49 protein-coding genes and 1 pseudogene (1 of these 50 only partly in view) are annotated in these 57671 nt (G+C 37.4%); 19 read left to right on the top strand and 31 right to left on the bottom strand.

All coding sequences use genetic code 11. From position 1 onward, the window contains the following. From clpX to AACT42_RS13505, 4 genes are all read right to left on the bottom strand, one after another. Window positions 1-1211, bottom strand: the 5' portion of a protein-coding gene (clpX, locus tag AACT42_RS13520; RefSeq protein ID WP_094134006.1) for an ATP-dependent Clp protease ATP-binding subunit ClpX. Its footprint begins 10 nt before the window's first position; the window shows 1211 of its 1221 coding nt (coding positions 1-1211); it begins with the start codon at window positions 1209-1211; its stop codon lies off the left edge, out of view. A 69-nt stretch (window positions 1212-1280) separates the two neighbouring features. Then, window positions 1281-3785, bottom strand: coding sequence for a DNA polymerase (locus AACT42_RS13515; protein WP_094182869.1), 2505 nt, complete (start codon window positions 3783-3785; stop codon window positions 1281-1283). Window positions 3786-3873: 88 nt separating this feature from the next. Beyond that, on the bottom strand, window positions 3874-4335 hold the full coding sequence (locus AACT42_RS13510) for a hypothetical protein (RefSeq protein ID WP_141193170.1): 462 nt from the start codon (window positions 4333-4335) through the stop codon (window positions 3874-3876). Window positions 4336-4455: 120 nt separating this feature from the next. Further along, window positions 4456-4950, bottom strand: a complete 495-nt coding sequence (locus AACT42_RS13505; RefSeq protein WP_021486115.1) for a hypothetical protein — start codon at window positions 4948-4950, stop codon at window positions 4456-4458. A 28-nt stretch (window positions 4951-4978) separates the two neighbouring features. Here AACT42_RS13505 and AACT42_RS13500 point away from each other — a divergent pair, with 28 nt between their 5' ends. Genes AACT42_RS13500 through AACT42_RS13485 form a run of 4 tightly spaced genes read left to right on the top strand, consistent with a single transcriptional unit; the run spans window position 4979 to window position 9453 of the window. Then, window positions 4979-5638, top strand: coding sequence for a hypothetical protein (locus tag AACT42_RS13500; RefSeq protein WP_141193169.1), 660 nt, complete (start codon window positions 4979-4981; stop codon window positions 5636-5638). A gap of 9 nt (window positions 5639-5647) precedes the next feature. Continuing rightward, entirely contained in the window at window positions 5648-6955 is a 1308-nt protein-coding gene (locus AACT42_RS13495; RefSeq protein WP_094131962.1) for a hypothetical protein, read from the top strand. Continuing rightward, window positions 6927-8057 (top strand): hypothetical protein, encoded by a 1131-nt coding sequence (locus AACT42_RS13490; RefSeq protein ID WP_094131961.1) that lies wholly within the window; start codon window positions 6927-6929, stop codon window positions 8055-8057. The genes AACT42_RS13495 and AACT42_RS13490 overlap by 29 nt, the downstream gene beginning before the upstream one ends. Before the next feature lie 4 nt (window positions 8058-8061). Beyond that, complete coding sequence (locus AACT42_RS13485; protein ID WP_094131960.1) at window positions 8062-9453, top strand: hypothetical protein; 1392 nt, start codon at window positions 8062-8064, stop codon at window positions 9451-9453. Window positions 9454-9481: 28 nt separating this feature from the next. Here AACT42_RS13485 and AACT42_RS13480 read toward each other — a convergent pair whose 3' ends face one another. The 4 genes from AACT42_RS13480 to AACT42_RS13465 are packed head-to-tail and all read right to left on the bottom strand — an operon-like array spanning window position 9482 to window position 14960. Next, window positions 9482-10354: a hypothetical protein gene (locus AACT42_RS13480; RefSeq protein WP_094131959.1), complete on the bottom strand. Its 873-nt coding sequence runs from the start codon at window positions 10352-10354 to the stop codon at window positions 9482-9484. A gap of 11 nt (window positions 10355-10365) precedes the next feature. Then, entirely contained in the window at window positions 10366-12357 is a 1992-nt protein-coding gene (locus AACT42_RS13475; protein WP_094131958.1) for an AAA family ATPase, read from the bottom strand. Window positions 12358-12368: 11 nt separating this feature from the next. After that, window positions 12369-12773: a hypothetical protein gene (locus AACT42_RS13470; protein WP_141193168.1), complete on the bottom strand. Its 405-nt coding sequence runs from the start codon at window positions 12771-12773 to the stop codon at window positions 12369-12371. Between the two features lie 57 nt (window positions 12774-12830). Then, window positions 12831-14960 carry an ATP-dependent helicase gene (locus AACT42_RS13465; RefSeq protein WP_176432226.1) on the bottom strand — a complete coding sequence of 710 codons (2130 nt, stop codon included), beginning with the start codon at window positions 14958-14960 and terminating at the stop codon, window positions 12831-12833. Window positions 14961-15133: 173 nt separating this feature from the next. Between AACT42_RS13465 and AACT42_RS13460 the strand changes: the two genes are divergently transcribed. Further along, window positions 15134-15580, top strand: coding sequence for a lytic transglycosylase domain-containing protein (locus AACT42_RS13460; protein ID WP_094133750.1), 447 nt, complete (start codon window positions 15134-15136; stop codon window positions 15578-15580). Further along, window positions 15577-18342, top strand: a complete 2766-nt coding sequence (locus AACT42_RS13455; RefSeq protein ID WP_094133749.1) for a DNA topoisomerase — start codon at window positions 15577-15579, stop codon at window positions 18340-18342. The genes AACT42_RS13460 and AACT42_RS13455 overlap by 4 nt, the downstream gene beginning before the upstream one ends. Before the next feature lie 27 nt (window positions 18343-18369). Here AACT42_RS13455 and AACT42_RS13450 read toward each other — a convergent pair whose 3' ends face one another. Then, window positions 18370-19083 (bottom strand): EAL domain-containing protein, encoded by a 714-nt coding sequence (locus AACT42_RS13450; RefSeq protein WP_094133748.1) that lies wholly within the window; start codon window positions 19081-19083, stop codon window positions 18370-18372. A gap of 106 nt (window positions 19084-19189) precedes the next feature. Between AACT42_RS13450 and AACT42_RS13445 the strand changes: the two genes are divergently transcribed. Continuing rightward, window positions 19190-19912, top strand: a complete 723-nt coding sequence (locus AACT42_RS13445; protein WP_094182868.1) for a hypothetical protein — start codon at window positions 19190-19192, stop codon at window positions 19910-19912. Continuing rightward, window positions 19906-20325, top strand: coding sequence for a hypothetical protein (locus tag AACT42_RS13440; RefSeq protein ID WP_038129295.1), 420 nt, complete (start codon window positions 19906-19908; stop codon window positions 20323-20325). The genes AACT42_RS13445 and AACT42_RS13440 overlap by 7 nt, the downstream gene beginning before the upstream one ends. Before the next feature lie 28 nt (window positions 20326-20353). Here AACT42_RS13440 and AACT42_RS13435 read toward each other — a convergent pair whose 3' ends face one another. Both AACT42_RS13435 and AACT42_RS13430 read right to left on the bottom strand, forming a co-directional pair. Beyond that, entirely contained in the window at window positions 20354-21451 is a 1098-nt protein-coding gene (locus AACT42_RS13435; protein WP_094133102.1) for a hypothetical protein, read from the bottom strand. Between the two features lie 112 nt (window positions 21452-21563). Next, window positions 21564-23723 (bottom strand): DEAD/DEAH box helicase, encoded by a 2160-nt coding sequence (locus AACT42_RS13430; protein ID WP_094133101.1) that lies wholly within the window; start codon window positions 23721-23723, stop codon window positions 21564-21566. Window positions 23724-23837: 114 nt separating this feature from the next. Between AACT42_RS13430 and AACT42_RS13425 the strand changes: the two genes are divergently transcribed. Further along, a complete protein-coding gene (locus AACT42_RS13425) occupies window positions 23838-24194 on the top strand; it encodes a HesB/IscA family protein (RefSeq protein ID WP_094133100.1) in 357 nt (118 codons plus the stop codon). Window positions 24195-24232: 38 nt separating this feature from the next. Here AACT42_RS13425 and AACT42_RS13420 read toward each other — a convergent pair whose 3' ends face one another. Continuing rightward, window positions 24233-25258 carry a hypothetical protein gene (locus AACT42_RS13420; protein WP_094133099.1) on the bottom strand — a complete coding sequence of 342 codons (1026 nt, stop codon included), beginning with the start codon at window positions 25256-25258 and terminating at the stop codon, window positions 24233-24235. A gap of 78 nt (window positions 25259-25336) precedes the next feature. Here AACT42_RS13420 and AACT42_RS13415 point away from each other — a divergent pair, with 78 nt between their 5' ends. Continuing rightward, window positions 25337-26023 carry a hypothetical protein gene (locus AACT42_RS13415; RefSeq protein WP_053318319.1) on the top strand — a complete coding sequence of 229 codons (687 nt, stop codon included), beginning with the start codon at window positions 25337-25339 and terminating at the stop codon, window positions 26021-26023. 204 nt (window positions 26024-26227) lie between these two features. Here AACT42_RS13415 and dnaE read toward each other — a convergent pair. Then, window positions 26228-29710 (bottom strand): annotated as a pseudogene (gene dnaE, locus AACT42_RS13410) (DNA polymerase III subunit alpha); the annotation flags it as partial. A 149-nt stretch (window positions 29711-29859) separates the two neighbouring features. Here dnaE and AACT42_RS13405 point away from each other — a divergent pair. After that, a complete protein-coding gene (locus tag AACT42_RS13405) occupies window positions 29860-31284 on the top strand; it encodes a replicative DNA helicase (RefSeq protein WP_094182867.1) in 1425 nt (474 codons plus the stop codon). 53 nt (window positions 31285-31337) lie between these two features. Next, entirely contained in the window at window positions 31338-32102 is a 765-nt protein-coding gene (dnaQ, locus tag AACT42_RS13400) for a DNA polymerase III subunit epsilon (RefSeq protein ID WP_094133244.1), read from the top strand. Between the two features lie 159 nt (window positions 32103-32261). Here the strand turns inward: dnaQ and tnpA are convergent, their stop codons facing one another. Next, entirely contained in the window at window positions 32262-32675 is a 414-nt protein-coding gene (gene tnpA / locus AACT42_RS13395; protein ID WP_094132696.1) for an IS200/IS605 family transposase, read from the bottom strand. Between the two features lie 23 nt (window positions 32676-32698). Here tnpA and AACT42_RS13390 point away from each other — a divergent pair, with 23 nt between their 5' ends. Beyond that, window positions 32699-32866 carry a helix-turn-helix domain-containing protein gene (locus tag AACT42_RS13390; RefSeq protein ID WP_217899763.1) on the top strand — a complete coding sequence of 56 codons (168 nt, stop codon included), beginning with the start codon at window positions 32699-32701 and terminating at the stop codon, window positions 32864-32866. 6 nt (window positions 32867-32872) lie between these two features. Further along, a complete protein-coding gene (locus AACT42_RS13385; protein WP_339373676.1) occupies window positions 32873-33913 on the top strand; it encodes an RNA-guided endonuclease InsQ/TnpB family protein in 1041 nt (346 codons plus the stop codon). Window positions 33914-34118: 205 nt separating this feature from the next. Here AACT42_RS13385 and AACT42_RS13380 read toward each other — a convergent pair whose 3' ends face one another. Continuing rightward, window positions 34119-35669 carry a hypothetical protein gene (locus AACT42_RS13380; protein ID WP_094182866.1) on the bottom strand — a complete coding sequence of 517 codons (1551 nt, stop codon included), beginning with the start codon at window positions 35667-35669 and terminating at the stop codon, window positions 34119-34121. 133 nt (window positions 35670-35802) lie between these two features. Here AACT42_RS13380 and rseP point away from each other — a divergent pair, with 133 nt between their 5' ends. Together rseP and AACT42_RS13370 are read left to right on the top strand one after the other, a co-directional pair. After that, window positions 35803-37185, top strand: coding sequence for an RIP metalloprotease RseP (gene rseP / locus AACT42_RS13375; protein ID WP_094182865.1), 1383 nt, complete (start codon window positions 35803-35805; stop codon window positions 37183-37185). Between the two features lie 92 nt (window positions 37186-37277). After that, a complete protein-coding gene (locus AACT42_RS13370) occupies window positions 37278-38597 on the top strand; it encodes a thioredoxin fold domain-containing protein (protein WP_094133232.1) in 1320 nt (439 codons plus the stop codon). Window positions 38598-38669: 72 nt separating this feature from the next. Here the strand turns inward: AACT42_RS13370 and AACT42_RS13365 are convergent, their stop codons facing one another. From AACT42_RS13365 to AACT42_RS13350, 4 genes are all read right to left on the bottom strand, one after another. Further along, window positions 38670-39500, bottom strand: a complete 831-nt coding sequence (locus AACT42_RS13365; protein ID WP_020331500.1) for a tetratricopeptide repeat protein — start codon at window positions 39498-39500, stop codon at window positions 38670-38672. A 13-nt stretch (window positions 39501-39513) separates the two neighbouring features. Continuing rightward, complete coding sequence (locus AACT42_RS13360) at window positions 39514-40026, bottom strand: ankyrin repeat domain-containing protein (protein WP_094182864.1); 513 nt, start codon at window positions 40024-40026, stop codon at window positions 39514-39516. A 126-nt stretch (window positions 40027-40152) separates the two neighbouring features. Further along, complete coding sequence (locus AACT42_RS13355; protein ID WP_094131989.1) at window positions 40153-42036, bottom strand: single-stranded-DNA-specific exonuclease RecJ; 1884 nt, start codon at window positions 42034-42036, stop codon at window positions 40153-40155. A 7-nt stretch (window positions 42037-42043) separates the two neighbouring features. Further along, a complete protein-coding gene (locus AACT42_RS13350; protein ID WP_038129285.1) occupies window positions 42044-42661 on the bottom strand; it encodes a hypothetical protein in 618 nt (205 codons plus the stop codon). Between the two features lie 77 nt (window positions 42662-42738). On the opposite strand from AACT42_RS13350, the gene AACT42_RS13345 reads away from it, so the two are divergent. Continuing rightward, on the top strand, window positions 42739-44976 hold the full coding sequence (locus AACT42_RS13345) for an AAA family ATPase (protein ID WP_094182863.1): 2238 nt from the start codon (window positions 42739-42741) through the stop codon (window positions 44974-44976). 49 nt (window positions 44977-45025) lie between these two features. Here the strand turns inward: AACT42_RS13345 and AACT42_RS13340 are convergent, their stop codons facing one another. Next, a complete protein-coding gene (locus AACT42_RS13340; RefSeq protein WP_094134178.1) occupies window positions 45026-46390 on the bottom strand; it encodes a hypothetical protein in 1365 nt (454 codons plus the stop codon). 155 nt (window positions 46391-46545) lie between these two features. Here AACT42_RS13340 and AACT42_RS13335 point away from each other — a divergent pair, with 155 nt between their 5' ends. Together AACT42_RS13335 and tmk are read left to right on the top strand one after the other, a co-directional pair. Further along, complete coding sequence (locus AACT42_RS13335) at window positions 46546-48957, top strand: RecQ family ATP-dependent DNA helicase (protein WP_094134179.1); 2412 nt, start codon at window positions 46546-46548, stop codon at window positions 48955-48957. Beyond that, window positions 48957-49571 (top strand): dTMP kinase, encoded by a 615-nt coding sequence (gene tmk / locus AACT42_RS13330; protein ID WP_094134180.1) that lies wholly within the window; start codon window positions 48957-48959, stop codon window positions 49569-49571. The genes AACT42_RS13335 and tmk overlap by 1 nt, the downstream gene beginning before the upstream one ends. Here tmk and AACT42_RS13325 read toward each other — a convergent pair. From AACT42_RS13325 to AACT42_RS13275, 11 genes are all read right to left on the bottom strand, one after another. Beyond that, on the bottom strand, window positions 49566-49952 hold the full coding sequence (locus AACT42_RS13325) for a hypothetical protein (RefSeq protein WP_094134181.1): 387 nt from the start codon (window positions 49950-49952) through the stop codon (window positions 49566-49568). The two genes, tmk and AACT42_RS13325, sit on opposite strands and share 6 nt — an antisense overlap. Continuing rightward, complete coding sequence (locus AACT42_RS13320) at window positions 49945-50352, bottom strand: hypothetical protein (RefSeq protein WP_094134182.1); 408 nt, start codon at window positions 50350-50352, stop codon at window positions 49945-49947. Before AACT42_RS13320 ends, AACT42_RS13325 begins: the two co-directional genes overlap by 8 nt. After that, on the bottom strand, window positions 50345-51019 hold the full coding sequence (locus tag AACT42_RS13315; RefSeq protein ID WP_094134183.1) for a hypothetical protein: 675 nt from the start codon (window positions 51017-51019) through the stop codon (window positions 50345-50347). The genes AACT42_RS13320 and AACT42_RS13315 overlap by 8 nt, the downstream gene beginning before the upstream one ends. 14 nt (window positions 51020-51033) lie before the next feature. Beyond that, window positions 51034-51375, bottom strand: a complete 342-nt coding sequence (locus AACT42_RS13310; RefSeq protein WP_094134184.1) for a GIY-YIG nuclease family protein — start codon at window positions 51373-51375, stop codon at window positions 51034-51036. Window positions 51376-51377: 2 nt separating this feature from the next. Then, window positions 51378-52559, bottom strand: a complete 1182-nt coding sequence (locus AACT42_RS13305; RefSeq protein ID WP_045592718.1) for a type II secretion system F family protein — start codon at window positions 52557-52559, stop codon at window positions 51378-51380. A gap of 3 nt (window positions 52560-52562) precedes the next feature. Next, a complete protein-coding gene (locus tag AACT42_RS13300; protein WP_094134185.1) occupies window positions 52563-54248 on the bottom strand; it encodes a GspE/PulE family protein in 1686 nt (561 codons plus the stop codon). Further along, window positions 54245-55846: a hypothetical protein gene (locus AACT42_RS13295; protein WP_094134186.1), complete on the bottom strand. Its 1602-nt coding sequence runs from the start codon at window positions 55844-55846 to the stop codon at window positions 54245-54247. Before AACT42_RS13295 ends, AACT42_RS13300 begins: the two co-directional genes overlap by 4 nt. A 7-nt stretch (window positions 55847-55853) precedes the next feature. Continuing rightward, complete coding sequence (locus tag AACT42_RS13290) at window positions 55854-56312, bottom strand: hypothetical protein (RefSeq protein ID WP_094182862.1); 459 nt, start codon at window positions 56310-56312, stop codon at window positions 55854-55856. Between the two features lie 2 nt (window positions 56313-56314). Beyond that, window positions 56315-56533: a hypothetical protein gene (locus AACT42_RS13285; RefSeq protein WP_038129273.1), complete on the bottom strand. Its 219-nt coding sequence runs from the start codon at window positions 56531-56533 to the stop codon at window positions 56315-56317. Between the two features lie 77 nt (window positions 56534-56610). Beyond that, window positions 56611-57249 (bottom strand): hypothetical protein, encoded by a 639-nt coding sequence (locus AACT42_RS13280; RefSeq protein WP_094182861.1) that lies wholly within the window; start codon window positions 57247-57249, stop codon window positions 56611-56613. Between the two features lie 77 nt (window positions 57250-57326). Further along, window positions 57327-57671 (bottom strand): hypothetical protein (locus tag AACT42_RS13275; RefSeq protein ID WP_176432225.1); only part of this gene is annotated, 345 nt, incomplete at its 5' end.

Genomic DNA, 57671 nt, shown 5'->3' with positions numbered 1-57671 from the left:
TCTTTTAACTCAACTTCTTCTTTTGGAAGAAGTTGCAGCTCGAAAACAGTTTCTTCTGAAGATGGTGACGTAAACATAATATCTTTTAGTCGCTCTTCAAGCATGTTACGAACGCCGCGAGCGCCGATCTTACGCTTTAATGCCATATCAACGAGCTGATCTAGAGCTTCATCGGAAATGACTAGCTTATTACCATCCAGCTCAAACAGCTTCATGTATTGCTTTAGAATTGCATTCTTCGGCTCTGTACATATACGAAGAAGTTCTTCTTTAGTAAGTTCGTTCAATACAGCAATTGAAGGTAGGCGACCAACAAATTCAGGGATAAGTCCGAACGAAACTAAGTCTTCATGCTCTAAGTCTGCTAGTACGTTTTTAGTCTCTTCAGCTTTATCAGCATTCTCATCTCTAAAGATGCCAATGTTTACAGAATCCGATTTTTTCTTCTCTTTTAAGATTTCTTCAATACCAGCAAATGAACCACCACAGATAAAGAGGATGTTAGATGTATCTACCTGAAGGAACTCTTGCTGTGGATTTTTACGTTTGCCCGTAGGTTGAACAGAAGCAACGGTGCCTTCAATGATCTTCAGTAAAGCTTGTTGGACACCCTCACCAGACACATCCCTTGTAATATTTGTAGATTGCGCCTTTTTAGCGATTTTATCAATTTCGTCAATGTAGACAATGCCTTTCTGCGCCTTTTCTACATCGTAATCGCAATTCATAAGAAGGCGCTGAATAATTGTCTCTGTATCATCACCGACATAGCCAGCCTCAGTCAGGGATGTTGCATCACAAATAGCGAAAGGAACACCAAGCATTTTAGCTAGTGTTTGAGCAAATAGTGTTTTACCAGTACCTGTTGGACCGATAAGTAAAACATTTGACTTATCAAGCTCGACATCGTCATTTGCTTGAGTTGCATTGATTCGCTTGTAGTGATTATAAACAGCAACAGCAAGTGTCTTTTTAGCTTCATCTTGACCAATAATGTACTGTGACAAGTAGTCAAAGATTTCTACTGGCTTTGGAGCGCTCAACATCACACTTTTAGCTTGATCGTTAGCCATGCATTCTTTTAACAGATCATATGATGTTTTTGAGCATTCACTGCAAATAAATACATTTTTGGTTGCTCCGTTTACTAAGTCACCACGCTTTTCCGAGCAGAATGAACAATGATGTTGCGCCTTTGGTTTATCAGTCATGAACTAAACTCTTTGTTAATTTGTCTTTGTATGTGATGATTTATACCAATCACCACAACAAATGTCAATCTAAACAGTCAATTCATTGGTTTTTCTTTGCTTTTTGCTTGTTTCTGGAGATATTTCTTTAACAGAACCCCAGTTTAGACCCTGCTCAGCATCGACAACCAATGGAACAGAAAGGTTAACAATTTTTTCCATTTTGTTTTTAATTAATAAATAAAAACTTTCGACTTCATCAGGGTGAACATCAAAAACTAGTTCATCATGAACTTGTAGAACAAGCTTGCTCTTCATCTGTTGAGTATCAATTAAATCGGAAACTGAACACATAGCCATCTTGATCAGCTCCGCCGCACTTCCCTGCATTGGCGCGTTAACAGCCTGTCGCAAAGCTTTATCCCTCAGGCGTTCATCATTGGAATCAGCATTTTCAATAAGGATTCTTCTACCACCAATGGTATTAACGTAACCATTTTGAATTGCAAACTCTCTTACACCATTCAAATACTTCTCAACCTGAGGATATCTAGAGAAGTAGAGTCCCATATAACGTTGAGCCTCTTGAACAGTACTGTTCAAGTCTTTGGCTAAACCATACTTTGTCATTCCATATATGAGACCAAAGTTGATAGATTTAGCGGCACGTCTTTGATCGTCCGTAACTTGAGATTCTAGAACGCTAAATACCTCAGCCGCAGTTGCTCTGTGTATGTCCTTGCCATCTTTAAACGCTTGTAACAGTTTAGGGTCTTGCGACAAATGAGCTAAAATTCTCAGTTCGATTTGAGAATAGTCCAGAGATAAGATCCTTCCATCAAAAAACCGTGAAACAAATGCAGTTTTAACGTGCTTAGCGATCACATCCTTAGATGGCAAGCCCTGTAAGTTAGGATCTATGGTACTAAGCCTGCCAGTTGCAGTTACATCTTGAGTAAATGTACACTTGATTAATGGCTCGTCTTTACTAACCCTGGTTATTATTGGTGAAACCACATTGTTTTTAATGTAACTATACTTTCTGAAGTCAAGTATTTTTCCAATAACTGTATGTTTGTTTTGCAATTGCCTTAATGCTTCTTCGTTAGTGCTTCTGTTTTTTGGTGCAGGAAGTTTGAGTTTGTCATAAAGAACTTCAGCTAATTTAGCTGGTGAATTAACATCAAACTCAGTATTCGTAATGCTTTTTATTTCAGATTCTAATACAGCAACCTTCTTAGCCAAATTGTTTAGCATAGACTGTAATAAATCATAGTTTACGACAACACCTGTATCCTCCATGCTAGCTAAGGAGAAGGCTGATGGTATTTCTATATTACGGAGGTAGCCATCGTTATTCTCACGCCTCAGCAGTCTGTGAACTTGTCTACAAGCCCTCAATGAAGCATCAGTCTTATCTGCAATGGCAGCGTAAACCTCATGAATGTTTTCACTTTTATTGATTAATCGATCTGGCTTTAAGTTGATTTTAACTAAATCAGAGATTCTTTGACCAAAAGAGGTTTTACTTTGTCTAGAATCTAGGACGTAGTAACCTAAATCAAAGTCTGAAATAATTCTGTTTTTGAACCCATAATCAAGGTTTAGCGCTTTAATTATTTCTTTTGTATTATTCGTTGCAACCACAACATCTTCATTTTTTGAAATGAAATTAAGTAGCTCTTTTAGTTCTGGACTATTAAGTCTGAAAATATATGTTTCTGATTGGTCTGGTGATATAGAAATTACTTCATTGTTTGCGCACAGATTATCTGTATAAATGTAACAAGACTTCTTCTTTCTAATGTGATGAAGCGCAGCTTCTAAATTTTCCTCTCCAACAATTGCTCTAGAGTACAAAGAACCATCAATAGTAAAACCTGACTGTAGACGGTCTGCATCAGGAAGCCAGTAGTACATCTTGTTGTTTTTGTAGCTATCATAAAGCCTTTCTGGATCTATGGCTTTTCTAGAAATTGATGATTGCATAAATGATTGTGATGAATTTCCAGTTAATAATCCAACTCGGTTTTTAAGCTCATCTTTACTAACGGAAATTGAAAAGTTTGAATAAAGCAAATCATAAAATGATTCATTTTTAGATTTTTCATTTATAAACTTTGCAATCAGACTCGGATCACTCATGCATACAGGCTCAAAACCTTGATCCATATCTCCGCAAACAGCGAGAAACTCTGGGATAAGAGATGGTGTGATGCCTAGAACGTTTCGAATTATTTGCTCATCAATAATTTGATTACTGTTAAGTGAAAATACTAAAGAACCTTCACCTAGAAACTGACAAAACGAGCGGTTATTGGTAGCAAATATGAAACTTTTATCTTTTGTAAGGTTCGCAGCAAGATCAACGGGTTTATCAGTAAAGGTTACGTTGTAACCTAAAGCTGATAAGATTGATTTAGCTTGTTGAACATCTGGACGGTTTTCTTTGCTTTTGTCAAAGAAGCATGATGTGAAGTCTGGCAAGTAATCTTTCAACAAGGTTCTTGCTGTCATTGTCAATACAGGTATGTCAAGCTTTTCACCAACGAAAAGCGAATTCCCATCAATAATTGCAGTGTTCTTAATGCTCATTTTATACTTTCTTAAAAATTAGTTTCCTCCATTATATCAAATCCCTTCTTACGGTGTAAGAGGGGATTTGGAGGTTTGATGAGCACCATTATCTTCCTAAGCAACAAGGCACTAACTTATCAAGGTTTTCCTTATCGCAATAAGGTATTCCAAAGCCAGGATCTTTGTTTAGTGGAAAGACATCTGGCTCGGAACTTGGAAAAGTAAAGTTATCTTGTAGGTTTGCTGTGTAGCAAACATTCAGAGAGCCTGGATCGTTCATATCAAGTGGTTTGTATGCAAAGTTGTTGTCAGCAATCCATCCATCAGGAACCTGCTTTAGATAAGAACCTTCAATTAAATCCTTAAATTTAAAGCCTGATCCTACTGAGTTGCCCTCTGACTTATAGACTTCCATTGCAGCAATTATTTGCGAACGTTCGTTACGCATTCTAGCGGCTTCAGCTTCAACAGTATTGCTGTTAAAGGCGTCCCCCCCATAGTAGAGTGCTGCTCCACTTACAATCGTTATTAAAGAAATAGCGATTATAGCAATAATCATATTAAACACTTTAGTATTCCTCTTTATTATTATTTATTTGTTATTAATTTATTTATTATTTTGTTTAATATTACGTCTAGAGGGGTGAATAATCAAGATAAATGTGAGCTTGATCACTAAGCGGTTTGATTAATACTCCCAATCAATGTGTTTTTTTACAGCTATTGGTTTTTCGAAGTAGTTTAGAGCATCAAATCCAAGCGCCTCACCTTTATTGTTTATTCTAACAAATCCCATTCTTTTATATCTACTAACGGCTTCAGTAAGAAGTTTTCTTTTGTAAACGCGAAGGGAAGCAGGATGTTTTTTGGGTGCCACTCCGATTTCAAAAGTTAAGTACAAACTATTCATCCCTTCAAGAATGTTCACCACATACCATCTAATATCCAAAAAAATCTCGAATAATTGATCAGGAACACCCATGATCGGTTTCCCATTATGGATTGTTACAGGAAACATATCAGAAGCGGCAGGGGAGAGAACGTAGGTATGGTCTAATTTTCCTCTAAAACCCCTCCTAAAGTTTTGAAACTCATGACTTAACTTATCAAGAAGTACAAGCTCCTGATTTTCAGGGTATAGTTCGAAAATTTTGTTTTTATTTTCTGTAGTTTTATCAAACATCTTACTTTTCTTTTTGGTTTGTTGTAATATGAAAATAAAATACAATAATAAAGAGGACAATTCAATGGTCGATAAAAACCAAGAAGGTTCAGCAATAGAAGCCCAAAAAATATTTGAAATGATTTTAAAAAGAAAAGGCATTGCTGATTACGGCTATAACGATGAAAGTCTTAAGGATTTTGAACCAGCTATAAAACTATCATTTTTCAACTCTAACGATGCGTTTTTACCAAGCTGGATGTTAAGATCGGACGAAATCTCAGTAATGATGTCTGGCAAAAGGCTCTGGGATGTTTTGTATAGAGGCAATGCGTCTGCAATGATGGGATACACAACCACCCCAATCAAGGATGGTATGGAAATTCCTGACTCGTATAAGAAGCATGATGTAGCAACATCTGATGATATACCTTTCGCTTTAAAAGTGTTGATGTGTCAATTAGCCCTCCAACAAAGATTGGTTTTAAAAGATAGAAAATTCAATGTTCAGAATGACGTTGGATTTTATCTAGCGGGAAACGGTACTGTTGAAGATGGTGAAACCATAGAATTTCCCGATGTTGACTATTCATTAGCGTATGAATGGAATAAAATATCCTTTGATTTCAATAAGCAATATAAAGTAATTAATCCTGAATTGGAAAATAATAAAGAAATTGAAGAGTTTAGTGTAGAGCTAAGCGAATAAGGTTAAAAAATGGAACAAGATTTCGACGCGATATACACTGGAAGAGCACAAACAGTCAACGTGCCGTCAGTAAACCCTTCTGAAATAATAAAGAAAAAGCGTGAAGCTCAACAGAAGGGTTCGGATTTCAAAAGCAAATCCGATGTTGTAAAACAAAGAAAATCACTGGAGATTAAGAAGAAATCTGCAAGGATTCGTGACTTTACGAATACTGTTTCGGAAATTTCTCCTTTGATTGATATTTCAGCCTTAAATTGCTCTTCGGATAATGATTTCAAAGAGTCACTATTAACGTATTACTGTTTGCAGCAGAAGATCAAGCAACATGTTTTTGAGAACATGGGGATAACTGCGTACACACCTGAGATAAAGTCATCTGGATTTAATCTTGGACACAATATTTCTAAGCTGATTAGCTCTGGTGCCTTAAATAACTTTGAAGAAGAAAAAGTTAATCTAATTATTGATATGATTACTGAACTTAATAAGTCCAGTAATTCAGTTAGAGAACTATATGAACAGAATGTTATTACATCCGATACGCTCGTGAACATAAAATGCTCAATTTTTCCATATGCAATCAAGATAGAAAGCATTTTGGATCAGATGGGATTCTATGGTGATAAGAAACTTGTTCATGTTAAGTGGTTCCACAATATGTCTCTTACTTTAGCAAAAGACATTGCATTCAATTGGGATAAATATAGCGGCTTCCGTGAAAGAGAAGTCTTGTTTGAGAATATGCTCAAATATTGCTGTGAAATATCAATGGATACATGGCTGGAACAAATTCTGGAGTCTCTAGATTCTGATTTCGTACATATAACCGAAACTAACTTGATTGATCATCTTCCTAAATTCAGGGCTGCAACTAGAAAGTTTACAATGGGATATGAGTCCCATCACAAATACAATTTTGAATGGCTTGAAAATGAATTTTCATCGTATGTTTATGCCTTGCTTTCTGACAAAAGAATTTCACACTTCAATAATAAACAGAACGGAATTTATATTGGAAAGCTTGTGAAACTGGTAGATGAAACACTTGAAAAGTCTTGGGTTTCATGGTCAGAAGAAATGATTGAAATGGTTCAAAATATGTCTCAACAAGACAGAAAGGAATGGTTTCAGGGAGAGGGTAGTAAGCCTATGAAAACAATTGGAATTAAAGAGGATTTAATTTCATTCATAGATGAGGATATCCATAATCATTTAGAGCTGTTTACTGATCAGTCCGACCTTGAGCAGCGCTCAAAAACTAGACTGGCAATTTTATGGGGTATGAGTAATGCGATTTGTAAGAAAAAGAGTAGCTAGTGTTGCTTTAGCTGTTGGGCTTGTATGTTCAGGGAATGCTTTAGCATTCCCAACAATCGATTATCCTGAAATTCCTCCTAGCGTTTTAGAGAATATTCGCAAGGTTAAGCAGCATGGTGAGTTGATTGCTAATTATACCACTTGGATTGACCAGAATGTAAATACGTACTTAATGAGGATTGAATCCACATTAGGTATTAGCTTTATGAAAAACAATAAAACATTAAAGCTAAATGAAAGCCTCCATAATCTCAAAGTGCAAGAGCAAAGCCAGCCATTGACAAATGTTTGTGCGATCATCGCTAAAAGACCAACAGCTACAAGTAATACTGGGAACGCTCAGAAAACTGCTAATGAAGCAGATAATTACGCTTATAATTCAGTGGCATCTTACTCTTTGAATACCAAAGATAGAAGTGCTTCAGATCGTAAGGTGAAAATAATTTCATCTGATTCTGAGCGAAATATTAACACCCAGGCTGGAAGGGTAGCGGAGTTTAATAGTAAAATAGTAAATAACTATAAAGAATTAAAGCCTGGATTTTCTGATATCGAGCTTTCAGATTCTGATCGTATTGAAGCATTGCAAGCACAAATAGAAGCACCAATGTCTACGCAAGGTGACTATATGATGAATCCAAATGCCTTTTTAAATTATTCACAAAAAGAAGAAGAGGTAATGAAGGATTTCGTTAACTTGGTTATTCCACCTTATGTTAATCCTAACGCGTATGCAAAAGCTGGTGATGATGATGAGTTAATAAAAGACCTTTCTCAACAAGTTAAGCGATCTGCATTGCACTCGGTTCTTTCTAATAATGTTGCAGAAAGAATACCAAACGATGAAGGTGTCTCTAAACTTGCGTTACTAAATGAAACTGATAAGTACTACTGGAAAGGTGAAGATTCATCTGGTGGTGTTGAGGATACATTTGTAACCAGATTGAATACTGAGGTTCTAACCATGACTTCAACACCAATCATGAGAGAGCAGGCTCTGATGATGGCTACAAGAATTCAATATGCTATAGATGAGTATAAGCAAAATCTAGAAAAAGAATACATGCTGGCAAATGAAATTATAGAAAAAATCAACGGGTAATAAAATGAGCAAGAATAAAGGTTCAGATATTGCGAAAATTCTCCACGAAAGAATAAACAAATTCATTTCAGGTGAATTTCGAGAAGAGTTAAGAGAAATAATTTATCAAGAAAATCAATCTGATAAGATGAAAAGTCAGATGGAAAATCTTGATAAGGTATATGCCGAAATGGGCATTGAGAAAGAACCTGAAGAGGGTGCGTACACATATGATGATGTAGATAACGACTTATGTAAGCGAATAAAACCTTGGATGGAAGGGTTCGAAAGATGGTTCCCTGAAGATTACATCCAAGCTTTTGATATCTACTTTAATAATACTAACACTTGGGATGCAATCAACACTTATGGCAATAATATTAGTCATACACGTCATGTAAACCAACTAAGAACTGTTGGTAAAGAGTTTAGCCCATTAGAAGCTGAATTTTCAGCAGAAAATTTATTAAAAATTTTCCACGAATATGGTTTTGATATCGCAGAACTAGACCACAAAAACAACGTTATATTGAAAGATTTAATTGATTACAAACTAGAACATGGAATGTTATCGCTAGAAGATTTAAAAGAGGTTGCAGCTATGCCTGAGTATAAAGATAAAGTAGACCCAGAAGAAATCCAAAAATTAGAAGAGCAGCAAGAGGCATTGAAAGCTGATGATACTGATATAGGTTTAGAGTCTGAAGCTAATGATAAGGTTTCTAATAAGCCTGAAGATGAACCTGAATCAGATAATAAAGATGGTAAAATCAATCGCTCAACTAATGATAACCCATACTCGAAGGGGGCTAAAAGCCCAAGGCAGTCTGTTGAGCAAGGTGGCATGTCTACACCTGACAATGACAAAGCTGATGCCATCCCTTCAGGTTTGCAACAGCAAGCGGCACCTCAGCGACAGTCTGGTGGACAACCAATATACGATCCTTTATATGGTGTAACGAAAGGTGTTTCAGGGATTTTTAGAGGTGCTAAAGACATTACGATGAGTGCGTTTGGAGCTTATGCTGCAAGAGGTAAACAAGCCCCAAGCTTAGCTGAAATTGGTCATGAAATGACTTCTATTGCAGGCTCTCTATCTAGCCTTAGTGAGCAGGATCGTCTTAAAGCATATTCTAAGCTCGATGAGAAAACAGCAGCTTTCAATGAGATTGCTAATTATAAAAGCCAAAAAGCCAATAATTCTCATGTTAAGAAAGACCTTGATGAGGGCATGGAGCTATTCAAGCAAACTAAGCAACAGGTTGATGATTTTAAGAAATCAAATGAAGGTAGTCTAAGCGATGAAGAAAAGTCTCGTTTAGAAAAAATGCAGGAAAAACTTGCTGAAATCCAGAAAGCGATTTCTGAAATGCTTGAAAAGTTCTGCCAGAAAGTTAGTAGTATGTTAACTCGATAAAAAAGGAGCCGAGAGGCTCCTTTTTAGATTAAGCAACTTCCAAACTTAATTGCTCAATTATTGACTTACTTTTATCGCTAATATCGGCAGAAGCTATATAGGAATCAATAACTTCAGATAGATTGGTTTCGGCAACTTCTGATTGTGATGCAATCATCAAGTTTTTGGCAAATTGATCTTTATTCTCTGCAATATTTGTTACTGGCACAAAGTTTTCTTCGAATACTACTTCCTGGTGTGGAACTTCAATTTTCGTTAAACCATCATCAGGAGTCCAAACTAGAAAGGATGGAGTAGAGTCTTTTGGCGTTTCTCGCACAATGGAATTGCAAACAGATTTTCTTTCGTTTGGGCTGGACACTGAATCCCATGTACCAAAAACTATCGCATCTGCGCTACAAAGCTCCATATCAATCTCATTGTACTTGTTGCTTAGCACAACTGACTTGCCAGAAATTGCAAACGCATCATCTACAGGAATGTTTGTGAATCCGTTCGGAAGTTGATCGTTGTAGTAAATCTTCAAGTTGTGAATATCTTCCTCATCTTCAACCTTAAAATCTTCTATTACAGTGTCGCTCCCAATGATATTGAACAAACCAATCTTTTTCAGCATGGAAATGGAGTTACACTCTGATCCGTTCTTCTGATAAACAATTGGATTGCATTCAGAGAATAAATCTAAGAACATTTCTAAAGCTTCATATTCGAAATTCTTCCTAAATACATTTCCAAATAGAACAATCTTCAACTCATTTTCATCTGCATAATTAATAGCATATGAAAGCTTTTCTTTTAACGTTTGGGTGAAGCTATCATCTAAGCGCCCCTTTGGAGCGCTTTTTTCTGCACATAAGTTGATGTTGTTTAAAAACATTAGACCTTTAAATACACACTGCATAAAATCCCCACTTAGTGCTTATGAATTGTTTGATTACAAAGAGGGCAGAAGCCTGTACTTTCCAAAAGAACTTGTTTTTGTCTTTTAGCGTTGTTCAGGTTAGCTTCTTCAGTTTTTAAGTTTTGACCGTGTGTTCTAATTTCACTTCGAACAGTGTTAATCTCAGAGATTAAAGACATAATATCATTAACGTTCTGAACTTTCGGAGTTAGATTGAACTCTTTAGGAAGTTTAGATAGCAAAGTGATAGTAGACTTACAATCTTCAATGCCGCTAATGATTTCCTGAAGCTCTGAAATTGGCTTCACATCAGGCTTAGGAAGCTCAACACCCTCAATCGACTTCAATGTTCGAATAGTGTGGTTAAGCGTGGTCATTTCATTGATTAAAGATTCAAGCTCAGTAGTTTCTACAACCTCAGGAACAGCAACTTTCATATCTTTCAAATTGCTGATCTCAGTCATTACAGACTGAATCTTTTCCATTTCGAATACAATCTGAGACAATTCCTTTGTGTCATAATATTCCACAGATTCTACTTTCATAGACTGAACTGCTGAAACCGCTTCAATAAAGCTTTGTTCGGCTTCCATCTGTTTGATGAGGTCAGTTAGTCCTTTCTCAGATTCTGAGTTTTTCTTGATAGTGCTAATGGCTTCATCTAGTTCTTCCAGGTCAGCGTGAGATTTTTCCATCTCTCTCAGGGCTAGAAGTTTAGAGTCTAGCTTTGCTAGTGACTGTTTACTGCTTAGGTGATTCCTGCGATGCATGTCCACCAATTCATGATGGCGCGAAATCATCTTTTGAATTCTTTTGGAATTATCATCCAAGTTGAGCATTTCTGCTTTTTTATGCTCTGAAACACTCTTGTCGAGAATGAATGAGGCATCATGCTGATCACTAATGTGAATGTTCACATCATTGACTAAAGGCATGAACAAAACTTCATCCAACCATTCAGGAACTTTTTCACCGCTCGTAGAGCGATTAATCTCTTCCGCATTTTCATCAAACAATTGATAAAGGGTTTTCTTTTTACCCTTTAACGAATATTTAAAGCTAAGTGTATAGTCTTCTTCAAGACCCAGTTCAACTTGTGAAAAGTCCATATTATCGCGAACTTGATTGTCGCGACCTTTATTGAGCATTACCGCTTCAATAGCTTGAACAATAGCTGTTTTACCAACATCGTTGTCACCAACGATGTAGTTTACAAATGGTGATAGCTCTAAGTGCGTGTTTTCATGCTGCTTGAAGTTGGTCAGGCGTAAATGCTTAATGCCAATGTTTTCGTGCAAAGCACTTTCTTCACTTCCATCAAGACCTTGAACTTTGATATTTTCGTGGTCGATATCTGAAAGCACTTCACTTACAATTTTTCCGCCCTTGCGCTTTAGATGATGAATTCTACCTTTACCCATGAAGAGTTCTGGTTCTTTATGAGTGATGTAGATTACCTGTACACCAAGCATGGTAGAAAGTGAGTAGAGCATCGAAGCGAACGATTCTGCGTATCTTGGGCTAACTGCTGCATCAGCTTCATCTAAAACCAAGAATCGACGGTTTGTAGTTCGGCACAAGCAAATGAATCGAAGACCAATAGCAATCAGGTTTTCGATACTACCACCTTTATCAAGGTAAACATCACGAAGCTTGCCTGAAACGGTTTGAACCTCAATTGATAGTGTAGGTCTGCCGCGCTTGTAGCTGTTATTTAATACAACTCGGTCACACTCATCATTGTGAGGCATAATTTCTTTGATTTGAGTTGTAAGAAGATTCTCATACAACTCTTTTGATGTGGCTTGTGTTTGTGAGTAAATGCCAGCCAGTGCTTGTGCTACTTCATCCTTATTTGCAAGGTATTCACTTGCCTCGTCTGAAGCAACCATTAGCTGAGACTTCTCAACGACAAGAGCCTGTTGATATCCTGACAGCTTGACTAAGCTGTTTGAAATATCAGTTCTGTAATTATCTAACTGCTGGACAGATACACTATTCATATTTACACCTATCACTGACCAATTTTTTGTTCAATGTTTCTGATGTTTTCTCGAATATTGACTGCCTGTTGGTATGCCTGTGGAATCACCTGCTGATTATGAGCTTGATTATTCGCAAGACGCTCTTTCAGCTCTTTTAATGATTGAACTCCATACTTTTCTTTTGCGATTTGAGTAAGTTGTTTCATTCGCTTTTCTGATTCGCTTAGTCGGGTTTGAAGTTCAATTAACTTATTAGAAGAGGCTAATTCAATTTGTTGAATCTCACGGAATTGCTCAAGAAGTTGAGTATCACTTAATGAAGTGCCCTGTTCTTGGTTTACTAGATCGTTATGCTCTTGGTGATGAGTATGTCCATTATCTTGTTGACCGATGTTTTGATCATGCTGAGTAAATTGTGATGCTTGAGTCATCATTTAATTCCTATATAAAAAATATTTATTAAGTTAATAATACATAAAAAACGTTAAAAGTCAACTCATGCTTGGAGAGTTATCTTGCGATTTTTTAAGGGCAATTCTATGGATTTTAGTGCCAGTGACTTTCTCAATTTCTTTAACAAATCTACTTGTATTAGTTTCAATTGTTGAGTTATCGAAAGTTTTTCTGTATTTAGCATAAGAGATAGTAAGTTTCTTTTTAGCTCTTGTGATTCCAACATAAGCAAGTCTTCTGGCTTCTTCAACATCTTCATAGCTCGGCTCGTCTGTCTTACCAATCATGCTCTCTTCATCAAATCCGATCATATAGACGTTATCAAATTCTAGACCTTTGCTTGCATGTAGAGTCATGAGCTTGATTTTTGAGTCTCTTTCACGATCTAACTCTGGGTTTTTATCAACCATAAAAATTAAGTCATCAATAATATCATCCATAGAGAAGCCCTGGTCTAGATTTTTATGGATTCGATCAATTATAAATTTAACATCTTGTATGTGAGCCTCTAGTTCTGCTGACTCAACCTTTTTCTTATTCTTTCCATCTTTAGGCTTTAAGTAAGCATCCCATACTTTAGCAAGCACATCAGTAATAAATTTTGGTGAATCTTTGTATTTAACAGCTTTTCTTAATTCTTCAGAAATCTCTAGAAGAGGTTGAATTTTTTGAGCATAAACTTTGTATCTCGCGCCACTTTTTGTTGATTTTGAAGTCAGTTTATCCTGGCTTTTAATTTTTAAAAACTCATGAACGTTAACGCCATCAGAAGCCATTGATTTCTTCGCCGCATCAAGTGATACACCTAGTGTAGATGCGTTAATTAGTCTCATGCCAGCCATGCTATCGTATGGGTGGAATATGAATCGGATAAGGGCAATTGCATCCTTCACATGCTTCTTCTGATAAAAACTAACGTCACCAATGATTTCATATGGAATATCACTAGTAACTAAGAACTTTTCAAGTTCTCTTTTTGTATTCCTATTTCTATAAAGAACAGCAATTTCTTTTCCTTCAATTCCTGCAACCAAGTCTCTCTTAATTGCTCCTGCGATGGACTCTGCTTCATGCGTTTCATTGTAAAACTCTACAATTGAAGACATGTTAGACTTTCTTGCGGCTGCTACTGCTGGCTCTTCAACAACCTGTCTTTTGTTAATCATAATGCCTGAAGACAGTCTCTGATCCATAGCTGTAGCACAAGCATTGGCGAAATTAATAATGCTTGGGTAGGATCGGTAGTTATTATTGATATCAATAGTTACAGTGTCTTTGTAACGCTTTTTGAAACCTAAAATAATGCTAATATCAGCACCACGGAAAGCGTAGATACTTTGTTTTTCATCACCAACAGTACAGATATTATTGTGGTGTTGAGCGATTGAATCCATGATGTTTTGTTGTACACGGTTTGTATCCTGATACTCATCTAGCATTAAGTACTTGAATTGTTCAGAAAGAGCCTTAGAAATATACTCATCTTCTTGAAGCATCTTATCTGCATGTAGCAAGATATCATCGAAGTCTACACCATTGTGATCGCGACATAGATCATTGTATTTTTTCCATACGGTAGCAGTGATACGAGCTAATTCTTCATTTTCAGAACCTATCACATTAGTCGCAATATAATCTTTAAGATCTAGCGCATTGGCACGAGCAAGACTCATTTCCTTCTGCATATCTTTCCAAGTCCATTCATTATCTTTAATGAATTCCTTATCAAGATCTGGAAGCTCAGAAATTGCTTGCTTAAGTAGGCTAGCTGCATCAGCATCATCAAGGATAGTTAGTTCTTCCGCATTAATTCCAACTCTCTTCAGATAACTGCTTTCAGGAAACTTTGTCAGAATTTCTTTAAAAATGATGCCGTGGAATGTGCCTGCACAGATGTACTCAGCATTGGCTCCAATTTCTGGCATTTCTTCAAGACGCTGTTTGATCTCTTTGGCTGCTTTTGAGGTGAAAGTAACAACCATAATGTTTTTAGGAGATATGCCTTTTACAAGCATGGTTGCACATCTGTGAATCAGAGTCTTAGTTTTTCCCGCTCCAGCACTAGCAATGATCATAACGGGACCCTCAGTGGTAACGGCAGCTAAATACTGCTGTTCATTGAGTTCCCTGTTGATTTTTTTGATGATTTTATCTAGATCATTATCCATTTTAAGTTCATTCATCTTATTAAAAAAATTAGTTATTTTTAAACATTATACAATATCTTAAGGGACTAGGAAACAGTAAGATTTTGCCTTGACTAATTTAAAAGCTAGATAAAAAATGTCTTTTGGATTAAAATCCAGAATTAATATGAATTTAAAATAAAAAGACTAGTGAAATGTTTGAGTTACCACCAAACCTTCCGCCTGTAAAGCCAGTTAGTGAAAGTGTTATTGAGCAGTGTGTTTCATACTCATCACAATACTTCAGAATAAATTCAAATGTAATAAAGGCAATAATACTGGTCGAGGGTGGAAAATCAGGAACAATGTCCAGAAATAGTAATGGTACTTACGATATGGGTGTGATGCAGATCAATACCATTCACCTGCCTGACATCCAAAGGAAGTACCCAACTGTCACATGGCGAGATATTGCTTATGACCCATGTGTAAACATAGGAATTGGAACCTGGATACTAAGCAAGCGATTAAAAGAAACTAATGATTATTGGGTTGGTGTTGGTAATTACCATAGTAAAACCCCTAGGTATAGAAATAGATACTTAAAGAAAATTTATAAAGCCTACAATGGTTTATTAAAAAGAAAAGGCAAATTAAAATGAAAATAATTATTTCTGAAAAATCCAGTGTTACCAAGGAGCTTGGTAAGGCTATGGGTTGGGTTCAGAGTGGTGCCATGATTAAGGGTAAGTTCGAAGGTGAAGATGTTATTGTAATATCTGCGGCTGGACACCTGATGGGACTTAAAGACCCTCAAGAAGTTCACCCTCATATGAGCTGGGATGATCCTGTATCACTTGTCCCACTACCAACTGACTACACCTTAGTACCTATCAAAGACAGACCTGGTTCAAAATCACACTTGCAGCCAAAAGCAAGACTTAAAGTTTTCAAAGATGTTTACGAGAAAAACAAAAGAAACGTCACTGAGATTATTATTGCAACCGACTCGGATAGAGAAGGTGAGGCAATCGGATGGGAAATAATCAACCATCTGGGTTGGAAAGGTCGGATAAGAAGAGCTTGGTTTGCCGCTGGAGTTGATGAAAAATCACTTAAAGAGGCGATGGAAAACCTAAGAGACCCTGATGTTACAAAATCTTGGTGGAGAGCTTCCGAAGCTCGAAATTGTTCAGACTATGGTTACATTAACTTAACTATGGGTTATACATTCTATGCTGGTTACGGCAAGTTTGGTCGTGAACTTTCTCAGGGTAAAGGCTCAGAAGGTGTGATGTCAGTTGGTCGTGTTCAAACCCCTGCGCTTGGCATGATCGTTAAACGTGAACTTGAAATTAAAAACTTTATTGCTAGAGACCATTTCAAAGTATCTGCGAATTTTGATGCATTAGGCTCTGAGTTGTTCGCTGATTACCTGCCTTACGTTACAGAAGATGTAATTGCCAACAATCAGGATGGTATTTACTGGCAGCCATCAAAAGTCGTACCAAAAGAGGGTGAGGATGCACCACTGGACACACCTCTATTCGTTGATGAAGCGAAAGTTAACGCCTTTATGGGTAGACTTAAACAATTTGCATCACAAGCGATAATTACAGGTTATAAGGAAGGATCATCCAGCCAATCACCAGATAAAACTTATGCTCTATCTGGCGCTCAGAGCGCAATTGTTGGCGCGTGTGGTATTTCTGCACAAACAGCTCAGTCGATTCTTGAAGATTTGTATTTAAAAGGTTATTTGTCTTATGCTCGCACCTCTAAAGCTGAAATACCAATAAACTACCATCATCCTCAGCGTAGAAACGAAATGCTTCAGGCTACAATGCAAATTCCTGAGCTTTCAAAGCAAGCAAAAGAGGTTGCTGATATCCACAATGGCAAACATCCAAATTACAAGCCATTCACACCTAAAACTTACTCCAAAAAAGATATGGAGCACCACGGGATAGTTCCTACTACAAAAGTAATGACTAAAAGCGACTTTGATACGCTTAAGCCTGATGGTAAAGGTTACACAACCGAACATATGCAGAAAGCCTATGTAATTGTTTGTAAGAGATACATCCAAGCACTGTATCCACCTGCACAGTATGCAACTCAAGAGATTGAAGTCACTGTACCTTGCGAAGATCTACTTAAAAGGGATGTTTCAGTATTTAGGGCGCGAGGAAAACGCGTAATCGATCTTGGTTGGAAAGCAGCATTTGGTGGAAGCACTAAAGAGTCTGTACTTCCTAAGCTTGAAAAGGGTGATTCAACACCATTACTTGAGGCATTCAAAAAAGCGGCAACAACTAAGCCACCAGAAAGATACAAAGAAGAGGACTTTCCAGATGCTATGGCTAACCTTGCTAGGTATGAGTCAGACCCAGAGCTTAGAAGGGCATTAGCAAAAAGTGAAGGTATCGGTACTCCTGCTACACGCGCTTCAATTATTGAAATCATCAAAAAGAGAAAATATGTTGAAGTCAAAAAAGGCGTTTTCTATGCCGCACAAAAAGGCATGGATTTAATTGAGGCCGTGCCTGAGTTCTTGCGCAACGCTTCATTTACTGCTAAGTGGGAAGACTATCTAATCAAGCTTTGTACACTTCGTGATGATAATAAAGCTGTTCAGATGAGAGATGCGTTCATCAAAAAACAAAGGGACGCTGTTGAGTTTCTGTTAAACGACATGATTCAAAAATATCAGAACAACTTAGGTCAAAAAATAGCGAAAGCTCCTAAAGAAGTGTCACCAAACATGATTAAAGCTATTAAGACCATCTGTAAAGTGAAGGGGCTTAATCCACCAGCAAACGCAAGTTCTGATCCTGTTGTGGCTATGACATTTATTACAGAGCATCAAGATGTACTAAGAGTGCCTTCACAAGCACAGCTCAACTTAATAGAGAGAATTAAAGCTGAGATCCCAGAAGCTGTAATTCCTGAGAATTATGTTGAAGACAAAAAAGTGTGTAGTGAAATCATTGAAAAGTACAAAGATCAGTTATTCAGTAAACCTACTCCTGGCATGGTGAAGTACATGAATGACCTTGCTTCTAAATGCACTGTAGAATTCCAAATGCCAGAAAATGCTGAAACTAGCGCTGAAGTTTGTTCTGCAACCATTGAAACATTGAAAAAATTAACTTCTAAACCTGTTACTGAAGGTCAGTTGAAGTTTATCGACCAAATTGCAGAAGTCGCTTCAGAGAAGCAGCAGCCAACAGAAGATGATAGGAAGTATGCGTACTGCGCTTCTCAATATATTGAAAAATACAAAAATCTTCTTAATGCTAAAGGCAGCAAATCTGGCTCAGGCTCAAAAGGAAGAGGTCGTGGTAAAGCTGGAACTGGCGGTGCTAAATCTGGTGCAGGAACTGCTAGAAAGGCTCCAAGAGGAAAGAAAACCTCAGCATAAAAAAATCAGGGTGAAAACCCTGATTTTTTATATTGAGTATCCTGAATCACTTGCGTTTTTCATGTTAGGGCTTGGCTCTGCTAAGTAAAACCCTTGAGCATAATCAATGCCTAATCCCTTTACAGCTTCGAGAATTTCCTGTGAGTCAACAAATTCAGCGGTTACAGTTATGTCATTCTGTTTAGCGTAAGAAATAATATTCTTAACTCTTTCAAGATCTTCCTTAGAATTCATCATTCCTTGAACAAGATTTCTGTCTATTTTTATATTGTTAAAAGGTAAGCTCTTTACCACTTTCTCATCCATGAACCCTGATGAAAAATCATCAGCGGAGATTTTTATGCCAGCATCTTGCAGTATCTCAAAATACTCTCTTAACTTAGGGATATCTGGAGAATGACCCGTTTCAGTTAACTCAATTGAAATTAATGATTTATTCTTACACGCTCTCAGCTCATTACACAATGCGGTAAAAAAATCATCATTCATAAGGCTTGATGAAGAAACGTTCACAGCAATAGGTTTGGAAGTGGAGTTTTTATTTATTTTATTAATAGCAAACGACACGTTTGCAAGATCCAATTGAGGTATCTCTCCATTTCTTTCCATTTCTTGAATATCGTGGAACGCAGTACTTCCATCTGTTTTTCGCAAGAGCATTTCGTAATGATGTACAGAGTTATCATTCGAAGACATTATTGGCTGAAAATAACGGACGTAGTTGGTGAAATATTTATTCATATATTTTTCTCTTTATATTGTTATCTTCAATTCTATTTATATATTTATATCTTTGCAATGAAAGACTTCGAATTGTATACTTTTAAATAAAAAGGAAACTAAAAAGATGAGTAATAACCCAGCTTTTAAATCAATTAAAAATATTGTTTCTGATATTTACTCCAAAACGACTTCAGACAACTTTTCGCAAGAAACGCTGAATGAATATAGGGGAAGTGTTTCAGAGACTGTTTCTAGGCTCTCAGACCTTCAGGGAGAGTTCGTAGCTAAAGGCGATAACATGGGCGCTTATCTATGTGAATTGAAATCACTAGGGCTTTCTAGCAGCGTGGACTTAATCGCTTCCACAAGTAAGGTATCGACAGGTCAGATAAATATCGATCAGCAAGCGTCTCTGTTTATGAACAACATACAAAACGGATTATCGAAGCTGACTCTTATTTCAAAGATGGATACGCCTGAGGATGTTGAGCGAAAGCAATTTATGGCTGATTCACAATCGTTTTATGATCAAAAAACTCCTGAGCATCTCGATAGCATCAACAATAAAATCGATAGCGTGGTTAAATCGGTAATGTCTGGAGACAAGGTGTATTCAGTTACTGAAGATTTAATGTCCTGCGTTGATAAGTATGGTAAAGAGTTCTGTGACGCTGTATACACGCCTCGTCAAAGAGAGGCATTAGTAGAGTACTCTGAGCCAAAACAAGATAAGGGCTTGGTTAAAGGGTTTGGTCTTGATGGCTACAGCCAGGATGACATTGCTCGTATAGAAAGAGAGTTCCAAAATCATGCAAAAGAAAAGAACTGGGGTAAATTAGAATGGTAAGAGACTTTCTTGATTCAGAGAAGAATGTGTTTATTAGATACCTTTTGTTACTGTGGGTGGTTGTGTCCGCAATAGCATCGGTAAGCGCAAGTATATCTATTTTATTGGCATCAAATGCGACTGATGCGATGATACTAAATGCGGTGCAAAGTGATGACTTTAATGTGTGGGGTATGGTTTCCACTGTCATTACAAGCGGTGGATACATCAAAAGTGCATCATTGACTATGCTGATTGTTTATGTGGTTGTCTCATACATTTCACTGTATTTCTCATCAAGCATATTGAACCTCTATGTGAAAGACCTTCCTATTAAAACACTGTTTAGAGCTAAATACTGGACTAGTTTCTATAGGGGAGGGGTTATGTACGATGAGTACATTCCCAAGGCAAAGGCGAAGAAAAAGCTATAAAAAAGCGGGGTATATCCCCGCTTTTTTATTAGATAATTTTCTTTTCTTCGTAGGTAACTTTAATACCTTGGATCTTGTTCATGAGATTGGCTTTAGCATCACTAGATTTAGCCTCAACCTCGTAATCGAGTTTGGCGAGTTTCAAGTCGAGAATGTTAGCTTCAGACTTATTAAACTCAATTGAGATTTCATGTGACCTTGGCAAGTCTGAAATATCAGCATATCCAATGTCCTTAGCTTTCTTTCTCAAGATTCGCTGAGCTACTTGAATACGTCTAATCTGAACGTCGATTAGCTTGAGTGGATCCATAGCCGCTTCTGCTCTAGCAATGGCATCTCTAGTCTCTTTAATTTGAGACTCTACCTGCTTAAGCTTCTGACTTAGAGGTGTTTTCTTGCGACCTTGCTTATTAGCGCGTTCTGGCTCGTCAACAGGGTTATTGATAGCGTGAACAATTTCTTCCTGCTTGCGAAGTAGTAGCAGTAAGTCTTTGTCAAGCTTACCTAAATTGTCTAGTTTTCGAGCGGGACCGCCCGACAACTTACGATTAGAAAGCTCTTCCTTAATAACTCCTTCAAAGTTACGCGGAGGAATGCCTGCTGCTTTTTCTTCTTTTCTGTATTCCTTCTGAGCCGCACCAAGCCGTTGTTTTGCTCGGTAAAAAACAAGCTCAATCGGAAGTGGTGACTTGCCTGGTTTACGCTTTAGGTCTTTTTGCGCCTCTTGAAACTCATCCCAATCATCAAGAGACATACCAACAGGCGGAAGATCCGCTAGGTCTTCGCTTAACCCTTCTTTTCTTTCAGTTAGTGACTTGATTTTAGCTTTAATTTCAAGCGCCTTAGCTGACTTCTTGTTAGAGATCGCTTTAAGCTCAGCTTTAAGTGCGCGAATCTGAGTCGATAAGTTATCAACTTCAACAGCAAGCTTAGTTCTTGCATTGAACAGATTTAGAATCGATTCAGACTCTTCCTTGGTCTCACAGTTATCCAAATCAAGCTCGAAATCGATTGCTGCTTTAGCCTCAAGGTAAGCAGTCCTAGAATCAGATAACTCTTTAGCAGCAATTTCTAAAGCGGTCTTTTTCGGTCTACCCTGCGTTTTCGTCTGAGTTGATTCAGTCATATGTATTCTCCACACTTAAATCGACGCGAGCAATATTATATCAAATATATAATAAATAATAGCATTTTTTAACTGAAGTAGAATTTATCTCATAAATTAACAAAAAGGCAGATTACGCTGCCTTTTGTAGACCTGTCATTTTGATTAGCTGGTCAACATCATCAGGTGTTACTTTCACACCTTTAAACATGCCATCTAGATTACCAGACTGGACTTTACCAGCCTTCTCCAAATCACCAAATCCACGCTGTCTCATGTCTTCTTCAGCTATGTCGTAACCCTTTTCGAATCTAACCAGAAGCTCCAATCGGTTTCGGCTTTTCTCAGACATTTCGTTAGTGAATTTATCAACGCCCATCAAGAAGATACCCTTACCACCTTTACGTGATACGCGCCCTCTAAATTGGTGTAACGTTGATGCGCCGTACCTATCAGCATCTTTAACGTATAATCCCATCAAATCAGGTACAGTAAGACCGATCTCAATCACAGAGGTTGTAATGATGACATCACAAAGGCCATCTTTCGCTATCTGAAGAGCTTTGCTCTTCTCTTCAGCCGATAAGCCACCATGAATCTTAACGACTCGACCTGGATAAATCTTATCCCACATTAGATAAGCTGATTCAACATTACGCTTGTTTTCTTCATGATCTTCAAGGTCTTCTCTTTCAATAATATCAATATCGATTTTATTCATTTTAATAAGCTTGTCGAACTTGGTTTTTTCAGCTTTTCTTAATAGCACCTGAATGTAAGGAATTTCACTCTTAACACCATCACGAGTACATTCCGAAAGCAATTCAAGTATCTTACCTTCGATAGGTTGACCTTTTAAATTGAGATCAAAAATCGAATAGTCTTTTTCCCTTACAGGATAGAGCACAGCAATTTGTTTTTTCTCTTTCTCAACAATTTTCCTCAGAGTATTCATTACTTGTTTTTGATGCTCTTTACCGACAATAGCTGTACGGATATTTTTCTCAACAGGACACTCTGTAAGGTAGGAAACTTTTTTATTACCGTAAATAACCAAAGCTGTTGTACGAGGAATAGAGGTAGCTGTAGCTTCTAGGAAATTAGTGTGCTCACTCATAATGCATACTTTTTGTTGGCTACCTAGCTTCTGCTGCTCATCGACAATCAAGAAATCAACAACATACTCACCTTCATAAGCATCCAACCAGTGAAGGATTGCAGATGTACCAACAATTATTGGTTTTTGTTTTAACTCTTCTTCAGTTGGTCTAGGCTCATCATCACTAATAACTAGTTTGACACCATCAACATTGAATGTTTCTCTGATCTCATCAGCAATCTGAATAGCAAGTAAGGTATTAGGTGTAAGAATAACAACCGAAGAATCACTACGGTGCGCACAAACAGCAGGAATCGCGTAAGTTAGTGTTTTACCGAAACCAACGTCACCTGATAGCAACCGATCCATTGGGTAGTCTGAATTTAAGCCTTTACAAATATCCCAAACAGAACGCTTTTGGCTTGGAGTAAGGTTGTAAGGAAGCATTTTTAGACACCTAGTGATCTCATTAACTTCAAATGAAATCCTAGATCTTTCATTTCGCTCTGGCTGGCTACTAGACAGGGCTGTTTTTAACGCAGTTTTAGCATTAATAACCTTAATAATGCTCATCGCGGCTTCAGATTCTTCAACGCTACTTGGATTATGAATTGCGTTAAATACATCATATAGATTAGTGAATTTGTCGCTGAACATTTGAATGTCCTGGTCAGTCACATTGTATTCTTCACGAACAAAATCCACGAACATGTCAAAGTGATTTTGAAGCATGATTTTTATGTTTTGAGCAATTGTAAAAGGAGAGACAACCCCTTTTTCACCCTTGTAGATTGGAACAACCTTACCCAAATCATACCCTTCAACCAATTCAGGGTTTGAAATATTTATGTACTTACCCTTTTGCTCAGCCTTTCCTTCTACATAAATAATATCGCCTTTATTCAATTCTGAAATGCGATTTGAATTATGGAAGAAAAAGATCGAAAGGTTAGTGTAACCATCAGAAACAAATAGTTTTGTGTATTTTTTTTGATTGTTTCGTTCTGGCATAGAAAGAAGTTTCAGCTTAAACAGGTGAGTGTCAGGCATACCCAACATGTGGGTTACTGATGGCGCAACCACGCTGAAATCTTTGTATTTTGTTGGGAGGTACAGTAAAAGTTCCTCCATTCGATCTATACCAATTTTTTTTACATTGGTTAGAAATCTGGCGCTAATATCTTCAACTTTCATTGTTCATTTTTTCTTTTTTATGGTTTATTTATTTTACATTTTAAATTAAAATTGTCAAATAACACAGAGGCATATGACCTCTAAAATATAAATAAATAAATAATGGTGAAATAAATGAATGAACAATATGATCTAAAAGTCACAAGTATAGCGAAAGAAAAAATTAAAGAACATTTAGATAGTGCGAAGGACGATTGTGAATTCCCTCTGGGATTCAGGCTTGCAGTTGCTGGTGGTGGTTGTAGTGGATTCCGATATGAAATGGCGTTAGAAGAAATGGAATCAGAAAGGGATATTGACTACAACTTTGAGATCGAGGGAATCCCTTTTCTAGTGGATATGATGTCGTGGAACTACGTTGAAGGTGCAACTCTAGATTTTAACGATTCACTTCTTCAATCTGGATTTATGATAAAAGACAACCCTAACGCATCTTCAACGTGTGGTTGCGGTGAAAGTTTCTCGATTTAAAAAGCAACAAAATTAATGCCTCCTTACGGAGGCATTTTTTATACAATACTATATGTTTTCTTGTTTTTTACTATGAGAGGGCTTAAAGAGCAAGCCTGATAGATTGCGGCTTTTGTGTACTTGTTTGATATCTTTTCTTCGATATCCATAAGCTCAAGCTCGCCAGAGCTTTGAAGAAGTGAGTAAATATCACTTTCAATTTCGCTGAAAGAAACAGTAGGTTTATCATTGAAAATAATATCTGTACTGCTTACTTTACAATCAACACATAGCTTTATAATTTTAACTAGAACACTAGGCTCTAGGTCTTTAAAGCTTCTATCTCTATGCGAGATAGATTGATTTATGGCATCGCAAGCTCTCTTGATGTTAACTTCTGAACGAAATGCAGCAATCTTCTTAACTCTCGTTAGTACCTTATTTCTCGAATCGATAAAAGTTACATTTCTCTTGCTGATCCAAGCGGCACCATCAATACAGTTAAGAATGTCAATAATACTTTGAGTTTTTACTGAGATTTTGTTTTTTCCAAGTTTTTTCGATAGTTCGGTAGTGTTTACATATCCATTTTTTGAGCTTTCGTTACGGGACTGTTTCTCAATCTCAATAACCAATCCTCGCTTATTGCTGTCACAAATGATGAATCCGCTACCTACTTGTTGAATGCAAAGTGAGTCTTTATTTTTTCTTGAAAACATGGATATGCAAGAAACAAAAGACTTTTCATTCAAACCTTCAAGATCGAACCCTTTTTGAAGCATTGATTCTTTGAGTCTTTCAAAGCCAATAGGAGTTTGTTTAATAGTTTCTTTACATAGGTCATCAAAGATATGGGCAACAGAACCCGCTGCTGATTCGACTTTTAGTTTGTTCTTCTCTAGAATAATCCTAACCGCTTCTTTTGTAATACCAAACTCTTCACCAAGCTCTTTCATTTTTATACTTTCGCCGTCTAGGTGGTGATATATTTTTACTATATATTTATCTCTTTCTTTAATATCACAATTGGTAAAAACGTCTTCAATCAATGAAGCTATCTTAATGTTTGTATTCTTGTTATTCATTGTTTATTCCTATATTATTATTAGGATTAAATTTAACAATGAAATCAATTCAAGTCAATAATTAAGTTGGTAAAAAACATGCCTAGAAGTAAGCCACCTAGAAAAAAAAGAAAAAAGATACTTAGTACAGGAGAGAGGTATTTGAACAATTCCTGGTTAGCTATGTATAACCAAATGAAATTCGTAGATCAAATGCTGACAGATAAGAATGGGAACATGAAAAAGAGCCATGTTCTATTCAATAAATTACTCCTTGAATACCTTGTTGACTGCCAAAAAGAAAGTTACTTACCTTCAAAAGATGCTCTTGAAGACAAATGCCAAGAGATTTTCTATTTTGCTTCTAATAAAGTGCAGTTTACAAATATAGAACCAAACCGTATGGAGCTTGACCACTTGCTGGATGCTATCGAAAGCGCGTCCTTAGAAGTGTTTAATAAAAAACAAGAAGATGGGAAATATATTGTCGATGGGTATTTAATTGTTGATTGTCGAAATTTATCACAAGATGAAACCAATTATGTTATTAAAAAATTTAATGCAAATTACGACAATGAACTAGATAGTCTTACATATCAATGTTTAGAGTATCCAATTAGGCAATTCCTCACTCCACAGAAAGAGAGAAAGGTGAGGGATTTCTGTGTAAAGAAAGGAAAACAAGACCTTATCCGATTGTTCAATAATGACTTTCAGTTAACCATGAAAATAGAAGAATCAATTTTAGAGCGAATTAGAGATAAATGGCTTTTATTTACATTATAAAAAAACCCCATATCTTAGATATGGGGTTCTCTTTTATGACATAACCATCATAGCCTGATCTAACAGCCTTGCAATATTCTTATGTCTTTCAGGTCGTGTACGAGCACCTTCTTCAAGATCTTCTTTTGTAGCTTCAACGTTTCTCGCTGGTGTTTTATTGGTTTTCTTTTCATCACTCTTATAGTTGATGATAACACTGTCTTTACCAAAGATGTTAGTAAGGGCAGCGGAAAGCTCATCATCATAACGATACTTTTTACTGCCAATAGACAACTCCGAGGATTCACTCTCACTCTTTATGTATATCGCACGGAGACCACAGCCACCCTCAGGTTGATGCTTCAAAAACTCATTAAGTTTTTGTAGCTTAGCCTGAATTTCTTGTTTAGGTATTTTTGTACTATCAAGCTTAATAGATACGGAATCAATTCTTTTCTCTCTAAGAGAGTCAAGTGATTCAACCTCAAAGGCTATCAGCTTATGGCTTTCAGTTTTCTTATCCATAACCAGCTTACCTTTGATGTAAACAATATTATGGTCATAGATGTACTGTTGAGATTTATGGAATGAATTGTTGAACACAACACAATCCATCTGTCTTGAGCCATCATCAATAGTTAGAAGTGCTCTCTGACCTGTTTTACCCGTTCTAATATCAGTCGTATTGATTACACAAAGCGTACTGATCACCTTATCTCGCCAAATTGATTGAGAGTCATCTTCTGAATCTGCCGAGGACTCCATCGATATTTCAGCTAGATCTGCAAGCTTTCCTGTGGAAAGCAATCTACAATCTTCCTTGTAGTCGTCCAGTAAGTGTCCAGAAACACTCAGCCCTAATGTTTGAATCTCTCCGATAAGTCTTTCTCTATGACTCATTTCTTCTTTTTCAATTAAAATTCCTGAGTCCTGGATGGATTCATCGAGTAAAGATAATTGATGTTTTGCTGCTTCCGAATTGTTTTGTTTACCGTACTTAACAATAACGTCCACATTTTCAAGCAACGTTCTTCTGTTGAAGCCAAACTCATCAAAAAGACCTGCTCTAATACATGAAGCGAAAGCTTTTTTGTTTAGTCCACACTTTTCTTTGAAATCGAATATGTCTTTGAAAGGCTCATGGCGTTTGCTGATTAAATCATTAATAGCAATATCACCAAAACTCTTGATAGCGCTTAACCCGAAGTAGATTTTGTCGTTACCTTCGCTTACAAAGGCTTTTTCAGACCTGTTCACGTTTGGTGGAATAATCTGAACACCCATGCGTTTAGCTTCTTCCGCAAAGTTAACTACTTTTTCCATGCTGTCAGAATCAGCAGATAAAACTGATGCCATGAACGCAGCAGGGTAGTGTGTTTTTAACCACGCTGTTTGATAAGAAACAAGAGCGTATGCAGCAGAGTGAGATTTGTTGAATCCGTAACCAGCAAACTTCTCTACTAGGTCGAAGATTTTCATAGATAAATTGCCATCTATACCATTATCAATCGCACCTTGTTTAAATACTTCACGCTGCTTAGCCATTTCTTCAGGTTTCTTTTTACCCATTGCACGACGAAGCATGTCAGCGCCACCAAGAGTGTATCCCGCCAGAACCTGAGCAATTTTCATTACCTGTTCTTGATAAAGGATGATTCCATACGTAGGCTCAAGAACTTCTTTCAGAGAGGGGTGTTGATAATTAACGTCAGGATAGCTGATTTCTTCACGTCCGTGCTTACGGTCAATAAAGTTATCAACCATGCCTGATTGTAAAGGACCTGGGCGGAAAAGCGCCACTAGAGCGATTAAATCCTCAAATCGGTCGGGTTTTAGGCGTTTTAGAAGCTCTTTCATGCCTCGTGATTCCACTTGGAATACAGCAGTTGTTTCACCCTTTTGATACATCTCGTAAACGGCAGGGTCATCTAGCGGAATTTGCTCAATATTAATTGGAGGCAAGCCTTCAGCAGCGCGTTCCTTATTTACTGCCTTAATTGCATTATCAATAATAGTAAGTGTCCTAAGACCCAAAAAGTCGAACTTAACAAGACCTGCTGTCTCTACGTCATTTTTATCAAATTGACTTACATAACCAGTACCATCTGCTAAACAGTAAGTTGGTGTGAAATCAGTCAGTGTGGTAGGGCTGATTAATACACCACCAGCGTGTTTACCTGTTTGTCTTGATAGACCTTCAATTTGAAGAGCAAAATCAATAATCTTCTTGGCATCTAGATCGCTTCCGTATAAGGCATTCAAATCAAGACTGACCTCTAGTGCTTTACTTAATTTGATGCCTGGTTCATTTGGAATGGATTTTGATAATCTATCTGCAACGCCGTATGGATAGCCCATTGTACGTGCTGCTGATTTTACTGCTGCTTTTGCAGCCAAGGTTCCAAATGTAATAATCTGAGATACTGCTTTATGACCGTATTTGTTTGCACAGTATTGAATAACCCTATCACGCTTATCCATACAAAAATCGACATCAAAGTCTGGCATGGATACACGTTCTGGGTTCAAGAATCTTTCGAATAGCAAATCATACGGCAAAGGGTCTAAGTCTGTGATTTTTAAGGAGTAAGCTACAAGTGAGCCTGCACCCGAACCGCGACCTGGACCGACTGGAATGTCATTATCTTTACTCCATTGAATGAAGTCACCAACAATCAAGAAGTAACCAGGAAATCCCATCTGAATGATTGTATTTAATTCAAAATCTAGTCTGTCCGTATATGTTTTGACGAATTCAGCATCATTAAGCTTTTCAGGATAATTTTGCTTAAGTCGCAACATCAGCCCTTCGTATGATAGGTTTTTTAGGTATTCTGATTCCGTTTCACCGTTTGGAGTAGGGAATACAGGTAGGTAGTTCTTGTATAATTCAATATCAACCGAGCAACGGTTCGCGATATGAACGGTATTCTCGATAGCCGAAGGAATATCACTGAACAACTCAGCCATTTCTTCAGACGATTTGAAGTATTGGTGCGGTGTGTACTTATCGCCGTACTTGTCTCTAACTTCTGATACAGTAATACCTAGAGAGTCAGCTACTCTAACCTCATGAGCAGGGAATTGATGATCATCAATAAATCTGACTTTGTTTGTGGCTACAACTGGAATGTCAGCTAGTGTAGCTAGTTTAACTGCGGTGGAGACGTACTGATTGTCTTGGAAGTTACCTGTTCTCTGAAGCTCAATGTAAAAACGGTCTCCAAAGTCTTCGCGAAGCTGAATTATGAATTTCTTCGCCATATCCATGTTGCCTGACAAGATGGAACGACCAATAATTCCTTCGTTGGCACCGCTGAGTACAATCAAATTATCACAGTTTTCTTTTACATATTCATAAGGGATTACTGGTAAATCATCATCAGAAGGTCTTCCTCTATCATAAGCATCACTTATGATTTTGATCAGATTTTTATATCCCTTAGTATTCATAGAAATTAAGGTCAGTTTGCCAAACGAGTTTCCGTAAGAAACAGTGATCTCTGAGCTGATGATAGGTTTGATGCCAGCAGCCATAGCTTTTTGGTAGAAGCTAACGGCAGCAAACATGTTGCTATCGTCCGAAATGGAAATCGCAGACATGTTGCATTCAACAGCTTTCTTCACTAATTGATCGACCTTGATAAGGGAATCGTAAAGTGAGAATTGGCTATGAACGCCAAGATGAACAAATTGCGTATCTTTCATTTATTGATTCTTTTTTAATGTCTATAATATTCCCCATATTATACATTGCTTTCCACACCCCATGCAATGCCATAATCTTGTTGAAGCAGCACTACAACTTTGCTAGTATCCTGCAATCAACACAAACACAAATAAATACTGAATAAAAAATGAATGATTTAAACGATTTGTACTCGGATGAAATTGAGTATGCGATAATCGGTGCTTTGATTCTGGATGAAAACAAAGATCAGGAAGCTGATAAGCCAAAATCAAAGGCTTACTACAAAGCACTTGAAAGATTGAAACCATCATATTTTTATGAGCCGAGCAACAGAGCTGCTTTTAAACAAATTATTAATTTACATAAAAAAGGCTGTTCTCCAGATGATGCTATCATGCGAGCACAGTTACTTGCTGAATGCACTGAAGAGTTTGATGAAGAGGGTATCGAAGAGTACTTCGAAGGATTCCAAGAATTAAGTCAATCAAAGTTAAACGATTACGTTGAAACCATTATTGAGTTGTGGGGTAAGCGAAAAATAATCAAGGAATATGACAAATTACAAGAGCAAGTCGCTCTTGGTCAAATATCCCTTGATGAAATGCTTGTTCAGCAAAAGAAAGTTGCTGAACAAATTGAAGGAACAAGAACTAAAGAAGTTGCTTCACGAACCTATAAGGATATGAAACGCGGTCTTCTTGAAAAAATGAAGAAGAACGCTGAATCAGGCTCAATGGTAACGGGCTTATCGACGGGATTCAAAGAGCTTGATGAGCTTACTTGTGGTCTTCAAGATTCTGACTTGATCATAATTGCAGGGCGACCTTCAATGGGCAAAACAACCCTTGCCTGTAATATTATGGACAACATCGCTTCGACAGGTAAGCGTACTCTAACGTTCAGTATCGAAATGCCTGGTGATCAGCTACTCCTAAGGAGCTGGGCATCAGTTGGTACAATTAACCAAACAGCATTGCGAACTGGTAGATTAAATGAGTTGGAGCAGGGGCGATTATCTGCTGCTATTGAAAAAGTAGATCTGTGGGATGCGCATGTTATCGATGACGGTAAGATGAACATTCAGCAAATAGTGAATGAGGCTAAAAAACTTCACGAAGAGTCGCCAATATCTGCAATCATGCTGGATTATTTACAGTTAATGAAATTACCTGAAAACAATAGCAAAGCTGATGCTATTGGTGAGGTAAGCCGAGAATTAAAGCATCTGGCAGGTGAATTAGGGGTTCCATTTATTGTTTTATCCCAGTTGTCACGAAACCTTGAAAACAGACAGGATAAAAGACCTATCAACTCTGACTTACGTGATTCAGGCGCTATCGAGCAGGATGCCGATTTAATCTTGTTCGTATACAGAGATGAAGTATACAACCCAGATTCAGAAGACAAGGGGTTTGCAGAGATTATCATTGGTAAACATCGAAATGGACCACTTGGAACAGTAAAAGTCAAGTTTGAAGGTCAATATTCTCGCTTTATTGATATTCCAGAGACGGAAAAAAACGATCCTGTAGAAGACTACCTAAAAACAGCAGAACCTCTTGATCTAAACTCTGCAACGTCTCCATTGTAATTATTGCTATTAATTAATAAAATGTAATTAAATAAAGATAAAAGACAAAAACTATGGAAGAATTATCAAATAACAGAATGATTGTTCTCGATACCGAGACTACAGGTTTTCATCCAAGAGATGAGAATGACAACATTTTTAACCGAATTTTTGAAATCGGTTGTGTAGAAATCATTGACCGAAAAGTTACAGGTGTAACATTCCACGAATTCATGGATCCTCAGAGAGAAGTGGAAGAGGATGCGAAAGAAGTACACGGTTACTCTTGGGAAGAAATAAAAGCAGAGTTGAAAGAGAGAGGCTGTCCTGGTCAGAGATTTCACGATATTGCTCAGAAGTTTATCAATTTTGTAAACGGCTCACCATTAGTTATCCATAACGCCGAGTTCGATACAAAATTCTTGGATAGTGAGCTTAGAAATGCAGGTTTTCCAACGTTAGCTGAGTTAAACATTCCTGTATTCTGTACCTACAAATTTGCTTCCAATAAATACCCTGGTCGAAGAAATAATCTTGATGCACTCTGTGACCGACTAGGTGTAGATAAAAGTGGTCGTGACCTTCACGGAGCTTTGATAGATGCTGATTTGACCGCTCAGGTATATTTGATGATGACGCAATATCAAGGCAACATCCTCACAAATGATAAACCTAAAGTTAAGCTAGCATCTAATTTAAATATCCAACGCCTCGATCCGTCAATAAACGAGAAGCTGAAAGTTGTGACTCCGAATGAAGCGGAAGTTTTGGAGCACAATAAGCTCAAAGAGAGAATCGATAAAAGCGCTGGTGGATCTTCCTTTGTTTTAGGTCTATAAAAAAACGCAATCTTAGGAAGAGCCGTTTACGAAACGTGGAGCTAATGATCCACGTTTTTTAATCTACCCAATAGCGCCAGGTGCTCCATCTAAATCTAATGAGCCTAAGCGAGTTAATTTAGGTGGTGGTGAAAGGCGCACCACCACGAAGTGGTGGCTTTAATCAAAACCTTCCTGCTGATCCAAATACTGTTTTACGATGTCTAGCGGCGCACCTCCACAACTAACCAAACAATAGCTCCTGCTGTAAAAAACGGGCTTCCAGTAAAACTTACCCAAGTGCTCAGAAAACTCCTTTCTTACCAGTCTTGATGTGGCAGTTTTTAGACTATTCACCATTTTACTTGGTTGTATTTTAGGATTTGCAGAAATCAATAGATGAAGGTGATCGGGTTCTCCATTGCATTCTAAAAGCTCGCAATCCCAAGTTTCCAGTAACCTTTTATATTGTGATTCTAAGTATGCAGCAACCTCTGGCGTGATACAGCGACGACGATATTTAGTCACAAGAACTAAATGATAGTGAATATTGAAAACGCTGTGATGTAGCGTGTTTAGGGTTTGTTTTTTCATAACAACTAAATATAATCGGTTGTATGAAAAAAGCAATCCGTAAAGTCACATACAAACTGAAACCATCAGTTTCTCAAGAAGAATCGCTGATGAATTTGTTTGTGCATCATCACCAGTTGTACAACTGGGCTTTACGTGATCGCATCGAAACATACCGCAATTCTGATTATGGTCTTAGCTTTTCAGAGTAGTGCAAAATTAACACTCTGTGGCGCAACAATCGTAAAGCTCATGGTATTTTCAATGCCAATGCTCAGAGTGAACAAGTCACCTTAAAACGTGTCGCATTAGCTTTTGACGGATTTTTTCGCCGTTTAAAGAAAGGGGATAAGAAAGCTGGATTCCCACGTTTTAAACCGTTTCAACGCTTTAAGGGTTGGGGTTACAAATCGCATGGTGATGGCTGGAAACTCCACCTAAAGGAAAAGAAACACGGTGCAGTTTATCTGGCTGATGTTGGGATCGTTAAGATGCGAGGTAAAGCCAGAAATGATGGCGGTAAGCCTAAAACTGCCGAAATTATTCACAAGAATGGCGAGTGGTTTATCTCATTTTCAATGGAATACGATTCCATTGAAAGACAGTGTGGCACTAAAGCTATTGGTCTTGATTGGGGTGTTTCTCATTATTTTTCAACCATCGATCAAGATGGTAATTTTGAACAAGTTGAGAACCCGCGCAATCTCAGAAATAGCAAAGAGCTATTAGCGGCTTTGCAACGCGACCTTGCGTTAGCAAAAAATGGGACTCGCGCCCATCGCAAATTGAAGCACAGAATTGCTAAACTGCACCAAAAAATCGCCCGTCAACGACTCGATTTTACTCATAAAGAAACGGCAAAATTAGTGAAAGTGGCGGCGTTAATTGCCACTGAAAAACTCACCGTTAAGAACATGACCAGCAGCGCCAAAGGCACTGCCGAGAAGCATGGGAAGAACGTAAAACAAAAGGCTGGCTTGAATCGGGAAATCCTGAATACCGCGCCAGCCATGACTCTTAATTTGCTATCCTATAAAGCGGCAGAAGCTGGTAGCGAATACGTTGAAGTACCAACAAAGCAAGTTAAGCCAAGTCAAACCTGTCCAGACTGCGGAGCTAAGAAGAAAAAATTCTTAGCTGAACGCTGGCACTCATGCAAATGCGGCTGTGAGAAGCCCCGTGATGTAGCCAGTGCGCAAGTTAATTTAAACTGGGCGTTAGGCATTCAGGCTGGGAACCAGCCTAAAAAGGCAGCTTAGGCTTTCTTTTTGAAACTCCTTCAAAACGCGTAGAGTTTAGTGGGAGTTGTTCATTCTTAACTCCAAATCGCTTAGATGCTTATCAAAGATAAATAAAGCTGAAAAAATGCGGCTGCAAGCCTAGAAATTTAAAGAATGGGGATCTATTAATAGACCCCCTGTTTTTTGTTATTGTATTACGGTTTTTATTTATTGAAATAAAAGCCTATCTTGAAGGGGTTTTGTCAGGAGACTTTTCACGCTTCAAATCCCACTTCTTATTTCCAACCATGCATTGGTATCCCAAGAACACCGATGTCTTAACAAACTTCTTCATTAAAGGAACTTTGTTAACAGGAACCTGATCGCCAAAGTCAATATCTAAGCCTTTCGTCAGCATCACACCGAAATCAGAAGAAAACTCATCGATAGTTTTATTTGTCTTTTTAATGTAGTTAAGACAAGAAAATAGAGCAAATTGACCAACAGTATTAAGGTCTGTCCTTTCTCCATTTCTATCAAGCTCTTGTTCATAAACAGAAATCACAAAGTCAAATAGATCACCCTCAGCATGAAGCTTATAAAGGTTATTCTTGTGTCTATCAACAAGCTTTTCATAAGTGTAAGCGTTCTTATCGAAAACCTCACCAATATTTTTGGTGTCCTTTTTCTTAGGTGGAGCGTTAAATACCCACTGATTAGAACTCATAGACTTTTCAGCTTGCTCTTTGGCTGCGTTCACAATTTTATTAATTTGAAGAACAAAGCTTGGATCTGAATCAATAATGTTCTTCTTAAACTTTCTATAACCGTTTAGGATAAGATCATTAAGCTCATCTGGCGTATTTCCGTGTTGTAACCATTTTGAACCATGACTTCTGGTTGTTCTATAAATAAACTGAACAACGTTGTACCAGTCAACCTGCTTTCCACCAGCTAGAATTTCACTAGCGGTAACGCCTCGCGCAAAGGCGTGTCTTTTATCGCTGATATCAAGTTCTTTTATGTGCTTGGCATGTCGCTCTACTAAAGATTCGTAATCATAATCTTTTGAGCTTCCAATCCTGTCATAATGATTTACTTTAGCGCCAGAGAAATGTTCATTTTCCACATAGGTAGTACTAACCTTTCCAAAAGTCTTATCAACGAACTCACGCTCATCATCCGACATTTCTCTAGGGAAATTCTTAGCTATATTCTTCGCGTCATTAATTGTTAAAGATTTGCCAGTGCTATGCTTAAACATTGGAGCAATACCAGCATCAACGCTGATCGAAGGAAGCAGGTAGTTACGGGATAAGTTTCTACACATCTCATCGATTTTGATTGCTTGAGCAATCTCCCACAAAAACTCATTCCAATTGCTTGCATCAATTGGCTCATCAAGCTTAACTAAAATACGTGCTTTATAAGGCGTTTCTTTAGAATAGCTGTGTGTTGAATACATGATATATTCAAAACCAGCAAAGGCTTTCTCAGCCTGCTCCATAGCACCTTCTTCATCAAGGTCAAAAACCGCCATTGTTATAGCTTGAACGTTTTGGTCAATCCTGTAATGTTCAGGTTTGTCTCCTTTTTTTTCTGAAATCCAATCAGATTCAGGCTTAAACTTTACAGGCATGAATGCTGTGCCATCTTTATGGTCTCTAACGTCATGCTTGGAAAAAAGAGAGACAATGGTACTCCAAGGTAAACTTTCCCTTCTTGTAACAATGTCGGTACTTGCCAAAGTTGGAAGAAATGTAATATCAAGTTTTTTTGTATATGAATCCCACATGGGTAACACCAATTTGATCTTTATTAACGTAATAATACCATGACTTTATACCTGATAAAACATCCAGTTTGATTGACTTTCATAACTGAAGTCTGGATAATTCACGAAACTTAATTAATAAACGGAATAAAAAATGGAACATATACTATTGATTTCAAAATCTATTGTATTTTTCTCACTCTTGATTTTCGTAGTTGTAGGGTTCCATGAATATGGGCATTTTATTACTGCGAAGAAACTTGGAATTAAAGTTTTGAAATTCTCAATCGGTATGGGAAAAGAAGCCTACGGTTGGACAGGTAAAGACGGTGTTAGATACTCTATCTCTTGGCTTCCTATTGGTGGCTACGTTCAGATGCTGGATTCAACAGAGATGGATGCTGAGGATTTAAAACAATACAGTAAAGATGATTTAAATCGATCATTTGACAAAGCTCCTAGATGGAAGAGATTTCTTGTGGTCGCTTTTGGACCTATATTCAACCTTATAATGGCTATTATTGGCTTTACAGTCATTTCATACGGCACATTGACCATGCCATCAACCATCGTAGACTATGTTTCAAATGACATTAAATATGAAGAAAACGGAACTTTGGTTATTGAAAAAGGTGACGTGATTACTTCAGTAAATGGAACAAAGGTTGAAACATGGACAGAACTTGACCATGCATTCATTGGATCCATAGGCTCTAATCGAGTAAATGTAGATGTAAAAGGAAAAGGCGAGATCTACATTGATTTGGAAGATAAAGTTTTGGATTCAAAAGTTAAAGATCTTTCATATTTCATCGGAATTTTACCTCAGTACAAGAACCACACGAATGTTGTTGGAGCGGTTTTAAAGGATAGCCCCGCTGAAAAGGCAGGATTAAAGCAGGAAGATCAGGTTGTTTCAATTGATGGTGTTAGCGTTGGGAACTTCTTTGAATTATCAAAGATTGTTAATGTAAGACCCGCTAAGAGTGTCGAAATTGTTGTTAAACGAGAGGGTCAGCCACATACTCTAAATGTTGAACTAGGTGAAAAGGGCAATCCAATAGACGGTAAGACTGGTTTCTTGGGTGTTGCTCCTATGATGCAAAAGATTGACGAATCTCACTTAATTGTTAAAGAGGTCGGTGTTAAAGATGCAATCATTACAGGTTTAGAGAGAGCATATGATGGCGCTACCTTGATTATAAATACTCTATACAAGCTTGTGACTGGTCATGTAAGCCCTACCTCTTTGAGTGGCGCTATAGGTATTGCAGATACAGCCCAAAAAGCCGCATCATTTGGTTTAATGAGCTTTATCGGTTTTGTTTCCATGTTTAGCATTAATTTGATGGTATTAAATCTTTTACCAATAAAGCCCCTTGATGGCGGTCACTTGTTTAGCTACACAGTAGAAGCCATTACAGGCAAGCAGGTTCCAGAAATGGTAGATAAGGCATTTACCATTACAGGTCTAGTTCTTGTATCCACATTGATGGTTGTTGGATTAGGAGCTGATATAATGAGAATCATCTTTTAACAGAAAAGGCGCTCAATGAGCGCCTTTTTAATTGAAAAATAAAAACTAATAATTTATCATTTCATAAAATATCAATAATAAAAGAACCTATTATGTCAACTGAAGAAAAAGAACTAAAAAAGAAAAAAGGTTTCGGCTTTTCCTCTGTAGCGTTAGGTGTTCTCATGTTAGGAGCATCTATAACGATCATTAATACGCCAGCATTGCTTGATCTAAAATTTTGGAAAGAGCAGCCTGTAGGTGAGGGTAAGGCGTATTCTATATTGAATAGTATGGAACTATCTGAAATTAACAAAAAATTAGATAGTGCGTTAGGCGGAAAGCTACCGCTAGTCGCGGCAGCAAAAACAAGTGTTCCAGGTCTCTATCTCGTTATGAGTGAGTTTGACCAGTTTTACTTCCATCCAGATTCTGGGAGGTTTATCCGTGGTGACATATACAATTCTGAAACCAAAAAGAATGAAACACAGATCGTTTCAGATATCCTAAAAAAAGAAGCTGAGCTTAAAGGTCACACTGTCACAATTAAAAGCGCTCCAGCTTCAGTATCAACAGATAAATCATCTAAACCTGAAAAGATGAATTTAGGTTCGAGCTTGAAGGATGAGCTTAACAAGCTAAAGAACTCAACGGACGTTAAAAAGGAGATTGCTTCAATAGCTCCTGCATCATCAATAGCGATTCATACAAATAGCTCTGAGCAAGAAAAGGCTGAAGCAAGAGATGAAACACCTCAGGAGGTGATTGATGAGCAGCTAAAGGGCTACGGGGGTGAAAGAGTTAGTGCTGATATGGCTAAATACAGCCTAAATGGTCGCGTTAACCCTGAGGACGTTACAAGTTATCGCACATACATCAAATACAAGGAAAAAGTGATTCCTAAGATTGGGTTTGATAAAGACGGTAAAGAACTCTCACCAGAAGTAACTAAGAAACAGATCCAGGCTATAGTGAAATTTGTCGAAAAAGCTGGTGATAGATGGTCAGTTGTTTACAAGGCTGAAAATGAAAAAGCCTCAATGGTGATATTTACTGATCCAACTTGTCCATTCTGTAGAAAGCTGCATAGCGAAGTGGAGGATTACACTAAAAATGGAATATCAGTGTATTACCTATTTTACCCAAGATATATGGGGTTAGGACTTGAAGACGATAAGCTCAAGCACTCTGTTGGCCTGATGGATAGCATCTGGTACAACAAAGATAGAAACAAAGCTGCTGATGATGTGTATGCAGGATATCGAGCTGAAGGTGATGAGGTTATGGGTGATATTCAAAACCCAGTGTTTGAGCACTATCTTATCGGTGAAATGATTGGTGTTAGAGGCACTCCTAAAATCATCATGAGTAATGGTGAAACTATGGAAGGGTACTTGAACTGGAAATACATTGCCAAGAAAGCGCTTAAGTAGACTAAACAAAACTAAAAAAGCAGATCATAATGATCTGCTTTTTATTTAACTAAAAGTGAATGAATAAATATTTTAGAAATGAGTTTCTAAAAGTTCTTTTGCTCCAGCGCTACCAAGCTTGGAAGCTGTAACTAGTAATCTATGAGCTTTTTCTTTGTTCAATTCAACTTCATAGTCTGAAAGGTAAAACTTAGCTAGATCAACCATAGCATCAACTTTTCCGAGTTTCGCGTCAGTTGATACCTGCTCGAAGTTAATAAGAGTGTTTAGAGCCTTATCTACCTTGATTCTGGCAGCTTCAGCAGGTTCAAAACCATTTGCTTGGGACTGGCTCAACCAGAACATACCCAAATCACGGTCTTTAGCAACGCCTTTACCAAGGATGTAGTGAGTACCAACAACATATTGAGCTACAGGGTCGCCTACATAAGCGCCATCAAGGAACATGCTCATTGCCAATTGCTCTCTTTCTTCTTGAGTCAGAGAATCATGAGGGTCGGCAAGACCTTTTGTTGTTTTATCAACGTCACTATACCCCATCAAGAAATAAGCGTACTCGATAAGAGCAGGAGCAAACTTCGCTTCTACAGCTTCGAGAAGAAGCTGGTGAGCCTTCAGATAGTCTGCCTTATAGACGATTCCGTACTTGTACATCTCGTACAGTACAAACTTACTCTTTGCATCTCCGTTATCAGCATCTTTCACTAAACGCTTCATTCCACCAGCACTAGTAATGCTGTCATTAATTTTGTCTATTTTACTATCACGATCGACACGGTATTGGAACTCGGTGACTTTATCGCTGATAACTGGTTGAGCATCGAATTTGACATTAGCATGTGATGCGAATGGAATGGTTCCAATAGCTAATGCAATACCTAAGATTAATTTATTTGCTTTCATATTGTTTTGCCTGTTAAAGAGAAAATTCATCTAGTTTATTTATTCTTTTCAGGACATCTTTTGGCTTTTCTTCCTTAGAGTTTCGGCTCTCGATATTCGCCCCGTATTTACGAGCTAAATCAAAATCCTCTTTATTACCAAAAAGAGCGATACGATGAAGTAAGTTTCCGCATTCTTGTCCTTTTTTACTTCCAGTCATTATAACGGAGCGTTTATTAATGTCCATACCGCGATCAATAAGCCCTTTTAATAACTTTTCATTAATATGAGATTTAAAAGCTAATGCAGGAGGGTTCCCATTTTTATCACGCATATTAATCAGCTCTGGGTCATCACCTAAAAGCAAAGCAATATCAACAGCATTGTTTTTTATTGCAACGTTAAGTAGTGATTCACCATCATCATTGCAAACTGTTTTTTCCACGAATTCGTTATTCATATACATGCTAATGAATTTTTTTGTATTTCTATCTTTAGCGCATTTGAACAATGCTCTTTCACTGTGACTTAATTTAATTCTTTTCATGAAGAAGATTCTTTACTTGTTTCTTTTATATAAATTATATCAGGAATCTTGTTATTTATAAGAAAAAAATATAAAAAAGGGTGGTTGCGACTAAGTCACAACCACCCTATATCTGGCAACTTGTTATTAGATAACCATTTCTGAAGATTTTGAAATATTCGCTTCTCTTTGAAGGTTCAATTCATACTCTTCATCATACATATAATTAAACATCAACTGAACCCTTCTAAATCCTTGCCACTCATTAATATCCAATGTGTACACACTATCAATGACATGATTTACTTGTACTCTTGGAGGCTCACTAGGTGAGCAGCAATTCCATAAGAGTGCTTCATACCTGTGATCACTTCCTATAGGGGATACAACAAGTTTAAGATGATTTTGTTCTTTTCCTATAGGCTTAAATTCCCTAACAACAAATTGACCAGAGAATACAGGGGATTCAAATTTTTGCCCCCAAGGTTCAAATGAGTTAATAAGTTCTGCTGTCTCTAAGCTAATATAAGCAGGATCTACGTTATGTATATCCACAACAACAGAGTCCTCAATCATATATGGCTCAATAACTTCTTCACACGCTTTATCAAAAGCTTTTTTGAAAGCTTCAAACTGATTGTATGGAATGCTTATACCCGCAGCCATTGCGTGACCACCAAACTTAGCAATCATTCCAGGGTTTTCTGTATTAATATGATCCATAACATGTCTAACATGCACACCTGGAATGGAACGTGCTGACCCTTTGATTAGGCTGTTATCCATTTCTTCCTTTAGTTGCGCAATAGTTTTTGGATCGTGATTGTTCTCAAGAGCAAATTCATACTTTTCACGAGCAGCTTTTGCCTCATGGGTTTCTGTTAAGCAGATAACAGGTCTATTTACTTTTTCTTTTACTCGCGAGGCAGTGATTCCAACCACACCTTCATGCCAATCGGGTTGGAAGACTACCACACCCATATTAACTTCTTCGTTATCTAGAATACATTCAGTATCAAGCTCCATTTCTCTACCAATTTGTTTACGAGTTTCATTTAACTCAATCAGCTCACTCACTCGATCTGTAACACGACCTAGATTTCGGTCTAGAAGCATCTCAATACCTTTGGTCATATTCTCCAATCGACCAGCAGAGTTAAGAATTGGACCCATCATAAAGCCCCAATCAGAAGATTTTACTTTAAAAATGTCTTTGTTTTTTTGCTTAAATACTTCGTTTATTGCTTCTCTAGCCAAACCTCTTTTGGTTCTATCTAAACCAAGTTTAACAAGAATTCTATTATTTCTATCTAACGGCACAACGTCAGCAACAGTACCCAAGGAGACTAAATCGAATAACTGACCAAGGTTCGGTTCAGCCATGCCTTTTTGCTGGAATATTCCGTAATCACGCATTTTCTTTCTTAATGCGACCATTAGGTAAAAAGCCACACCACATCCCGCGAGGTTTTTAGATGGAAAAGGGCAGTCATTTCTGTTGATGTTAACAGCAGCTTCACACTTAGGCAGTTTACCACTACTGTCTTGCAAGTGGTGGTCAGTAATTATCAACTCCATGCCAAGATCGTAAACTCTATCTGCGCCATCAAATGAAGAGATCCCGCAGTCAACTGTAACAATAACATCTGGCTTTTTAGTTTCATAAGCCAGATCAACAATTGATGGTGTCAAGCCATATCCATGTTTTTGCCTATCAGGAACAATATAGGACACGTTTTCAAAGCCTAGCAATTTCAAACCTTCAGCCATGATGCTGGTGGATGTAGCCCCATCACAGTCGAAGTCACCAACAATACAGATGTTTGTTCCTTCCATTAAGTGATCAATCAAGCTGTCAGTTGCTTTGTCCATATCCTTGATCAGGAATGGGTCTAATAGGTTTTTTATGTCTAAATCTAATTCTTCAAGTGATTTAATACCTCGATTCTGAAGAACCCTGTTGATAACAGGGTTTTCATGTAGGAAGGCATCGCTTTGTGGCGTTCTTTCTTTGATTGATTTTTTAGTCATTATTAAATTACTCGAATTGAATATCTAAAATACCTAAAGAATGAGACCAAACACCAACACCATTCTTTTTCGCTGTTTCCTGAGCGTAAATCACGGTTTTCTCCATGCTACCAAGCTGAATCGTCTCTGGATCATATTCAAAGACTGACAATCCTGACTCTATGATAGCTCTGTTGTAGTTCATGCGTATCTCTTCATTGTCTTCATTTACAAGATTGGAAAAAATAATGCATGAAGGCATACCGCTGGTTGTGACTGATGTGCAATATACATCAACCGATTTACCTTCAATGGCATTGCTAGCAATGGTATTGGCTTCAACCCAGTATTCTTTAAGTTTTGGATTTTTAGTAAATTTGTATTTCTCTGATTTTACACCAAAAGCCTCTACCTTTAAAGCTTTGTGCTCTCTTCGATAGTTATTACTTGTAGTGAACTTAGTGGCTCTTTTGAAAGTTTCATCATCAAATTTAATCCATAAATGCTCAGAGCTTTCAGCAAGCACCCCCGTTCCACTAGCAATAAATGGGTATTTATCACTGATATTATTGTTTAAGTTGATATCTGCATTTGCTGAAAATGCGGCATTTAAAGCCAAAAATGCCAAAAGTGTTTTTTTTATCATTATTTCACCTTACCGTTTTTTGCCAATTATAGTAAAATGTCATAAGCATAACAATAAATGAAAAAAGGTACGGGGTAATGTCATTTATCAAGGTAAAGGTTATTTCCTATAATAACATCAATAAAAATGACTCTTACATTTCTTTGAAAGTAAAACCTGTAGATGAAAAATCTAAAAGTTTTATTTCTGAAAATTTCGAGAGCAGCGGTAAAAGCTTCATTATACATACGAGCGGTAGGGCGTTTTACACACCTAGCGTAGATGATACCGTTGTTATTCGAGGCAAGGTTTCAGAAAACAATGATGGCTTTAAATATTTTGAGTTTAATTCAATTTTCCCTGCTCACTTTCTTGAAAAGTCCAATCCAAACATTCAAGAAATTTTAGAATCTAAAATCTTTGAATCAATTGATTCAAAAGATGCGCAACAAATTGGAGTTAAGTATGGAAAGGGGATTATTCCTATTCTTGAAAAAGAGCCAGAGAAGCTTGTAAATGATGGATTTAAACTAGACATCCAAGCGGTAAAGAGAGATTGGTCAAAAGCAAAAATGATTGCACATGATGTTGAGTTCATGAAGCAGTTAGGCTTTTCTTATGATGACATTGCCAAATTGTTTGATATTTTCAATGAGCACCCACACGGGGCTTTAAATGCGATTTCAAGAAATCCTTATAGGCTGATTGATTATTTCCCAATCTCTACAATTGATAGCTATATTAAGAATCTGTATTGGGAAGAAGATTCATATGCTCGCTTAAGTAGTATTGTGGACTTCTTTTATAATCAGTCAATTAGCGGTGGTTCTACGGGGATTTACCCTAAAAATCTATTGGATAGTGTAAAAGCTGAGGGAGTAAATCCACACCTTATCCTAAATCACATGAGAAGTGATATGAGGGTTGGTATTTACAATATGATTGGAGATGTTCTTCAAAGTAAATTACACGCAAGACTTGAAGAAGAGACAGCTCAACATCTTGCAGATTACCTTACATCCTATAAGATTGACGACTACTCAAATCATGACCCTGATGAGGATTTTCTGACAGATGAGCAAAGAATCGCTGTAAAGAATTGTGTATCAACAAAATTAGCAATACTTACAGGGGGACCTGGTAGGGGTAAGACGACTGTAATTAAAGCAATCATGGGTTTGATTAGAAAAGCGTCCAACAATACTCAAAAAATTGTTTGTATGGCACCTACCAGTCAAGCCGCAAAAAGAATGTCTGAGTCTATTGGAGAGGATTGTTTCACTGTACATGAGGCTATCGGATTCAATCATGATAGCGGGTTCTATTCAAAGGTAAATAAGCAAGTTGATGCAGACGTTATTATTGTTGATGAAGTATCAATGCTTGATCTATACGGTCTGTCTCGATTGATTAAATCGTTAAAATCTACAACAAGATTGATTTTAGTAGGCGATAAAGACCAGCTACCTTCAGTTGAGATTGGAAATGTAATCGAAGATTTGATTTCAATAGAGCAGGTGAAAACAAGCTACTTAACAACTCCAATTCGCTTTGGAGAGCACTCAGAGATAAATGATAACGCCATGCTTATCAATCAAGGGGAAACGCCTTCGCTTAATCAGAACCGTCATGGTTCATGGCACGTAATCCCTACTGAGAATGACTTCCAAACACAAGACAAGGTAATTAAGTTATGTCAGGGCTTTATCCCTGGTGAGCTTGGTATAGATCATTCTAGGATTCAGGTTCTGTCTGCGCAATATGAAACGCCTATCGGCGTAAATACGATGAATGAGAAGCTTAAGCCTATATTCAATCCTCCAGGGCGCAACTCGTTCAATGCTAAGCTTGGTGGTAAAGAGTTTAGGGTAGGGGATAGAATCGTTATCACGAAGCGAATCAGAGATAAAAACATTCCTAATGGAGCGGTTGGCGAAATTAAATACATTGACTTCAAAGGGAAAAAGGTAAGCATTGAATTCGATGGAGAAACTGTTGCATTACCTCTATCAATTGGTCGTCAAATGGAACTGTCTTACTCTAAGACAATTCACAAATCACAAGGTACTGAGTGTGACGCGATTATCATCCCAATTTCAAAAAGTAACAAAAGAATGCTGAATAGAAAACTTATCTATACCGCAGTAACAAGGGCTAAACAGCAGGTGTTTATTGTTGGTGATGTGAATGCATTCTTGGAATGTATTAAGGATGAAAACCAAGAAGAAAGAATCTCGTTCCTTTCTCATCGCATAAAAGAAAACATTGAAAAGAATCTCAAAATGTCCAAAGAGATCTCAGCTAAAAGTGAAGAACTTGGCGTTCCCTTCCAATAATAAGACAAATAAAAAAGCGCATCCTTGGATGCGCTTTTCTTTGTTTCGATTAACCACCGTAGGCAAGTAATTTAACGCCTTGGAGTATGATTAGTACAACACTTGAAGTTAAGAATGCTGCGGTAGTTAGCTTAAACACGGTGTTTGATTTTTGCGTTTCAATCAGCATGGTTCTGTACATTTTAATTGCTTTTTTGTACTTCTTAATCTTAGCTGTTAATGAACCGATTTTCTTTGCTTTTTGCTCATTGGCTTTAGATAGCTCATCTACTTTAGCATCATATGTAGCTTTCATAGCAATTAGCTCAGCATTTTGCGCTTCAATCTCTTGGATTTTTTGCGCGGAGATGTCAGTTGCTGAGATTTCACCACTAACAATCTTGGCTTGTAGTTCCTCTAGCTGAGCTTTGAAAGACATGGATTTCTGATCATATTGAGTAAGGCTTTCAGTCAGACTTTGATTGGTTATTTCAAGCTTACTGTTATTGTCATTTAGGCTTTGAACTTCTAATAGCATAGCCTGACTTTTCTCTCTTTCTTTAGACAGAGAAAGCTCAACTTCACGATGCTTACTAATTGCAACATATTCACCTAGAATACGTTCAATTTCAGCTTTATGATCTTCTTTAAGAGAAAGAATCTGACCTTGTAGCTTGTCTACTTCTTCTTGGTGCTTATGATTTGCCAAAAGTAATTTATTATTAATTTCTTCAATCACGATAGAGTGTTGAGCCTCAAGAGCTGCTTTTTGCTCACTTAGCTTTTCTGCTGCCAACATCTCATTTGCTTTAAGAGCAGTTGCTTTCTGCTTTTCTAGATCTTGAATTTCCTGCTTGTGTGCTAGTTTGGTAGCATCAAGAAGTTCATTAAGTTTAGAGATCTCACTTTCAGAATTTTGACTTTGGAATTCTAAAGTTTGAACTTTACTCTCAAGCTCACTAACGTTACGACGATGCTTTGCTTGAAGTTCGTTCTTTACATTAGTAAAAAAATTGTCTCGTTCTACATGATATTCTTCTTCACTGATTGGCTCTCGACCAATGAAGTTTTTAATATCATTAAACTGTTTAACAATCTGAGATTTGTCTGTTAAGTGGATAGAGTATCGTTTTTTTAGCATTGTCGCTTGAATGGTTTCAGCCCACTCATTCCAGTCCATTGCCAGACCAAGCGCAGAACCTGTGCGCGTAATGAACTGATGCATTGTTTGATGTTGTAAGCGACCAGCCTTAGAGCTTGCTGGGATAGATGCTTCTGGGTTTAGCAATTGATCTTCAGGCAACGAACATGCTTTAGAGACAATCTCAGAGACATGCCACCAGTCCATGATATTGATCTTATTCTGCAAGTCTGCAAGCTCAGATGCTACTATAGGGGTAACATTAGACCCGATTTCTTGTTTTAGAGCACTCATTTATTTAGCCTTATTTTTGGTTTTTATCTTTTTATTTAATTCAGAATTCTACAATATGGTAAAAGCTAACGCAACTTTTATGTATTGGAAAATCAGTATTAATACATAAAATAAATTGTGGTATAATAAGCAAATAGAATAAATGAGAATAAAAAATGAACAAAGATCCAAGTCAAATTCTTAAAGAGTATTGGGGCTATGACGGGTTTAGACCAGGGCAAGCCGAAATTGTTGATAATGTAATCAGCGGTAAAGACTCATTAGCCATCATGACAACAGGTGGTGGTAAGTCAATTTGTTTCCAAGTTCCAGCATTGGCGCTCGATGGAACGTGTGTGGTAATTAGCCCACTTATTTCATTGATGAAAGACCAAGTTGATAATTTGCTTAAAAGAAATATTCCTGCAACATACATCAACTCTTCTTTAGAGCCTCAAGAAATCTTCAACCGCGTTAGACTAACTGGTGAAAACGCATACAAACTTGTATACATGGCTCCAGAAAGGCTAGAGGACGAGAAAATGCTTGAAGCCTTGGCGAGAGCTAAGATTTCATTTATTGCAATCGATGAAGCTCACTGTGCGTCTTTGTGGGGGCATGACTTCCGTGCTGCATATTCTCGAATAAATGATTCGTTACAGAAAATTGAGTCGGTTCAAAATCGTAGAATCCCTAGAGCGGCGTATACAGCTACAGCAACTGAAAGGGTGCGCGAAGATATCCTTCAAACTCTTGGGATGGAAGATCCATATATTCAAGTTGGTAACTTTGATAGACCAAACATTAGATTCCATGTAAAAGAACCGAACAGTAAGACTGAGGCACTAACAGAATTGTTAGACCATCATAAAGGTCAGGATACAATAATTTATGTCCCAACAGTAAAGCTGGCTGAAACATTAGGTGCAAGCTTGAATTCAAGGGGGCTTAATGTTGGTGTGTATCACGGTAAATTAACACCAGAACAGAAAAATAGCGTACAAGATGCTTTCATTGAAAGCCGCTTGAAAACTATTGTTGCTACGAATGCTTTCGGTATGGGGGTTGATAAACCAACTGTCAGAGCAGTCATACACTTTAACATGCCACAAAACCTTGAAAACTATTATCAAGAAGCGGGTAGGGCTGGTCGTGACGGAAAAGATTCTGATGCTTACTTGTTATACAGCAAAAAGGATAGGGTACTAAATGAGTTCTTTATTGCAACGTCATACCCAACAATAGCGAATGTAATTGCTGTAAGAAATGCACTCTTCCAGTTAGTTGGTGATCGTGTTGATTACATGAAATTTGAAACTATTTCAGATTTTGTAGCGGAAAAGATAAGCGCATACGAAGTTCAAAGCATCATGAACATCCTAGAAGACCAGGGTGTTATTAAGATGAAAGGCTCTGAAGGCGATTATTTGGGCGTAGAAGTGTCAATCGAGAACATTGAGGCTCCTTTAGACTTAGACTACCTGCAAGAGCGAAGAAAGACCACACAAGCAGCGCTAAACACTATGGAGCGATACTGCCAAACTAAACTGTGTAAGCGCACTGCGATTATGAAGTATTTTGGTGACTCTCATCAAGATAACTGTGGTACGTGTTCTTCATGCCTTGAAAAGAGCTTGGAAGGGCAAAAAATCAGCAAGTACAGTGACGAAGATTTAAGAGCTGCCTTATCTTTGATTGAAGACACAAATGGTCAACTTACCACTCAAAGGTATGCTGATATTCTTGTAGGTCTCCAAAAAGAGTCATTAATTAGAAGAAACTACGAACAACTCAACCAGTTTGGTCTTCTAAAACAGATGACTACAATTAAGGTCAAAAGGCTAATGGAGGATATGATTGATGACCAGATCATCCACGTATCTAAAATGGAAGGCAACTACAAGATCACTCCAAAAGGAAAAGAGCTTTTAGAAGGTAAAAGCCAAGAAAGAGTGATCAGCGACTTTGGAACAGTGAAGAAGTCCAATGAAGCTGGCGTAATGAAAGTTAAGCAGATATATGACCCAGAGCTTTATAAAGTCATTCTTGAAAAGCGTAGCTTATTAGCAATGAAGAGGTCTTACCCTCCACACATGATCTTCAGCGATAGAGCGGCAAGAAAGCTTGCTACTATCAAGCCGCTGAACAAGGAATCAATGGCGCAATGTGATATCTCTGATCAAAGAATCAGAATGTATGGTGATGACATCATTGCGACAATCAGTGGATATATATCATTGAATAATATTGACGCTCCATTTTCCGACAATTCGAATGCTGGCAAAGAAGAGGCTGAAAAGAGTCCGAATTTGAACGTGGAACATGAAGGCAATGATGTTCATGTTGTGGAAACTTCCTCTGTTAATGGCTTAATGACATTGAGAGCAAAACTTGCTCAAACTTTCGATGAAAACGAAATGCTTATCTTTAGTGAGAATGTTGCGAAAGCAATTTCTGAAAAGATGCCAACATCAATTGATGATCTTACAAATTGCGGTATGACGTTGCGCAGAGCTAAAAAATATGGAAAATACATCCTTCAAGAGATTAATAAAGATAATAAAAAAGATTCGGAGCTTGAAATTTAATGTTTATTGTTATTGAAGGTGTTGATGGAGCAGGTAAAAGTGAACAAATATCAAGAGTTTGCTCTTACTTTGCTTCATTAGGTTTAGATGTTGAGATTACTAGAGAGCCAGGAGGCACTCCTGCTGCTGAAGCCATTCGAAGTGTGCTTTTAGACGATTCCTTTGAAGAGGTTATCCATAGTGAAACAGAGATACTTTTATTTTTAGCCTCTAGAAATCAACATTATAAGAACAAAATTAAGGAAAATCTTCAAAAAGGCAAAATCGTAGTCTGTGATAGATTTGAGCCATCAACCTATGTATACCAATGTATGAATGACAATAGTCTGTTTAGCTCATACAACGCCCTTAAAAAGGCGATAGGTTTTAAGTGTGAACCAGACCTTACATTCGTTCTAGACATTCCATATGAAACGTATGAGGAAAGAATGATTAGTAGAGGGAAAAGGAATAGACTTGATCCTAACGGTAAAGAGGATTTCGATAAGATTCGAAATAGATACAAAGAATACTGTTGGCTCAACCCACACGCTATTTGTATCGATGGGGTAGGAACAATGGACGAAGTGTTCGAAAGAATAAAGAGCCATTTGGATAATGAGAGCCGCTTATAGCGGCTCTTTTAATGCATTATCATAAAGATTATGGAACTGACTTATGCTCAATTTATATTCATTAAAAGTATCAAGCTCCCTTATGATTATAGGATAAAGCCTATTTTTTTGTTCCCACCCAAGGACTTTAAAGGTGCCATTATCTGCAATTAATACTTCATCAATAGCCATTATTGGTAGTCTATATCGGTTCGCATATTTGATGTATTCGTTGCGAATGAAGTTTTCGTATTCGGAAAGATTCTTAACCTTAATGGAGATTGATATTTCACCGTTTTCATTTTTGATATCAAATTTATTAATGATTAAGCCTGGTAAATTACGAACAATATCTTCAATTTTTGAAGTTTCATTCAGTAAAAATTGTACATCGCTACTCATTTAAATCTAAGCCACCACCAATAGAAACTAGGATGTATTCTTTAACTTTTGTTGGGTGCGCATTGAATTCTCTACCATCTGATGTAATTAGTCTGATGCAGTGTTCACCGCCATCCAAATCCAAGCCGATAATTTTCACTTCCTGATGAACGTCGGGATAGAAAAACTTGATTTTTAACCATTCCTCTTTGAATCCAGAATTTGCGCACCACTCAGAGTACGCTTCGCTCATGATCTGCTTATAATTTCCTTTGTATACTGAAAGATTGCAAATCATAACGTTGTTAAAGTTCAAATACGAAAAGTCTGGTGAAGAGTATCCTTTCTTAGCAAGGTAGTTTTTAATCGTGTCCTTTAATCCATCCATAACCTCTACGTCACTTTGATGCAAATTACTCATAACGGTATCTCGGAGTGTAATTTAAATATTGATCCACGAAATCTTTCTGTCTTTCAACCCAATAACTTTTCGCATCTGACTCACTCAAGCAAGCTTGCTCTTTACTTAGCCCTGAACGAGATAAATTGATAAATGCATCAACTTGAGTTGAAAGAATTTCAAATTCTGAAGAACTTACATTTTTGGTTAAAGCACAAATTTGAATTGGTAAACCGTCATAGCTAACAGGAGGCAATCCATTCTTAATTCGGTTTTTATTTACCATTGGAGTTTCTGGATCAAAACTATACTGCTCATAATTTACCATTTTGTCGTCTTGGTAAATTTTTACGCCATTGAATGTGACATTATCATCCCACTTACTTTTTAGCTCTTCATGCTGAGATGTCATTATATAGAAAATTGCATCTTCTACTTCATATTGACTGTGCTCAGTTTTTAATACAGAAAGAGACTGTAAGCTTGACAGAAGAAGTTCGTTTTCTTCTTTTGTGTTTTCAGCAACAATTTTCTCTTGTTGGCTATGTGGTTTTCTTAGGAGCTGGAACGCGCTATAAGCGTCATCGAAAACACCAACTTTGTCGAGTGAACCACCATTTGCGAAAGATGAAGCAGAGGCAAAAGCAATGCTTAAGGCAATAATTTTAGATTTCATATTACTTTTCATATTTATTTCATTTATTAATCAGGACATGTCCACACATTGTAATATCTATCTAATCCCTCATCAACATACAGTCCATTGATTTCTTCAATTACTGAAGATACAACAGCTTTTGCTTTGTCTAAATCAATTTCGAAAAACTCTCTAGAGTCATTACAACGATATGCATTTAGTCTGTTGAAAATTTCAGTTTCAGCTCTATATGATTCCATCACTTGGCTATAGAAAAGAAGAGTAAATGGGTAAGGAACGCTCGTATTAAATAATGAGGACAATCTGCCCTCAATATCTGTAGTTGTTCCTATCTTTAATAATCCAGGCATTGCCTTATTAGATAGGATGTAAATATAACCATCCATAATTACCCCAAGTCGGCAGTTGCAAACTGCATCATTGGTACAATGGTAAGTCCGAAGAGAACCGCGCCAGCTAGACAAAGGAATACAACAGAAACACCCTGAAGAATTGGTGCAAGCATTCTCACTCTCGCGCCATAGATGTTCTTATATTGAATCGCAATGGCATCGAGAGAAAGAGCAATATTTTTTCTGTCTTCTGATGATGAAAGTGCTGCAACATCGGTTGGGTGCAAAGATTTCAACTCCATAGCCCAGTCTCTACCAGCGCCGCGTCCAATAGCATCTGCTGAGTTTACTAGCTCCTGTCTTAATTGCCCCTTTTCAGCAACGCTAGCAGAGAGGTAGAGTGCCTCTTGCATTCTCACGTCTGATTTCGTTAGCATACTTAAGCCAAATAGAGCAATGTATGAGTTTTTAGATAAAGCGAGATCTTTGTAGTAAGGGATCTTTAGAATGATTTTATCTACTAAAAGTGGAGCAAAGTTTCTACCCCATTTATTCATTGCCCATAATACAAACATCATAAGGGCAAATGACCCCATCATTACTTCACAGAACTTACCTAGAGTAATCGCCCAATCTACATCGATAGAGTCACCAGCAATTACCATAAGGTCTGATTCAAGCGTTTGGGGACCCATATATCGTGTTGTACCAAATGTAATACCCACAGCAGAGAAAAAGCCCGTTAAAGCACTACCAATCCCAGCGCCACTTTCACGCTTAATTCGATCCATTTCGATTTCAAAATCCGCTGCATTTCTCAGGGCTGAGGCAGTATCACCGCCGATGATTCCCGCTTTGATCAGGGCAACTGTTGTTGCAGGGAACTCTTTTGGACCAAGAGACTCAATTGCATCTGGTAAGCTTTTACCTGTAGAAATATGCCTAAGAAGCCTTGATGAAATCTTTTTTATTTTTCCTTTGAATGTTGATTCCATTAAAGCCAAAGATTCAGAGACAGGCATTTTAGAGCCTGTCATCGCGGCTAATCGCTGAAGAAAGATTTGTCGGTCAGCAGTTTCAAATGCTGGCTCCCACTTGCCCATTGAGAAGGCTTTTTTACAAGATATAACCTTTCCATATGTCTTGGCAATTTTCATTGCATCAAGCTGGTCAGGAGCCTCAATCTCTCTAGTGATCAGTTTCCCTTTATGTTCTATAACGCATTTAAATAATTTCATTTTTTATAGTTCTGTAATGTGAAGGTTATCTTTTATTAATAATTGATATTTTTCTTCAAATTCATCTTTCCAGTTTGGTTCTAAATCAGAAAGTGACTCTTTAATTTCATTTATTTGATATGTGTTATATTCTAAGAATTTAGCACTTTCAGTCAAGCTAACTTTCTTTAGCATTCTACGCATTAACTCATATTCAAGCATTGAAAGACCCTTGTCACCAAATACACGATCAATCTCTTTGAAATTAGTAATGCTTTTTTCATACTTTAAAAATGCGTTTTGGATTATTGTTTTCCAAAGGGGTTTTTTCTCAACAAGAACCTTTTCAATTTCTTCATCAGTATTGAAGTAATAACATTCAGAAACGATTGTTCGACCTGAATACCCAGAATCCAAGCATTTAGGACAACCAGAGCCACCACATGATAAACAAAGAGTCCTAATCAGGGTTTGGCACAATACAGAGCGCAAGATATCTTTTAATTCATGTGGAGGAACGCCGATATCCCTAAATCGGTTAAATGCGCCTAAAATTGAGTTAGTGTGGATTGTCGCAAACACCAAGTGACCTGTTTCCGCCGCTTTAACTGCGTTACGCGCTGTTTCTTCATCACGAATTTCACCCAAAATTATGATGTCTGGATCCGAACGCATAAAGGCTTTAAGTGCTCTAGGATAGTTATATCCAACCGCATCATTCATATTACATTGAACAATGTAAGGAATTTGATATTCTACGGGGTCTTCAGCGGTAAATATTGCTTTTGATATCTTATCCAAACCTTTAACTGTAGAATTTAGGGTGGTGGTTTTACCTGAACCCGTAGCACCACAAATAAGGTTGATTCCATTGATCAAGCTTGCGCCTTTCTTCCACTCATTAATTCCTTCGATACCCAAATCATCAATTTTTTTATTGGCATTCTGAGGATCAAGAATACGCATTACGATTGTTTCACCATTGGTTTCCACTACGGTAGCAACACGTAAATCAACCATGCGACCATCATGCTCAATCGAAAAACCACCATCTTGTGGGATTCGCCTTTCAGCCATATCAATTCTTGATTTATCCTTTATCCTTGAGGTCAAGACTTGATATTCTTCAAGCTCACCTTCGTGATAAAGTGTTCGAACACCAAGATATCGTACTAAAATCGTGTATGACTCAACTTTAGGGTTTATGTGTATGTCAGATACACCCTTAATAATGCAATCTCTTAAAAGGCTTTCTAGAGTAAGCCCATCTTCATCACTCGATTCCCCAAGCTTATCCAGATAGGATTCAATAGCTTCCAGACTTGACTCAATAAAAACAATTTCTTGAGCAGGAAAGTAGGGTTTAAGTAAGAACCTAACTATGGCTTCATCAGTAAAAGTGCTTATGTAAACATTTTTAACAGTGTCTGCGGAAATTTTAGTTTTCGTCTTAACTAATATCTCAGTTGGGACATGAGCAAGAATTATTTCTTCATGCTCAAGACCGTCTAGAGAGATTTTAAGCATGGAATCAACATACACATCTTGAGATATGAATCCGTTTTTAACGAGGATATGACCAAGTTTTCTACCAGTGACGGAAGACTCCATTTCACTGGCTTTCAACTCTTTATCAGTCACTAAGTTATTCTTTAATAGATGCTCTTTTAGTTGTTCGTTTCTTGAGCTGGAATTTACTTTATTATTCATTGGTTACAGTTCCAATTACTTCTATTTGTTGTAATTTTATTATTTACGCTTTCAGAAGTTCCGCTGGTGTTACTAATAGAATCGGAGAATAACAATCCAGTCCAACATGTTTCAGATGTAATGTTAGCATTATCACCATAAACACCTAGACCAGACTCATCAACAATCGCTGTTACGTTTACACCTGTTAGGCTTAAATCCGTGCTTTCAGACAAGCCTAACTGACCACCATTTTTTAATGTTATTGCGTATTTACTTTTAGAGATATTTATATCACTACCAATTATATCCATTTTCCCTTGATTTACAATTGGGGAATAGCTTGCTTTAGTGGAAATATTTAGTGTTGATTTTTTAATTGCTACACTGGATGATTCATCGATAAAGATCGCTGACTTTAGATTATCCGTGGCTCCAGAAGTGATCACATTTACAGAAGAAGAGTTTATGTCTAGTTTAGATCCATCTAAAGAAACGACTATTCCGTTATTTTTTTTAACTCTGAAGTTTAATGTCGAATCTTTTACATTTACCTTGCCACTACTAACGCTCAAAACATTATCGTAAATGCCAGCAGTCATGTTTACGGTTCCATTAACAACAAATTTACTATTGACTGCGTTCATATCATTAATGTTGCTGTCTTCAACATAAATTGTGCTATTCAAGGCATCTATGTAGATGCCATCTAACGATAGGTCTTTTACGTATAGTGATGCGTTACAAAGTTTTATCTTTGCTGATGATGCACTTGTAAGCTGTGAAATGTTGGAACCATCAAAGGAACCGTTTAGATAAACCTTTCTAGGGTAAATATCTTTACTAAAGCAAAAGTCTATATCGCCAGAAACAGTGAATGTGTCAGGGTCAATCATTATGTTGTACTGGATTGCCGAACCCATTTTCCATGCGCTGGACATTGCAGATAAGTCCTGCGCATTTCCTGATAATAGAGGTATAGTTTTGGTGATTTTGTCATTGGAAGCCTGCTCTGACGAGATGGCTGTAACTATAGCGCCAGGAACTGTATAAATACCATCTGTCAGCTTAACTTCAGAGCAGGAAGGGGCATTACTGTCTTTAGAGTATGGTGAAAGAATAAGTGCTGAAATTGATTTTTTGTTAATTGAAGAATCAATATTTAGATTGGATTCAGCCACATACTTTTTACCATTTACAGTAAGCAATGAAACATTGTAAGTGCTAAGGTCGCCTTCAATTCTACCTGTTTTTACAGTTGCTGATTCATAACCAACACCACCAATACTTTCTCCAATAGGGCAGTATACATAGTAACGACCAAAAGCGTTTACTTTAGGTAAACCATACCCGTCAGGAAGCACATGAAAACTAATATCGCTTATTCCGTTTCCATTGTAGTCCTGCTCTAAGTTCAATCCGAATGTTGCGATCAGCCTGCCAGTAGTTGGATCCTCAACCCTGTCGTTTTCTAACGCAATGACCCATTTGCTAGTAATATCTTTATCAGATTGGGTGGAGTAAAGCATGTTAGTTGAATGTGTCATATTCATAAAACTAAAACCAATGGCTCCCACAAAAGCCATGAATATGAGCGCAAGCACCATCAAATGAATCATTACATTTTTACCTTATTATATATGTTATCTTTTTATTTACTGGAAAAGTTACTGGCAAAACTTCAGTTTTTGACCCGCAGGTATCTGAAATAATGAAGTTTCCTTGAAGCTCATCACCACTGATTGCCTTTAACATTTTCAGTGAACTTTCAGCTTTTATCTCTACATCGAAGCACAGCTCTATAGTCCCATTAACATGGTTGTTTTCAAACTGAGAAAGCGACATGTTTTTTGGTAGTTTTGGTTGAGAAATGATATCTGGTATGAACTGATCAGTACTAGTAGGGTATTTGCTGTGAATCATTTTGTAATTCATAACTCCAGACGAGTATTGAATCAGTGATGATTTTATTAGAGTCTTACTTCCAATATCATCTATAACTGTGGGGTTTATGTAGTTAGCCCCAGCAGTTAAAAATGCGGCAAATACAGCAATGGAGATAATCGTAATAATTAGATGCCCCATAATTAGATCGCTCTAGGCTTCTTTACCACTTTTGCAACTAGATGATCAGCAATTCTTGAAGGTCTATAGGTAGCCAATGCTAAACCCAGCCAGCCTGCAACCAGAAATAGCATGTCCCACGTATAACTACCGTAAGCAATGGCAGATAGTGCAAGGATATAATCCGATAAAATCATACCTTTAGAGTCTAAGAAACCTTTTAATTTTATTATTGCGTTCATGTAAATTTTCCAATATTTTTTATAATTAATTTATTTGAATATGTTATTTATTGTTCTTATTAATGTCAATGAAGTAATTAATGTTTTATCAATAAAAAATCGGCTTCTGGGCATAGACTTAAGAAATTTCTTGTCGTTTCGTAGTTGGACAATTTATTTTTAATGTCAGATTCTTTGTAGCATGAAAACGTCTGTAATTCATTAATAGATATTTTTTCGCTTGAGTACATTTTAATGAATTTTGAGATTGGAATGTTATATGAAGGATCCCCGTAACCACCCAAGCTTCTCAGTTCCCATTTTGACACATCGCTGTAAGGTACAAATGGTATAAAAACAGCTTGATGAGATAATCTTGGTAACAATAGACAGGCATATCCATTACAATTCCAAAATAATTTCATGTGTTTCATTTGATTAATTGCAAAGAACCTTTTATTAGGCGAACAGTCGAAAGTTTTTACATCAACTGACAGTTGACCTGGATGATTATCCAAATAAAGATCGGCATAAGAGTGTTTGCTTCCTCCACCTAAACTAAACATGTTGTTTAGTGAATTAATTTTTTCATTCTTCGATAAGTATTGATAAAACCATTTTATAGCGACTAGTTCACCTATAGACCCCATCAGATCATTGAGAATATTTTCATCTCTCCCACGGTCTCTAGAGGCGTTTCTTCTATGCTCATTTGATCTTAAGCAGCTAACGCCCATTGTTCAGCAGATATTTTTATCATAAAACCACCAATAAAAAAGGCCGCATATAAATGCGGCCTATCATGTTCAGACGATTAGATAGTCATGTGAACTTTAGCTTTAGCAGTGCCAGAGCTAACGTCGATTGCATCAACATCAACATCAGCAGAGCCAGCGCCAGCTACTAGGTTTTTTTCAGTGAAAGTGCCGTCAGCAGCAGCGCTACAGAACACTACGCCAGCACCGTTTTTGTTAACAGTCTTACAGATATCTTTAGTGATACCGTCATCAGTTTTAGCAGCGAATGGAAGCTCAACAGAAACGATACTTACAGTAGTAGTAGAAGCGTTTTTAGCATTGCCTAGTTCCCAGTTAGCGCCGTCAGCACCTACAGGTAGGCTTGGAGTAGAGCTTAGGTAAGCACCTTGAAGGTCTGCAAT

This window comes from Vibrio sp. V15_P4S5T153 (assembly GCF_963874485.1).
GTDB classification, from domain to species: domain Bacteria; phylum Pseudomonadota; class Gammaproteobacteria; order Enterobacterales; family Vibrionaceae; genus Vibrio; species Vibrio anguillarum.
Note: the sequence above shows the minus strand (reverse complement) of the source record. Positions and strands in the feature narration are given on the sequence as shown.

Bases quoted from the DNA above. Each gene is read 5' to 3' on its own strand.
- AACT42_RS13495 (WP_094131962.1), top strand. From the start codon at position 5,648: ATGGAACAAGATTTCGACGCGATATACACTGGAAGAGCACAAACAGTC.
- AACT42_RS13325 (WP_094134181.1), bottom strand. From the start codon at position 49,952: ATGAGTAGCGATGTACAATTTTTACTGAATGAAACTTCAAAAATTGAA.
- AACT42_RS13425 (WP_094133100.1), top strand. From the start codon at position 23,838: ATGAATGAACAATATGATCTAAAAGTCACAAGTATAGCGAAAGAAAAA.
- AACT42_RS13420 (WP_094133099.1), bottom strand. From the start codon at position 25,258: ATGAATAACAAGAATACAAACATTAAGATAGCTTCATTGATTGAAGAC.
- AACT42_RS13355 (WP_094131989.1), bottom strand. From the start codon at position 42,036: ATGACTAAAAAATCAATCAAAGAAAGAACGCCACAAAGCGATGCCTTC.
- AACT42_RS13365 (WP_020331500.1), bottom strand. From the start codon at position 39,500: ATGAAAGCAAATAAATTAATCTTAGGTATTGCATTAGCTATTGGAACC.
- AACT42_RS13505 (WP_021486115.1), bottom strand. From the start codon at position 4,950: ATGTTTGATAAAACTACAGAAAATAAAAACAAAATTTTCGAACTATAC.
- rseP (WP_094182865.1), top strand. From the start codon at position 35,803: ATGGAACATATACTATTGATTTCAAAATCTATTGTATTTTTCTCACTC.
- AACT42_RS13405 (WP_094182867.1), top strand. From the start codon at position 29,860: ATGAATGATTTAAACGATTTGTACTCGGATGAAATTGAGTATGCGATA.
- AACT42_RS13335 (WP_094134179.1), top strand. From the start codon at position 46,546: ATGAACAAAGATCCAAGTCAAATTCTTAAAGAGTATTGGGGCTATGAC.
- AACT42_RS13470 (WP_141193168.1), bottom strand. From the start codon at position 12,773: ATGATGACTCAAGCATCACAATTTACTCAGCATGATCAAAACATCGGT.
- AACT42_RS13485 (WP_094131960.1), top strand. From the start codon at position 8,062: ATGAGCAAGAATAAAGGTTCAGATATTGCGAAAATTCTCCACGAAAGA.
- AACT42_RS13515 (WP_094182869.1), bottom strand. From the start codon at position 3,785: ATGAGCATTAAGAACACTGCAATTATTGATGGGAATTCGCTTTTCGTT.
- AACT42_RS13360 (WP_094182864.1), bottom strand. From the start codon at position 40,026: ATGAAAAGAATTAAATTAAGTCACAGTGAAAGAGCATTGTTCAAATGC.
- AACT42_RS13350 (WP_038129285.1), bottom strand. From the start codon at position 42,661: ATGATAAAAAAAACACTTTTGGCATTTTTGGCTTTAAATGCCGCATTT.
- AACT42_RS13380 (WP_094182866.1), bottom strand. From the start codon at position 35,669: ATGTGGGATTCATATACAAAAAAACTTGATATTACATTTCTTCCAACT.
- AACT42_RS13450 (WP_094133748.1), bottom strand. From the start codon at position 19,083: ATGAATAAATATTTCACCAACTACGTCCGTTATTTTCAGCCAATAATG.
- AACT42_RS13390 (WP_217899763.1), top strand. From the start codon at position 32,699: ATGAAAAAAGCAATCCGTAAAGTCACATACAAACTGAAACCATCAGTT.
- AACT42_RS13345 (WP_094182863.1), top strand. From the start codon at position 42,739: ATGTCATTTATCAAGGTAAAGGTTATTTCCTATAATAACATCAATAAA.
- AACT42_RS13290 (WP_094182862.1), bottom strand. From the start codon at position 56,312: ATGGGGCATCTAATTATTACGATTATCTCCATTGCTGTATTTGCCGCA.
- AACT42_RS13465 (WP_176432226.1), bottom strand. From the start codon at position 14,960: ATGGATAATGATCTAGATAAAATCATCAAAAAAATCAACAGGGAACTC.
- AACT42_RS13300 (WP_094134185.1), bottom strand. From the start codon at position 54,248: ATGAATAATAAAGTAAATTCCAGCTCAAGAAACGAACAACTAAAAGAG.
- AACT42_RS13340 (WP_094134178.1), bottom strand. From the start codon at position 46,390: ATGAGTGCTCTAAAACAAGAAATCGGGTCTAATGTTACCCCTATAGTA.
- tmk (WP_094134180.1), top strand. From the start codon at position 48,957: ATGTTTATTGTTATTGAAGGTGTTGATGGAGCAGGTAAAAGTGAACAA.
- AACT42_RS13305 (WP_045592718.1), bottom strand. From the start codon at position 52,559: ATGAAATTATTTAAATGCGTTATAGAACATAAAGGGAAACTGATCACT.
- tnpA (WP_094132696.1), bottom strand. From the start codon at position 32,675: ATGAAAAAACAAACCCTAAACACGCTACATCACAGCGTTTTCAATATT.
- AACT42_RS13430 (WP_094133101.1), bottom strand. From the start codon at position 23,723: ATGAAAGTTGAAGATATTAGCGCCAGATTTCTAACCAATGTAAAAAAA.
- AACT42_RS13445 (WP_094182868.1), top strand. From the start codon at position 19,190: ATGAGTAATAACCCAGCTTTTAAATCAATTAAAAATATTGTTTCTGAT.
- AACT42_RS13310 (WP_094134184.1), bottom strand. From the start codon at position 51,375: ATGGATGGTTATATTTACATCCTATCTAATAAGGCAATGCCTGGATTA.
- AACT42_RS13480 (WP_094131959.1), bottom strand. From the start codon at position 10,354: ATGCAGTGTGTATTTAAAGGTCTAATGTTTTTAAACAACATCAACTTA.
- AACT42_RS13415 (WP_053318319.1), top strand. From the start codon at position 25,337: ATGCCTAGAAGTAAGCCACCTAGAAAAAAAAGAAAAAAGATACTTAGT.
- AACT42_RS13315 (WP_094134183.1), bottom strand. From the start codon at position 51,019: ATGAAAAGTAATATGAAATCTAAAATTATTGCCTTAAGCATTGCTTTT.
- AACT42_RS13285 (WP_038129273.1), bottom strand. From the start codon at position 56,533: ATGAACGCAATAATAAAATTAAAAGGTTTCTTAGACTCTAAAGGTATG.
- AACT42_RS13440 (WP_038129295.1), top strand. From the start codon at position 19,906: ATGGTAAGAGACTTTCTTGATTCAGAGAAGAATGTGTTTATTAGATAC.
- dnaQ (WP_094133244.1), top strand. From the start codon at position 31,338: ATGGAAGAATTATCAAATAACAGAATGATTGTTCTCGATACCGAGACT.
- AACT42_RS13320 (WP_094134182.1), bottom strand. From the start codon at position 50,352: ATGAGTAATTTGCATCAAAGTGACGTAGAGGTTATGGATGGATTAAAG.
- AACT42_RS13455 (WP_094133749.1), top strand. From the start codon at position 15,577: ATGAAAATAATTATTTCTGAAAAATCCAGTGTTACCAAGGAGCTTGGT.
- AACT42_RS13475 (WP_094131958.1), bottom strand. From the start codon at position 12,357: ATGAATAGTGTATCTGTCCAGCAGTTAGATAATTACAGAACTGATATT.
- AACT42_RS13490 (WP_094131961.1), top strand. From the start codon at position 6,927: ATGCGATTTGTAAGAAAAAGAGTAGCTAGTGTTGCTTTAGCTGTTGGG.
- AACT42_RS13435 (WP_094133102.1), bottom strand. From the start codon at position 21,451: ATGACTGAATCAACTCAGACGAAAACGCAGGGTAGACCGAAAAAGACC.
- AACT42_RS13370 (WP_094133232.1), top strand. From the start codon at position 37,278: ATGTCAACTGAAGAAAAAGAACTAAAAAAGAAAAAAGGTTTCGGCTTT.
- AACT42_RS13295 (WP_094134186.1), bottom strand. From the start codon at position 55,846: ATGATTCATTTGATGGTGCTTGCGCTCATATTCATGGCTTTTGTGGGA.
- AACT42_RS13460 (WP_094133750.1), top strand. From the start codon at position 15,134: ATGTTTGAGTTACCACCAAACCTTCCGCCTGTAAAGCCAGTTAGTGAA.
- AACT42_RS13280 (WP_094182861.1), bottom strand. From the start codon at position 57,249: ATGGGCGTTAGCTGCTTAAGATCAAATGAGCATAGAAGAAACGCCTCT.
- AACT42_RS13500 (WP_141193169.1), top strand. From the start codon at position 4,979: ATGAAAATAAAATACAATAATAAAGAGGACAATTCAATGGTCGATAAA.